This window comes from Zhongshania aliphaticivorans, from assembly GCF_902705875.1.
Classification (GTDB): domain Bacteria; phylum Pseudomonadota; class Gammaproteobacteria; order Pseudomonadales; family Spongiibacteraceae; genus Spongiibacter; species Spongiibacter aliphaticivorans_A.
This window is the reverse complement of record NZ_CACSIK010000001.1, coordinates 115,344-173,014: the sequence shown is the minus strand read 5'-3', so window position 1 is coordinate 173,014 and position 57,671 is coordinate 115,344. Positions and strand designations below refer to the sequence as shown.

Below are 57,671 nucleotides of genomic sequence, written 5' to 3'. Positions count from 1 at the left end.
AACACCCTCTGCAAAATCGACCCACCGCTCAGCCCAAAAATCCCTTGTCGTCTCTGCGTTTGTCAGTGTTCTGCTGATAAAGCCATCGCCATTATTTGCTCCATCGACTGATTCCTTTGCAAAAGCTGGTTCTGCGACCGCAAACAACACACACGCCAACTTTATTAAAAGTATTATCCTGCGACTCATACTTAATACTGCTCAGGCAAGTAACGTTTATTAAAACTATAGAAAGGGTATATATAGATGTCCATTATCCAGACACAAAAAAGGCACCCGAAGGTGCCTTAATCAAAGTCTAAATAGTTGAATATCAACCATCTTTAAGCGCTTCTTGACGCTCAAGCTCCTTGGTCATGAACTGCATCCACTGCTTGGCATAATCAGCCGACTTCTCTGATTTAGCTGCTTCTTTGAATGCTTTACGCGCACCTTCGTATTCTTGAAGATTAAAACGCGCCATTCCTAGAACTAGATAGGCTGTATCTGGACGCTTTAGATCACCTTTCTTAAACGCGTTTTCAATGGCTTTTTCAGCCTTATCAAACTGATCGTTATCAAGATAGATATTACCTAAGCGGGACCACAACTCACCTTTATCAGATTTTGCTGCGGCCTTCTCCATTTCTGGGATCGCCTTTTTTAACTCTTGAGCTTGGCGCCATGCATTACCTAATAACTCAAGGTTTTTAGACGTCGCAGGAACATCACCTTTCTTAATTGCTTGATCAAGCACTTTCGCTGCTTTATATGGCACTTCCTGAGACAGGAAGAGGTAGGCCATATTAATCAGCTCTTTGTCATTATCCAGAACACCTTCGGTGTAAGCGGTTTCCATCGCGGCAGTCGCTTTAGAATCCATTTTTAGCTCGTTGTACATTGATGACAACTGCAGCCAGTAGGCTTTCTTCTGGTAATGCTTCAGCGTTTCTTCAAGAATTGCTGCAACGCGCTTGATATCATTCTTTTCATAATACAAATAGCGCTGTAATCCCCACCACTGCTCTTTAGGAACCTTTCCACGGCTAGTGTAGTCATTGATAGCAACTTCAATATACTTTAACGCGCGATCTAAGTCCTTAAGCTGGTAGTATCCTTGCGCAAGCAAAGAGTAAGCGCCAGCACCTGGATCTTCACCCAAAGCTTGCTTCGCTTTAAACCACTCTAAAAGCGTGCTTACACCACCTTTGTAATCCTCTTTCACGAAGTAAAGCTGTGCAATGGTGTACTTGGTATTTAACTCCATCGCCTCCGGAATATCCGGCTGCTTTACCACGTTACGATAAGCATCTAACGCTTGCTCATACTTCTCTTGAGTGAAGTAGATAAACGCATACATATTGTAGAGGTTTGCAAGCTCATAGCTATTCAGCGAGTTCCGGCCTTCTTTATCGCGGAGCTCATTGAGCAACCTAATAGCTTCATTGTATTTTTTCTCGTCTGCCGCCATCTGTGCTTCATTTAATTTTTCATAAACTTTAGCGCGGATAGCTGGCGTTCTGCGTGTGCTTCGCTTGGGCTTTTCACTTTTCTCAGCTGCGTGGGCAATGCCCACGCTGTGCGTACCAAGCACTGGTTGCAAGGATGAACTTACAATAGGCATGGCAAACACTGTGGCTACACCGAGAGCGATAGAACAACCCAGCTTGACCAACACAGGACGCAACGTTTTAGTGCTCAAGTGATAATCAGACATCATTTTTCCAACTCGTAAGTGAACCGGTTTTGTATGCCCGGCACCTCAATAGGCTCGCCGTCGGACACACGCGGTTTGTACTTGAACTTCTCAGCAGCCTTGATAGAAGCTCTTTCGAAATACCCGGAAGGCTCACAATCTACGGCCACGATGTCCCGTGTAGTACCAGCTTTAGTCACTGTATATTCCACAGTACAGTAGCCAGTCACACCACGGCTTTGCGCGCGACGCGGATAAATTGGGGCAACTTTAACGATCGGCAAGTACTCACCATCTGAGGCTGAAAGCCCACCAGTCGTATTAGTCAAATCAACCGTTTGAGTTGGCGTCATATTGACCGCTTCCAAATTCGGGTTGATGTCTTCCATCTCAGGCTGCTCCATATCCGGTGGCGGCTCATCTGGCTGCTTCGGCTTATCGGGCTTGCTGTCTTTCATTGTTTCAATTTTGGTGTCAGGCATTTGTATATCGGCTAGCTTTGTACGCGGTTTTTCATCCAGCGTTTTATCAGCTATCTCGATAAGGTACGGCATTATGATGAACAGCGTCGCTGTCACCACAAATGCCAATGCAGCACCAATAAATAGTCGAATATTCATATTGATCAGCTGTCTTCAGTGGCCAATGAAACATCGTATACACCGGCCGAACGGCTGGCGTCGATAACCGCAGTAACCGTCTCGGTATTCGAGGCTTTATCAGCCTGAATAACCACGGCACCTTTAGGATTTTCCGCATGCATACGCTCAACAACTGAGCGAACCGCACGCTTATCTACCCGGCGCTTATCAATCCATATTTCATTAGTTGCCGTTACAGCAATCAGAATATTAACATTCTCTTTTTTACTTGATGTTGATGCGTCAGGGCGGTTCACCTCGACACCAGCTTCCTTAATAAAGGACGCCGTTACAATAAAGAAGATCAACATGATAAACACAACGTCGAGCATCGGCGTCAAGTCTATTTCAGAGGAATTTTCCTCTGTTCCGGCTCTATTATTCCTTCTCATGTTCGTTCTCTTAGTGATCTGTTGTCAGATGGTCTTCCAAAAGCTCGCTCTCACGCTCAGCAATACTCTTAATATACGTATTGATAAAAACGCCTGACAAAGCCGCAACCATTCCCGCCATAGTCGGAATCGTTGCTTTTGAAACACCGCCGGCCATCGATTTTGCATCGCCGCCACCCGTTACCGCCATGATGTTAAATACTTCGATCATACCGGTAACAGTACCCAATAATCCCAATAGTGGGCACAGTGCCACCATTGTTTGGATCATTGGCAAACTCGCATTAATCTTAAGTGATACTTGAGATATCAACTTTTCGCGAATCTGCTTGGCATTCCAGGATTTACGCTCTTCACGTTTTTCCCAAGTACCAATAGCACCGTTGACGTCTTTCGACAGCTCAAATTTGTAATACCAAAGTCTTTCGAGAGCGAGAGTCCACATCAGGAATGTTAGGCCGGCGATGGCCCATAGCACGTCGCCGCCTGCATCCATGAATCTTCGGATAATCTCGATCCATTCATTCAGTAGGTACATCGCTTAGTTCCCCGCGTGACCTTCCGTGTGTTCGGCAATGATGCCCGTAGTTTGCTGGTCAAGAACATGAATAATTTTCTTGGCACGACCGCTCACAAAGGTGTGCAGCAGAACTGTTGGGATCGCAACCACCAGACCAAGTACAGTCGTTACCAGTGCACCAGAGATACCACCAGCCATTGCTTTCGGATCACCTGCACCGAAGATAGTAATAGCTTGGAAAGTAATAATCATACCGGTTACGGTACCGAGCAGACCCAGTAGAGGAGCTACCGCAGCAATAATTTTCAGAAGGTTCAAAGAGTTTTCCAAACGTGGAGTCTCTTTCAAAATCGCTTCAGAAAGTTTCAGCTCAAGTGTTTCAGAGTCCATTGATGGATTATCTTCATGTACTTTCAACACACGACCAAGGCTGTTGTTAGTATTTGCTTTAGTGCTCTTAAGCTGACTGCGCACTTTCATATCTTCGATAGAAAGAACAACCAGACGCCAGAAGGCAATCAACATAGCCAAAGCACCAACAGCAGAAATTACGTAACCAACAACACCACCTTGGTGCCAGCGCTCTTTAAGCGTAGGACTGTCGATTAATGCTGCCAAATACGAACCACCTGTTGGACCTGTTGGATCCACACCGAAAGCACTCATACCAGAAGTTGTTTGAGCTAGCTCTTCAGCCCAACCCATGTAAGGACCGCTTGGCTGACGAGACAAAACTGCTAACGTACCTGTTTCAGAAATATACTGAAGGTATTCGCCATCAGCGCTGACCATATTGAATGTACCAATACGAACAACTTCTTTCTCGCCGCTTTCGCCGCCAGCACTAGTCACAGGCGTTCTAAACTTAACAACACGGCCAGATTCAGTCATTTCACGCTGTAATTCAAACCATACGCGCTCAATTTCTTCGATGCTTGGCAATTCTTCAGCACCTGACATTTTCGCAATCAAGTCATCAACAAACTGTTCACGCTGTGGGAACTGAACACTGATGATTGAAGACATGAAGTTAGAACGAAGGTCGCCGGCAGTAGATGTCAAATGACCAAACAATTCAGTCAACGTACCTAGACGCTCTTTTAACTGACGTTGCTTCTCAACAATAACCGTTTCGTTTTCTTCAAAGGTTTTTTCTAGATCAGAAGAACGCTTTTCTTCAGCAGCTAGTGTGCGCTTAGCTTCATCAAGTGTTTTCTTTTGATCTGCACGAGCTGCAGCAAAGCGTTGTTCACGCGCCTTGTTCTCGCGAATATCAGATACACGACCTTGCTCAACCATTTTCAACAATTCGTCGAGCGACTTAGCGTCTTCGGCCATCGCTGGCATTGCTGCAACGGCAATCGCACCGCTGAAAGCCAGCACAGCAGCCTTTAATAGATTACGTTTCATTATTTAGCAGCCTCCGGAGCCGGAATCGGGAGTTTCATGATGTCGATAGAAGCTTGTTTACGGGCAATACGTAGGCCTTTCTGAATAGCACCACGATAATCACCCGTGTCTAGCTCGACCCATTGACGCTTATCTTGGTCCCAAGCGCCCGACTGCTCGCCATCTGTTGTTTGATACATCAGACCAATGCGACCAATACGCAGAAAGTTCACTTCGCGCTCTGAGCCAGCAACACTGGCAACGCCTTTGTAGCTATCGATTTTACGGCCGTACTCATTTTCAATTTTGTAGGCTTCGAGAACTTGGCGGAATTTTTCAGCGATAGTGATATCTGAGCGATCCATATTGGTACGCAGAAATTCAACACGCTCAGTACGCTCATCAATATGGAAAGGTACGTCAAGAGCAACAAACTGCTCAAGGCCATCAATCATACGAATCAATAATGGAGTGATTTGACGCTGAATGATGGTTGCCTCGTCAACAGACTTACCAAGACCTGCGATACGACGCAATTGACCGGCAATCTGCTTTTCAAGACGAGCGTTATAGACTCGTAAACCGTCTACTTGCTTCATCACTGTTTTGTAATCTTGGAGTAAATCACCAGTTTCAGCAGCTAGGCGATCAATCTTTACTTGAGATTGCTTAGCAGCCTGAGTTCTCTTGACACCAACATCAAGTACTTTGCTAACTGGGATTAAAGGTTTTACTGGTGCTGCAGCAGGTTCTTGCCCAGCAGTCGTATCGGCTGAATAGGCCGGCGACCCCGCCAGCATACCAACAGCCACACTGACCGCTAGAGCGATTGTTTTCAATCGTTGCGTTTTCATGGGAATTGCTTTTCCTATTTGGGACGTTTAGTGAAAGCAGAGCTTATTATCTTCTATCAGCCGTACGGCCAGTCTAAAGACCATGCTTTCATACAGCGGGCTTATTTTAATCATGTGCATTCATAAGAATCAACGACAAAACTAAATGTTTCGTAATATAAAATTCTCCATTAATTATATGTGGCGAAGAGTTACACTTTCGTGAAGACGGGTAACGATCAAAATCACAGAAGTAACGGCCGATTTCACCTCTCCCGCCTTGGTTAAAAAACAACCACCCCCGATACGACCTCAAAAAACAACTATTCTTGTCGCCATCGCTGTAAAGTGACAAAACAATACCCCGGCGACCCATCCGATGTTACTGGGTAACACTCACGCGCGACCTCTTTCCAGTCATTTGGTTCCATTTTTGGAAACCAAGCGTCGCCCTCTGGCTCAAGGTCTACCTCGGTGACAAAAACCCTGTCGACCAGATCCATCACTTGCCGGTAAATAGTCTCACCACCAATCACAAAAATCTCTTCAAGACCTGCAGCGGCGGCTTCGCTTCGCGCCAATTCCAAGCCATCTGCCACATTACTAACAACCGCCGCACCCTCGGCGACAAACCCAGCACGGCGACTAACAACAATATTACTTCGCCCAGGCAATGGCCTCCCGATCGACTCCCAAGTCTTGCGCCCCATGACAATAGGCTTGCTCATCGTTGTCGCTTTAAAATGCTTTAAATCAGCCGGTAAATGCCAGGGCAATTGATTATCTATACCGATAACTCGATTTTTTGCCATGGCCACAATCAGTGAAACCCTAACCACACTCTCTCCTCGTGTTATATCGCTATTGGCGCTTTTATCGCAGGATATGGGTCGTAACCCTCAAACTCAAAATCCTCGGCCGTATACTCAAAAATAGAAGCGGGACGTCGCTTAATGACAACTTGCGGCAAGGCTCTTGGCTCGCGACGCAATTGCTCCTCAACAATATCGTCGGTCAAATGGTTTTGATACAGATGGCAATCCCCAAAAGTATGAACAAAATCACCAACCCCCAAGTCACACTGCTGAGCAATCATATGGGTAAGCAAGGCATAACTGGCAATATTAAAAGGCACCCCCAAGAACAGGTCCGCACTGCGCTGGTATAACTGACAAGACAAACGACCATTCGCAACATAAAACTGAAACAAGGTGTGACATGGCGGCAAAGCGGCTTTACCTCGTCGCGCATTTTCCTGCGGGCTTAGTGACTCATCAGGCAAATCCGCTGGATTCCACGCATTTACCAATAAGCGCCGCGAGTTAGGCTTACGACGAATCATCTCGACCACCTCACTAATCTGGTCGATGGTAGAGCCATCAGGACACGACCAGCTTCGCCACTGCTTACCGTAAATCGGGCCGAGATCGCCATTTTCTAAGGCCCACTCGTCCCAAATAGAAACCCCTCGCTCACGCAACCAGTTGTTATCGCAACTACCTGCCAAAAACCAAATCAGCTCATTAATAATGCTGCGCAAGTGCACTTTTTTTGTCGTCAGCAAAGGAAAACCCTGCTGCAAATCAAAACGCATCTGCCGACCAAACACCGAGCGCGTACCCACCCCCGTGCGATCTCCCTTATCCGTACCGTTATCGCGAACATCCCGCAACAAATCCAAATACTGCTGCATTTTACTTCCCACCCTTAACGCTTGACCGCGAGTACGTCCAAATCAACAAACCACCACCAATCAAAATCATTGGCAGCGATAACTCCTGCCCCCGCGTCATCCAGCCAAGCATATCAAAGCCAATATGACTATCGGGCTCACGTACAAACTCAACTAAAAAGCGGAAACAACCATAACACAACAAAAACAATGAGCCGGCCGCATAGGGAGGGCGCTGCTTACGGGTAAACCAAAATATAATAGCGAATAACAGAATACCCTCTAAAGCAAACTGGTAAAGCTGCGATGGATGCCGAGGCAGCTGCAGCGGATCGCGAGGGAATAGCATACCCCAAGACACATCGGTGGGACGCCCCCACAACTCCTGACCAATAAAATTACCGATCCGGCCCAAACCTAAGCCAATGGGCGCAAGTGGAGCGATAAAGTCCCACAAAGCAGATACCGGCACCTGAATTCGACGCGCATACAAGGCAACAGCAACCACCACGCCCAGCAATCCACCATGGAAGGCCATGCCACCTTCCCAGACCCGAAACAACCATAATGGGTCTTGCAAAAACTGCGGGAAATTATAAAAAATGACATAGCCAAATCGCCCGCCCAAGATAACGCCAACCGCACTATAAAAAATTAAATCTTCTACCTGGGCCTCATTCAAGGGGCTCCACGGCTGCTTGGTCCGGCTTTTGGCAATAAACCACGCCGCCGCAAAGCCAGCCAAATACATAAGCCCGTACCAATGCACTGACAACGGCCCAATCTGCACCGCCACTGGATCAAAATCAGGATGTATCAACATGCCTTAAAGTGCCTCCAAAATAAACTGACTACCTACCACCAGCAAAAACAAAGCAAAGCACTGCTTTAAACGTGGGCCAGAAAGCCGCTGCGCCAATAGCGCTCCCAACTTTGCAAAAGGCGCACTTAACAGTGCAATACCAATAAATGCGGGCAAATAGATAAAACCAAAGCTATAAGCTGGCAAAGCCGAATGACCAAACCCCGCCACTAAATTACTTGCCGAACCGACAATCGCTATCGGCAAACCGCAGGCCGCAGATGTGGCGACAGCCGTTTGCATACGAACGTTACACCAACTTAAATACGGTACGGTTAACGAACCTCCACCGACACCAAACATTGCCGAGAAATAACCAATACCTAGACCTGCCGATGTCAATCCACGCCCACCCGGAAGCTGACGAGATGGTTTTGGCGCAACCCCCAAGCCCATATATATCGCAACAATGAGACAAAACCCGCCAAATGCAAGCTGTAATATTCGCCCTGATAGCAATGTAGCGGTCATCACCCCGCACACTACACCCACCGCAATACCCGGGGCCAATAACCGCCAGCACGACCAATCGACATTACCTAATTTGTGATGCGCCCGCACCGAACCTACTGATGTCACCACAATTGTTGCGAGAGACGTTCCCACTGCTAATTGCATTGCCACATCCGGTGCAACAGACAAAAAACTAAAGCAAGCGACCAGTGCAGGAACGATGATCAAACCACCGCCCACACCAAACAAGCCAGCAGACAAGCCCGCCACTGCGCCAACCGCCAAATAAATCAATAAAATCACGCCACTGACGCCCTTAACAAAGCTGCTATTATGACGACCAACGCCGATAAACAACAGTGAATGCCCCAATGTGCCTAATATTATTACGCTGGCAAAAAGACCTCGAACACCCATTTGTTGTGGCAGCTAATCGCGACGAATTCTTTGCACGCCCCACACTTGCGGCAAATTACTGGCCAGAGCACCCACACATTCTCGCTGGCCGTGACTTGGAGTTTGGCGGCAGCTGGCTGGGTATCAGCCTTAACGGCCGGTTTGCCGCTGTCACCAACCTGCGTGAAGTTGAGGCAAGCGGGGACCAGAGCCGAGGAGATTTAGTCAAAGACTTTTTACTTAGCCAGCAAACTAGCACGCAATTTCTACGCGATTTGGAAACTAAGAAAGGTCAATATCGGCCATTTAATCTAATTGTTAACGACGGCAAAAGCCTCTGCTACATCAACAACTTTGAACCGAGCTGGACAACACTACCCGAAGGCATTCATGCGATAGGTAATATTCCACTTAGCGATGACAATAAAAAAACCAAAAAAGGCCGTGCCGATATGAGCGCAGCGATATCTAGCGCTTTCGACCACCAAACCCTTCTCACAATGCTCCAAGACCCAAACCCAACCCTAGACTCAGAAGAAGAAATTTACCGCGCCTTGTCGCAACGCTTCATCAACATCAACGGCTATGGCACACGCTCAAGCAGCATTATTTGCAAATCAAAAAATGGCCAGTGGGATTTTTGGGAAAAAAGCTATGCAAACAGTACCAGCCAGAAGGAAGCGCTAAATCACTTTACGTTTAGCGCCAAGCCAAGCAGCAGCGATTAAGCTCCGATTGGTTGAAGTAAACGCTCCATACCAATGTCAGTCATCGTTTTTCTTAGCAGCGCCTTCACCTCATCAGCCGTATCAACCAGCGCAGTGCTCTCCAACAAGGCGTGAAGCTCATCGTAGCGACAGCTGCGTATCACAGCTTTAACTCTTAGCAAACTGTTATCATTCATAGACAACATATCGTAGCCCATCGCCATAAGCAGCAATACCGCGGCAGGGTCACCGGCAAGTTCACCACAAATACCAACAGGCTTACCTTCGGCATGGGCCGCATCAACAACCTGTCGCAAGCTATTCAATACCGCTGGATGGTATGCGTGATACAAATCAGCAACCCGCGTATTATTGCGATCCACCGCCAATAAGTACTGCGTTAAATCATTTGAGCCCACCGATAAAAAATCAACTCGACGAGCCAGCTGCCTAGCCTGATATACCGCGGCAGGCACTTCAACCATCACCCCAATGGGCGGCAAAGTGACATCCCAGCCATCCTCGACCAGCTCGTCGTAAGCCCGCCGCACCAGCTCAAGCGCTTCGTCAACTTCTTGTACGTTACTGATCATCGGCAACATGATTCGCAGGTTATTCAGGCCCTCGCTGGCCTTGAGCATAGCTCTAACCTGCACCAGAAAAATCTCAGGGTGATCTAGGGTAACGCGGATGCCACGCCAACCCAAAAAGGGGTTTTCCTCTTCAATGGGAAAATAAGGCAAGGCCTTATCACCACCAATATCGAGGGTACGCATCGTCACTGGCAGCGGCGCAAAGGCAATTAGCTGCTCACGATAAATTGCTCGTTGCTCCTCCTCACTAGGGAAACGCTCCCGCAACAGAAATGGAATTTCTGTTCGGTACAAACCCACGCCTTCTGCACCGCGATCCAAAGACCGCGCAACGTCAGCCATCAAACCGGTATTTACCCACAGCGGCATACGGTGGCCATCTAGGGTTTCACTCGGCAAATCACGCAAGGCTTCCAAGCCCTGAGTGAGCACTTGATCTTCTTCGGAAACCGAGCGGAAGTGCTCATACACCTCAGGCGAGGGGTTGTAGTGCACATACCCAGAATAGCCATCAACAATTAAATTAGCATTTTCGATTTGCGTATAAGGTAAGTCACTCGCCCCCATCACTGTGGGGATACCCATTGCCCTCGCTAAAATAGCAACATGGGAGTTACTTGAGCCCCGCACAGAAACCATGCCCACCAACTTTTCACGAGGCACATCACCAAGCATTGAAGCCGTTAATTCTTCACCAACCAGAATGGTTTTATCTGGGTACTGTGCAGGCTCTACCTCGCTAGTCTGCAAATAGGATAAAACACGACGGCCAAGATCTTTTATATCTGTGGCTCGCTCCTTAAAGTAGGCATCATCCATCATCTCAAAGGTATGGATATGGCTAGACATTACCTGACTCAACGCCCCTTGCGCCCACTCACCTTCTTCGATTTTTTTTACGACTTCAGCCGCCCAAGAGCCATCGTCTATGATGCGCAAATACACATCAAACAGGGCATGCTCATCAGCAGGCAGCTGAGTAAGTAACTTTTCGCTTAAGGCATGAATATCTGCCCGCACCGCCTTTAATGCCGCTTGGAACGCTTGTAGCTCTAGCTCGGGATCCTCGCTTTGCCGCCGTGGCACGGCATGTAAATCAGCCACTGGGGCGACAACAATCGCGCTCCCTATTGCAACCCCTGTCGCCCCGGCAATCCCCTTGAAGGTTGCCGTTGCACCTACTGCATTTTGCTCGGTGGTGATAGAGCCTGTAGCCCTTGCATGAGCAATAACACCCGCCAACTGCGCCGACATTGTGACTAGAAACGCTTCTTCATTCTCGTCAAATCGACGACTGTCTTTTTGCTGAACAACCAGCACACCCATCACCGTTCGCTGATGGATAATGGGTGCACCGAGAAAAGAGTGGTATTGCTCTTCGCCTATGCCAGGCAAATATAAGAAATTGGGGTGTCTTTCGGCGTGATCCAAGTTAACGGGCTCTTCACGCCGCGCCACCTGCCCCACCAAGCCTTCGTCGGGACCAAGGCTGATTTTACCAATTAACTCAGGGTTCAAACCTTGGTTTGCCATAAAGATAAGGCGACCAGAGTCCGGGTCGCGCAGATAAACTGTGCACACCTCGGTACCCATCACTTCTGCAATACGAGTAACAATAATATCCAGCGCCGCTTGCAAATTACCCGCAGCATTTACCGCTTGAACAATGCTTCGCAGTGCTTCAAGCATCATAGTAAGTCACCCGCCATAGCATCCCTAACCAAACGGGCGTGTCGAGGAGCCAACTCTTTCATCGCCCGCCGGTAGACTTCGCGCTTAAACGCGACAACGTGTCCCAATGGGTACCAGTAACTGACCCACTGCCAATGATCAAATTCCGCTTTATCACTACGATCAAAGCTGACTTGGCTGTCATCCGCCTTCATTTGCAGCAAAAACCACTTTTGCTTCTGACCAATACATAGTGGTTTATTATCACGTCGAATCAAGCGCTGTGGCAGGCGATAACGCAGCCAGCCACGAGTACAGGCAAGCAAATTGACATCCTTTTCGCGCAAGCCCACCTCTTCATATAATTCACGGTATAGAGCCTCTTCCGGAGACTCGCCCTCATGAATCCCACCTTGGGGAAACTGCCAAGCACTTTGACCAACACGGCGCGCCCACAACACCTGCCCCTGCTCATTTGCAAGCACGATGCCAACGTTGGGACGAAATCCATCCGAGTCAATCACTACATCACCTATTGTTTTGATTTTATTTCCATTTTCTATTGTTCCATAAATTCTCGACACTGGGAATTCACTCTATCAACAAGAGCACAGAAAGATGAAAAAGTAGCTCTCAAACGCTATGCTAGCCCACCTTAACAGCCCGTCACGATGGAGATACACATGGCCCTAGCGATTTTCGACTTGGATAACACCTTGCTAGGCGGTGATAGTGATCACGCATGGGGCGAGTTTTTAGTCGCCAAAGGCATTGTTAATAGCGAAGAATTCAAGACAAAAAACGATGAATTCTACCGCCAATACCAACAGGGCGGCCTCGATATCAATGCGTATTTGCGTTTTGCTTTACAGCCATTAAGCAAGTACGACAGCGACACTCTCAACGCTATGCACGCCACATTCATGGACGAATACATTGCCCCTCTTCGACTTCCCAAAGCCGACGCACTACTCCAGAAGCACCGCGATGAAGGGGACTTTGTGATGATCATTACCGCCACAAACAGCTTTATTACTCGCCCCATCGCTGACGCTCTAGGTGTTGAGACCTTACTCGCCTGTGATGGCGAGATAATAAACGGCCGCTACACTGGCGAACCCGCTGGCATCCCCTGCTACCAAGAGGGCAAGGTAACGCGCCTGCACAATTGGCTACAAGAAACAGGCCACTCACTCGATGGAAGCTATTTTTACAGCGACTCCCACAACGACTTACCGCTATTAAAGGTCGTTGATCACGCCGTAGCCGTAGACCCTGATGACACGCTAAAAGCGGCAGCTCACGATGCCGGCTGGCCTATCATTAGCCTTCGCTAATTAAGCAAAACCAAGGCAAAAAAAAGCCCGGCATCGCCGGGCTCTAGAGTCTAGCGACGATATTACTCGTCGCACTGCTCATCGTATGCTTCTGCATCTAGCAAGTTATCCAACTCGCTGATGTCTGAGGGCTGCATCCGGAAAAACCAACCATCACTGTAAGGGTATTCATTGACTGTTTCAGGGCTTTCATCCAAAGCCTCATTAACCTCAATAATCTCTCCCGACACCGGCACATAAATATCAGAGGCCGCTTTCACAGACTCTACCACTGCTGCCTCGTCACCCTGGGTATACTCCGCACCAACCTCAGGTAACTCGATAAACACCACATCACCCAATGAGTTCTGGGCGTGGTAGCTGATTCCTACGGTAACCGTGCCATCTGACTCGAGGCGCGCCCACTCGTGACTGCTGGCATATTTTAATTCACTGGGGGTATTGCTCATTGAAAGCCGTCCTCTACTGACGAAACATAAGATGGATATATTTTAACGCCGCTGCCAGCAAATACAAAGCGCTCAATAATTACTACGCCGGATACTGATTATCACTGGAATTAATCCCGCCGCCACCAACGCCAATGCCGGTAACGCAGCAAGCTGCCAGTGACCCTCCGCTGTCATTTCATAAATACGCACCGCAAGGGTGTCCCAGCCATAGGGGCGAAGCAGCAATGTTGCTGGCATTTCCTTCATTACATCGACAAAAACCAATACCATCGCAGTGAGCAACCCCGGGCGCAGCATAGGTAGATAAATACGCCGCACCAACTCACCACCGCTGGCTCCCAAGGTACGCGCTGCTTCAGGAAGGCTGGGGCGAATCCGCTCTAAGGATGACTCCAGCGGCCCACCCGCCACAGCTAAAAATCGAATCCAGTAGGCCGCAAGCAGAGTCGAAATAGACCCAATTAACACCGGCACAGGCGACATCCCCAAAAAACGCTGAATTGGGATTAACACTTGATTATCAATAAACGTAAACGACAACATAATCCCAACAGCCAATACCGACCCCGGTAATGCATAGCCAAGCTGGGCCAAACTAAAAAAACCACCTCGTTTTACTTGCCGGCGATTAAACGCCAAGACCAAAGCAAGAAAAACCGTAATCCCTGCCGCTATTCCCGCCAAAAAAACAGTGTGCTGCAGTAGCTCAAAAAATCGCATATTCAGCTGCTGAGCACCCTCGCCTACAGCCCAAAATAGTAACTGAAAGACCGGCATGACAAACGAAACCAGTAATACCAAACTGCACATTGCCGTCATCGCCCACGCTTTTACGGGTTTTAGCTGAAATCGATACCGATGTTGTAACCGCCCGCCCTGCACAAATCGCCTAGCACCGCGAGAATGACGCTCAGCAAACAAGGTTAAAGCCACAAATAACAGGAGTATTGATGCCAGCTGAGCAGCAGCCTGAATATTAAAAAATCCAAACCACGCTTTGTAGATCGCCGTAGTAAACGTGTCGTAATTAAACACCGCCACTGTGCCAAAATCCGCCAAGGTTTCCATCAGCGCTAGGCTCACACCCGCCACAATTGCCGGCCTTGCCATGGGTAATGCTACACGATAAAAGGCCTGCCAAGGGCTGCACCCAAGCACACGCGCAGCCTCTGTGGTATCACTACTTTGCGAAAGAAAAGCGCTGCGCGCCAACATATAAACGTAGGGATATAAAACCAGGGAAAACACCACAATCACGGTAAATGCATTGCGCACATCCATGCTGCCGTATTGCTGACCAAACTGCAGCCGCAAGAAACTCTGCAACGGCCCACCAAAATCAAAGACGCCCAAAATGACAAAGGCCATCACATAAGCAGGCACAGCCATTGGCAACATTAAAAGCCATTCAAACCAACTGCGCCCAGGAAAGTCGCACATCACGGTAAACCACGCCAGACCAATGCCTAGCAGGCTAACCAAAACCCCCACCCCGATTAATAACACCAAAGTATTAAATAATAGACTGCTCAGCTGGGTCGCAATCAGGTGCTGCCACACATCTGTTTGCGCTGAGCCCCAACTCACCACCACCACTAAAATCGGCGCTAACACGCCTAACACGGCGGCAACGCCAAGCAATCGTAAGGCCCAAAAGCCAACGTTTGATTTTCGCGCTGCCACCAAGGCGGTAGAGGCCGACGTCATTGACACTCAGCGATATCCCACACGGTCCATTAACCTAATCGCCGCGCCCTGCAAGCGCCCTGCCTCGGTGAGTGGCATCGTATCCGCACGAAAACTACCCCACTGCTCAATAAGGGTCGATGGGGCGGTTTTATCATTAACCGGATATTCTTTATTTAGATGAGCAAAGTCGTATTGCGCTGACGGGCCAGACAACCACTCTAATAGCCGTAACGCATTCTCTTTATTTTTACTTGCCTTAGTTATCCCCGCACCAGACACATTCACGTGAACACCTCGGCTCGCTGCGCCTTCACCACGTTGATTCGCCCAGAATAGCCCCACAGGTAAATCAGCTTGATCAACCAACATACGCGCCAAATAGTAGGTGTTCACCAACCCCACATCACACTGGCCGGCATCAATCGCCTCAATTACCTTGTTGTCACTCGCAAAGGGTGACACCGCCAAGTTATCTACCCAGCCGGCCACAATTTGCTCAGCCTTTTCCTCACCCAACGCCACAATCATGCTCGCCACAAGAGACTGGTTATAGACTTTTTTAGAGGTGCGCAAACACAGGCGGCCACTCCACTCTGGCCCGGCTAAATCTTCATATCCGGCCAATTCTTCGGGCTTAACACGATCGGTGGCATAAACAATGGTGCGTGCGCGTATTGATACGCCATACCAACGCCCCTGCTCATCGCGCAAAGCCGGCGGTATATTCTCGTTGAGCACGGTAGAGTTCACCCGCTCCAAAATTCCCATTTCGGCCGCATGCCAAAGATTGCCAGCATCAACGGTAATCAACATATCAGCGGGGGAGTTATCTCCCTCTGCTTTCAACCTTGCCAGTAGCGGACCCGCCTCGTCGGTGACATAGCGAATACTAATCCCTGTTTCTTCGGTAAAATCGTCAAAAATGGGTTTAATCAACTGCTCAATTCTTGAGCTATAAACCACCAACTCGGGGCCCTTTACAGCCGGCGGCTCACTGTTGCCGCAAGCGCTCAACACAAGCGTTGCTATCACGCTCAACGCGATTATTCGTATCATCCAAGCCTCCTACAAGAAATTCGGGCGTAGATGATAATTATTATCATTAAACTACTCAATGAATTCCGTAATTTATTCAATGAAAACGCTTTCAATAACGGCGATTGACCGGCAATAAATAGCGTTGGGTTAAAATTTTCCTTCGCCATCGGTCAAACCCATGGCTCTGGCAATGATCTGACGTTTTAAGGGCAGCGCCGAATCCAGCCAACGCATGCCAGTGTTACGCAACAAACGCAGTGGCATGGCAGGTGTCTCAAATAAATGCTGGAACCCTTCCATCATTGCCATCATTGCCAAATTTCCGCCTTTACGCCTGCGCTGATAGCGGTTTAACACGGTCTCATCGGCTACATTTAATCCTCTTGCCAAGGCTCGACGACACTCCTCAGCCAACACCTTTGCATCTTGAAAACCCAGATTAATACCCTGTCCCGCCAAGGGGTGAATAGTATGCGCGGCATCCCCCAGTAACACCACGCCATCGCAGACATAATCTGCCGCGTGTCGCTGCCTGAGAGGAAAGCTAAAACGCCGACTACTGGCGACTACCGCGCCAAGACGATGTTCAAATTTAGCGGCAAGTGCACTGCAAAAAGCGTCATCCTCTAAGGACATTAATTGTTCAGCAAGCTCTGGTTTCACCGACCAAACAATAGAACAGTAATGTTGATCACCCGCTGTATCAGGCAGGGGTAGAAAAGCCAGCGGCCCTTCCGGCAAAAACCTTTGCCACGCGGTATTGCAATGTCGATGCTCGGTTTCTACTGTCGCAACAATGGCGTGATGGTGATAGTCCCACTCTCGGGTAACAAAGCCTGCCCAATCACGCACTTTTGAATTTGCGCCATCGGCGGCAACCACGAGGGGACTGCGAATCTCCGCCCCGCCTTCTAAACCCAAACGGATCAAGCCCGGCTCTCGGCTCATTGAGGCAACCGGCATACCGAAATAGCATTTAACCCGCGTATGTTCCCGCAAGCGATTTACCAATGCCGCGTTAATTAAACGGTTTTCAACAATATGCCCCAAGGCCTCACGCCGCACTTCACTAGCGGAGAAATGTATTCGGCCAGTCCCTTCGCCATCCCACACGTCCATATCGCTGTATGCGCAAGCACGTCGGCTGACAATATCAGACCACACCCCAAGCTCGTCTAAAAACTGGCGCGAACCCTCTGTCAGTGCGCTTACCCTTGCGTCGTAATCAAAGACGCTTTCTTCTATTTGCGGCCAACCTTCGCGCACGGTTTGCGCCTCTACTAGCGCCACTTTCAACGGCAAATCAGCCACCGCTAAAGCTAAAGAGGCACCGGCCAAGCCCGCGCCGACAATAACCACATCGTAATCAGCCACACTCTCTGCCGACATTAAAGCTACTCCGTTGCCGCGCCGGGTAAAATACCCGCCGCTCTAGCTACAAATTGTGATTTAAGCGGCGGAGTTAAATCCAGCGCTGCCAAGCCCAAGTTTCTAAGTAAACTCAATACCGGCTTGCGATTACTAAAAATATGAGTGAGTCGATCAGAAAACGTGGTAGTGACAAATTGATCTCCACGCTGTTGCTGTAAATAAGTTTGAAGCAAAGCTAAATCACCCACATTACGGCCTTTAGCATGAGCGTCGGCGATGAGACCGCTCAAGCACGCCACATCTCGCAGGGCCAAATTAAAACCCTGCCCCGCCACTGGATGCAAAGAGTGGGCGGCATTACCCAACACAACCACCTGACCACGCACTTGTTCATCGGCCTGCATAAGTCGCAGAGGAAAAGTATTTCGCTGCCCTACTTTTCGCAACCGGCCCAGACGATAACCAAAATTGCGCTGTAGCTCAGCCAAAAATTCATCATCGTTCCAGCCTGCAACCTCGTCTGCCATCCCCTCAGGAAATGTCCATACTAACGCAGAGCGAGAAGCGCCAGATTCATCAGCCAATAAAGGCAGCAGAGCCAGTGGCCCCCTTTCCGTAAAGCGTTCATAGGCACAACCGCCATGCGCTTTTTCAGTTGCCACATTAGCGATTACCGCCACTTGATGATAATCATCAACACTAGCCGCAATCCCCAGCTGCGCGCGCAAACCGGAATCCGCGCCATCGGCAACGGCTACCAATTGCGTTGTTATTTCCCGCTCACCATTGCCATCACGCACAAGCAACCTAGCGAAACCATTAGCCACCGAAACCGACGCCACTGAAGCTGGTGACAAAAAATCGACCTGAGGCCTCAAACGCAGCTGATTCAACAACACATTGCCCAGCCATGCATTTTCTACGACATAGCCCAATGCCGGCCAGCCTTGACTAGCGGCATTCATTAACACGCTACCAAAATGACCGCGATCAGAGACATGAACCTGCGAAATAGTACAAATATGTTCCTTAAGCAGAGGCCATATTGCCAGCTCATCATAAATTTGTGCGCTGCCATAAGATAGCGCAGTAGAGCGCGCATCAAAGCTTGGCCGATACGAAGGCCTGCCCTCGCTAACCGGTGGCAATGGAAAGCTTTCTACCACCAACACCCGCAACCCGGCACGGCTGAACTGGTCTAGGCACAGCGCCAAACTGGCGCCAACCATGCCGCCACCCGCAATAACCACATCGTAATCAGTGTGCGGCAAGACGCGCCTCCGCCATTAACGCTTCAATCTCAGCAGCTTCTTTAGGTACTGCGCCAGTCAATATTTCGCAGCCCGTTTTGCTTACCGCAACATCATCTTCAATGCGAATACCAATACCGCGCCACTTTTCATCCACATCAGTATTATTTGGCGATACATAAATGCCGGGCTCTACCGTCAGCACCATCCCCTCTTCGAGAACTCGCCACTCTCCACCCACTTTATAATCACCAACATCGTGCACATCCATACCCAGCCAATGACCAGCCCGATGCATATAAAACGGACGGTAAGCCTCGGCCTCAATCAACGAGGTCACATCCCCACTCAAGAGACCTAATTTAACCAAGCCCTCGGTGATCACCCGCACAGTTTCATCGTGTGGCTGATTCCAATGATTACCGGGCTTAACTGCCGCAATCGCTGCTTTTTGCGAATCGAGAACCACCTCGTATAAGGCGCGCTGCTCGTCGGTAAAACGGCCACTCACAGGGAAGGTACGAGTAATATCTGCCGCGTAATATTCAAGCTCACAACCGGCATCTATTAACACTAAATCACCATCACGGGCTTCACAGCTATTTTCAACATAATGAAGAATGCAGCCATTTTCACCTGCGCCCACAATAGTGCTATAAGCGGGAAAACGAGCGCCGTTACGAGCAAATTCATGCAATATTTCGGCTTCCAACTGATATTCATACACACCCGAAAAACAGGACTGCATTGCACGTATATGGGCATTTGCAGAAATCTCACCCGCTCTACGCATCACTTTTAGTTCGGCCGCCGATTTATATAAGCGCAAATCGTGAAGGTGGTGATCTAAGTCTAGAAATTCACCGGGAGGTTGGGCACCGGTACGCACTTTTGAGCGAATCACATTAACCCACTGCATGACCTGTCGATCAAACTCGGTGTGCCGCCCCATTGCGTAGTACACCCGCTGACTGCCTTCTAGCAGGCCGGGAAGAATGTCATCAATATCATTAATGGGGAAAGCGTCGTCAGCACCGTATTTGGAACACGCGCCTTCCGGACCAGCGCGATAGCCTGTCCACAATTCCATTGCAGGATCGCGATCCTGACAAAACAAGACATACTCACCCGCAGCACGACCGGGCAGTAACACCAATACCGCATCAGGCTCATCAAAACCAGTTAGGTAATAAAAATCACTGTCCTGACGAAAGGCATATTCCGAATCACGGTTGCGAGTCACCATTTTGGCAGAAGGCACAATCGCGATACTGTCTGGCTCCATCAGTGCCATTAGGTTTTTACGGCGCCGAGCAAATTCCTGCTTACTGATTATCATGCTTATTCCACTACCCTTAGCTTAAATATCCCACATTAATACCTAGCGAGCTTATGCTTAAAACCTTACTTTTAGCCAGACAAATACCGCCGTTCATACGAGGCTATATTAATGCAGACGCGGCGGGTTGCCTTGCTCTTCCCCGTTATCAGCAGCGCCATTACACTCTAAAAAGATAGTCATCGCCGCCATGCGCACATATTCGCACACTGAAAAGAAATCTTGCTCACCATCCTCGTCTGTCTGCTCGTCCGCCGACACTTGGGCTATAGCGGCAATATCGCTTATTGCCTCAGTCAAATCTGGGGAATACGCCTTCTGCTTAGCCGTATTCTGCTGCTTACCGGCCATCGCAAACCCTGTTAAATAACCTTGGCACCACTGACCTAAACTCACAATGCGCTGATCTAAATCAAACTCATCGTCAGGTAGCAGCAAATCTAGGCTCATTTCACCAGACTCCATACTCTCAAGAGCAGAGCTATAGACCACGTACAACGCCTCGCTTTGCTCTGGATTGGGGGTCTCACAGTCCAACAGGTCGATGCAATGCTTAAGCCACCCATCAGCAGTTATACGGCCACCAACTGAAACAAAACCCGCCGCATAGCCATGCAGTTCTGCGGGAGGCTGCAAAGCACCTAGGCTTAAAAACAAATTAGCGAGATCGTCATGCTCTAAACTGGCAGTCATGTAAAAAAAGCCCATAAATATATTGAAGGTGGGCAATGGTAGCGCCACCGCCCTACAAAATCGAATATCTGCGCAACAGAAGGGTTATTAGCCAGCAAAATATACACCGCTAAACATAAATCATGGGGACACTTTTAATAGCTGAGACGGCAAACAAGCACCATAGCATACGTCTGTCTCGCTGAATTACATTGACCCACCTGCAAAAGCCACTCTACTATTATCCAATATCTTTCTACAAACGGACCCAATCTAACGATGGATCAACGACAGTTGCAGCTTTTGGAACGAAAAGTAGACGAAATTGTCCAGTTGTGTGAACAACTAGACAAGGAAAATCGCGCCTTAAAAGCGGATGCGCTGCATTGGCGCTCAGAGCGCGAACAACTGATCGAAAAAACAGATATTGCCCGCGCTAAGATTGAGTCTATGATTCAACGGCTGCGCGCGCTGGAGAAAGAGTCGTGAGTACAAACACCGTCAGCATAAAAATATTAGACAAAGAATATCAGGTGGCCTGCCCACCAGAAGAACAAGCCGCTTTAACGCAGGCGGGGCAATTTCTCGACCAAAAAATGCGTGGCATCCGCACCTCTGGCAAAGTCATAGGCCTAGAGCGAATCGCCGTGATGGCGGCGCTGAACATTAGCTATGAAATGTTACAAGCTAAGCAAAACGCCACGCCAACGGAAGAAGAAACCCAGGTAGCAGAGCGTATTGGCGACAAAATAGAACAAACCCTACAGCGTTGCCGACAATTAGACATCAGTTAATTCCCTTATCGTCCCACCCTATTATTAGGCCGATACAGACGGTATACTTTATTACACCCTGGGATATTAGCTAGGCTGCTTAGACCCCTGAGCCGATGCTTTCCCCCCCGGAGTTTTTTTAGCTGAGATTGGTGTGCATGTCCGCTTGTCGGAAAGCCTAAAAATCTCGCGGAGAACTCCACCTTGAACCGCTGGGTTCAAGGGCCACGTAGCCGGCGGTATCTTGGGGCTTCATTAAATCGCTGCTTTATTCAACCCTGCGTACATCATCACTATTTTCTTTTCCCGCGTTATACTGCTTGGATGAACACTACCCTTAAGTCTCGATTGCGGCGGGAGCTTCGCGCGCGGCGCCAAGGCCTTAGCAAGGCACAACAAACTATTGCCGCCAACCAACTCATGCTCCGACTAATTCGGCTTCCCGTGTTCCATCGCGCGCAACACATTGCCGCCTATATCGCCAGCGATGATGAAATATCACCAGCTCCCCTGCTTCGTTATGCCGGTCTCATAGGCAAACACTGCTATCTTCCTAAAATTTCGCAGACAGCAAATCGCAATGACATGGACTTTTACCGCTATCACTTTAAGCAAACTCTGCAACCGAACCGCTATGGTATTGGCGAACCAAGTGGCTTACGGCGACAACCGCAAGCCGCAAACAAGCTCGACATTGTACTGCTACCGTTAACAGGCTTTGATAAAGAGGGAAGACGTTTAGGGATGGGCGGCGGCTTTTACGATCGCGCCTTTGCTTTTAAAAACGGTAAAAAAAATCAACAGCCCATCATGATAGGCATCGCCCACCACTGCCAAGAAGTTGACTCCCTGCCCGGTGATGACTGGGATATACCGTTAGATTTGATTGTGACTGACAGGCGGGTTATTAAACCGCGAAAACGATAACCTAAGCACCACTCCACGCCATATAAGCCGGAATTTAAGGTATTGCACTAAACCCTCTCACCTCTTCATGCTCAACCATCTGCACCGAGTTATATCCGACCATTTCTACCTTCCATACTCGACCATACTACCCCGTCATACTCGACCCAGATCGAGTATCCAGGTGAGCGTCAGCGAATGCCTGTACATGAAGCGACGTGCGGAGTTTCTTCAAGGTTCGGAGGTTTGTGGATCCCCAATCAAGTTGGGGATGACAGTTGGGTGGTTGAGGTGACGCTCTGGCAGCTGGGTGGCTGGTGCGACGCTCTGACAGTCATACCCGACCCCGATCGGGTATCCAGATGAGCGTAGCGAATGCCTGTACATGTAGCGACGGGCGGGGTGCCCTCAAGGTTCAGAGGTTTATGGATCCCCAATCAAGTTGGGGATGACCGTTGGGCGGTTGGGGTGACGACTGGAGAGTTGGATTATGACTGTTTGGTTTTTGAGGGATGACTTATATGTATATCCAATATCAACGTCATACCCGACCCCGATCGGGTATCCAGGTGAGCGTCAGCGAATGCCTATCCATGTAGCGCCGTGCGGAGTGTCTTCAAGGTTCGGGGTCTATGGATCCCCAATCAAGTTGGGGATGACAGTTGGGCGGTTAGGGTGAAGGCTGGAGAGATGGGTTATGACTTTCTTGATTTTGAGGGGTGACTTATAAATATATCCAATATCAATGTTATACCCGACCCCGATCGGGTATCCAGATGAGCGTAGCGAATGCCTGTACATGTAGCGCCGTGCGGAGTGTCTTCAAGGTTCGGAGGTTTGTGGATCCCCAATCAAAGTTGGGGATGACAGTTGGGTGGTTGGGGTGACGCTCTGGCAGTTGGGTGGCTGGGGCGACGTTCTGACAGTCATACCCGACCCCGATCGGGTATCCAGGTGAGCGTCAGCGAATGCCTATACATATAGCGACATGCGGAGTGTCTTCAAGGTTCGGAGGTTTGTGGATCCCCAATCAAGTTGGGGATGACAGTTGGGCGGTTGGGGTAACGCTCTGGCAGTCATACTCGACCCCGACGGGTATCCAGGTGAGCGTCAGCGAATGCCTATACATGTAGCGACGTGCGGAGCTTCTTCAAGGTTCGGGAGGTTTGTGGATCCCCAATCAAGTTGGGGATGACAGTTGGGTGATTGAGGTGACGCTCTGGCAGTTGGGTGGCTGGGGCGACGTTCTGACAGTCATACTCGACCCCGACGGGTATCCAGGTGAGCGTCAGCGAATGCCTGTATATGTAGCGACGTGCGGAGTGTCTTCAAGGTTCGGAGGTTTGTGGATCCCCAATCAAGTTGAGGATGACGTTGGGCGGTTGGGGGGACGGCTGGAGAGTTGGGTTATGACTGTTTGTTTTTTGATGGATGACTTATGAGTATATCCGATATCAACGTCATACCCGACCCCGATCGGGTATCCAAGTGAGCGTAGCGAATGCCTTTGCTGGGATTAAATTCTCACGCTTAAGGCCAAGACCAGCGGATCCTCAATCAAGTTAAGGATGACCATGAAGACATGAAGACATGAAGACATGAAGACATGAAGACATGAAGAGAGTTTGTGAGTGTATTGAATCAATTACAAACTACGGCCATCAGCAGTGGCCGTAGTAAAGGGAAGAATCCCGACATTAGCTCAAAAACAACTGATACGCCGGGTTATCTGTCTCCTCATGGTAGGAATACGACAATTTATCAAGAAACACTTCAATCTCATTTCGCGCTTCTTTATCTGCCTGTAAGCCCACCAAAACCCGACCATAAGCCGCGCCATGATTTCGGTAATGGAATAAAGAAATATTCCAGCGATTACCCAGTTTGGTCAAAAAATTCATCAGCGCACCCGGACGCTCGGGAAACTCAAAGCGGTAGAGCAACTCACTTTTTACCGCCGCTGGCCGGTGCCCACCAACCATATGGCGAATATGCAGCTTGGCCATTTCGTTGTCAGTAAAGTCCGCCACTGGGTAATCCATTTTCTGCAGCGCCTCGACCAACTCCTGACGATCACCGCCGCCAGCGGCTACTGAAATACCAACAAATATCTGAGCATCACTGTCATCACCAAAACGGTAATTAAACTCGGTGATGTTACGGCGCCCCAACGCTCCGCAAAACTTTTTAAAACTACCTGGGCGCTCAGGGATGGTCACACTTAAAATCGCTTCGCGCTTTTCTCCAATTTCAGTTCGCTCAGCAATGTAGCGCAGGCGATCAAAATTCGTGTTAGCGCCGCTATCTATGGCCAATAAAGTTTGACCAGAGCAATCATTTTGTTCGACGTATTTTTTCAAACCCGCCAGAGAAAGCGCGCCAGCGGGCTCAGCAATGGAGCGGGTATCATCAAAAATATCTTTGATTGCCGCACAAATCTCATCCGTGCTGGCGGTCAACACGCCGTCTATTGTCTTGCGCAACACACGAAACGTTTCTTTGCCAATTTGGGCAACCGCAACGCCATCTGCAAAAATACCCACTTCCGGCAAGGTTGCTCGACGCCCTTTATCCATTGCCAATTTAAGACTCGCGGCATCTTCTGGTTCGACCGCAATCACCTTCACTTCGGGCCGAACATATTTAATGTAGGCCGCTACACCAGCTGCCAAACCACCACCTCCTACTGGCACAAAGACCACATCTAATGGCCCTGTAACCTGACGAAGGATTTCCATTCCCACCGTACCTTGGCCGGCAATGACCTCGGGGTCATCATAAGGGTGGACGTAAACCATGCCTTTTTCTTCAACCAATTTTTTGGCAAAGGTTGAGGCCTCATCGTAGGTATCACCATGCAATACAACCTTGCCGCCGCGAGCGCGCACCGCATCAACTTTAATTTGCGGTGTGGTTCTAGGCATGACGATGGTAGCTTTCACACCAAGTTTTAAGGCCGAAAGCGCCAAACCCTGAGCATGATTACCGGCTGAAGCAGCCACAACGCCCTTGCTGCGTTCCTCTTCACTCAGGCTTATCATTTTGTTGTAAGCACCGCGCAGCTTGAAAGAAAATACCGGCTGTAAATCCTCGCGCTTTAATAAAATGTCATTGCCCAAGCGCTTGCTCAACAAAGGCATAGGATCAACCGGTGACTCTATGGCAACGTCATAGACACGAGCTTTGAGGATTTTTTTGATGTAACTCTGAGGCATGGCTCTGTGCGATCTCCACTGCTGCGCCCAAATCAGCGCAAAAATTCAAGCTGGCAAGTCTACCGCGTATACAGCCAAAGCGCAGCACCCACCGTCGTTCTTAGGCATCAGAATACATAACACCCAAATTGGACCTCGCAATTGACGGCAGCGAATTTTATACTTGCGGTTTACTCTCGCCCGATCCAATGCATGAATCGCAAAGGCCAACTATGACACAAGATGAACTAAAACTTGCGGTAGCACAGGCCGCTATCGACCACATTAAACCCGCCATTCTCGACGGCGAAATTATAGGGATAGGCACTGGCTCCACCGCTAATTATTTTATCGATTTATTGGCAGAGTTTAAAAACGAAATCAAAGGCACTGTGGCAAGCTCAGAGGCCTCAGCAGAGCGATTGCGCAAGCATGGCATCGATGTCTTCGAATTAAACACAACGGGAACCATTGCCGTCTATGTCGATGGCGCAGATGAAGCCAACGATAGACTTGAGCTAATTAAAGGGGGTGGCGCAGCCCTAACTCGGGAAAAAATTGTTGCGGCATGCAGTAAAGAATTTATTTGTATTGCCGACGGCAGTAAATTGGTCGATCATCTGGGTGCCTTTCCGCTGCCCATCGAGGTCATCCCTATGGCTCGCAGCTATGTGGCTCGCGAACTTGTCAAACTCGGCGGCAACCCAGTTTATCGTGAAGGTGTAGTTACCGATAACGGCAACATTATTATCGATGTCTATGACTTTATGATTAGTACACCGCGCAAAACTGAAGAAGTCATTAACAATATCACTGGCGTGGTCACCAATGGGCTCTTTGCTTGCCGGCCCGCAGATGTATTACTTTTAGGTACTAGCGAAGGCGTAAAAACCCTCAAAGCTTAAACGCCAAAACTACGGCGCTCGACTGCAACACAATGCATCGCGCGCCGTTAACAGCTAATTCACAATAGTCTCTACTCGCAAGAGGCTATCCAGCTCTGCAATTAACTTATCACCCGCAGACAAAGGGCCAACGCCCGCCGGCGTCCCGGTTAAGACAACATCACCTGGCTTCAAACTAAAGCTATCACTTATTTCGCTTAACAGGGCCTCAACGCTAAACAGCATATCGCCACAACTACCCTGCTGCTGCACAAGGCCATTACGGCTTAGACGCAGTGTCAGTGAAGAAAAGTCCATGGCGGCGTCAAAGGGCACAAACTCTGACAGCGGACACGCGCCATCAAATGACTTGGCTCGCTCCCAAGGATGGCCTTTTTCCTTAAGCTCATCCTGCAATTCGCGCAGGGTTAAATCCAAAGCCAAGCCAATGCCGGCAATAGCTGCGCGGCAGTCAGCCGCCTTTGCCTTGCTCAAGGGCTGCCCAATTAATAGCGCCATCTCCAGCTCGTGATGACAGGGGCCAAACCCCGCAGGCAAGGAAATGGGGGCGGACATAGGGGTCAACGCCGTCGCCGGTTTAATAAAGAGCAATGGCGATGACGGCACCGCATTGCCCAATTCCTTGGCGTGGTCGGCATAGTTACGCCCCACACACACCACTTTGCCCGGCATATGGGGAAACGCCGTTTTGTCGACAAAAAAATGACGATACTCTTGCATATTCAAACCTTATACAGCGAGCGCATTAATCAAAAATCTTACCCGGGTTCATAATCCCCTTGGGATCAAATACCTGTTTGACCTGACGCATCAAGGCTATTTCTGCTTCCGAGCGCGAATACGATAGGTAGGGCTTCTTCAACAAGCCGACACCGTGTTCAGCCGACACACTGCCGCCAAACTTGGCTACTATTTCAAAAACACCCGTACTCACCGTGGCACATTTTTTAAAGAACTCATCTTTATCCATGCCGTCAGGTTTAAGTATATTAAGGTGTAAATTGCCATCACCTATATGGCCAAACCAAATAATTTCAAAATCTGGATATTGGGCGGTAACCAAGGTTTCAACTGACTCCAAGAAGTCTGGCACTCGTGAAATTATCGTTGAAATATCATTCTTATAGGGGGTCCATTTAGAAATAGTTTCAGAGATATCTTCACGTAAACGCCATAAGTTTTTAAGCTGTTCCAAACTCTGGCTCATCACGCCATCACTTACCCAACCTTCTTCCACGCAGGTTTCAAACAATGCCATGGCTTGCGCCTCGACCTCGTCGTTTAGGCATTCAAATTCTAATAAGGCGTAATAGGGGCAGACCGATTCAAAAGGCCGTGGCACCGCACTGTGAGCAACGACTTTTTGTAATGCCTGCTCTGAGAAAAACTCAAACGCCGTCAAATCCATTTCGGCTTGAAAGCGATTAAACAAATTCATAATGCCGTTAAAATCTTCAACCCCAAGCACAAAGGCGGTTAAATTTTTCGGTGCGCGAGTCAACTGCATGGTTGCCTCAACGATTAACCCCAAGGTGCCTTCAGCGCCAATAAACAATTGCCGTAAATCGTAGCCCGCATTGTTTTTTAACAATCCGCGATTTAATTCCAGCATTTCGCCACTACCAGTGACCACCTTCAAACCGGCCACCCAGTCGCGGGTCATACCATAGCGAATGACTTTGATGCCGCCGGCATTGGTCGCAATATTGCCACCAATTTGCGAAGAGCCTGCCGAGGCAAAATCAACTGGGTAAAATAATCCATGCTCTTCAGCAAAATCTTGCAGCTGCTCAGTAATCACACCGGCCTGACACACCACCGTCCGATCAATAGGGTCAAAGTCACTGATATGACTCATATAGTCAAACGACACCACCACTTCGCCATTGGCCGCAACCGCGCCACCACTCAGGCCAGTACGGCCACCAGAGGGAACAATGGCAAAGGCCAGCTGATTGGCCAATTTCACCACCGCTTGCACTTCTGCCGCGGTGCGCGGAAATACCACCGCCAAGGGTGCGGGGGTATGTGCTTTTGTCCAATCACGACCGTGGCTGAGCAGAATCTCTGCGTCGCTGCGCACTTTGTCGTCACCGACTATCGCTTGAAGCTCAGTAATAATAGTTTCGGGTGACGAAGTAAGACTTGCCGACATGGTAAAAATGCCTCTCTGAATAGCACTTGGGAAAGGCGAATATGATACCATACTGCGCTTTCACTGTACCTCAGAGTGAGGCGAGCAATCTCATGGCAAAAACATCCCTCGACAAAGCCAAAATCAAATTCCTATTATTGGAAGGCGTCCACCAATCGGCAGTAGATGCCTTACATGCATCTGGCTACACCAATATTGACTACTACCAAAAGGCTTTACCTGACGATGAGCTTAAGCAAAAAATCGCTGACGCCCATTTTGTCGGCATTCGCTCGCGGACCCAGCTCACGCCAGAAGTATTAGACGAAGCCAAAAAACTCATCGCCATTGGCTGTTTTTGCATCGGTACCAATCAGGTCAACCTACAGGCTGCCACCGAACGCGGCATTGCCGTCTTTAACGCGCCGTTCTCTAATACACGCTCAGTAGCTGAACTCGTCATTGCCGAAGCCATCCTATTACTGCGTGGCTTAGCAGAGAAAAATGCCGCCGCCCACCGTGGCGAATGGATGAAAAGCGCCGTTGGCTCTTATGAAATCCGCGGTAAACGCCTAGGTATCATCGGCTACGGCTCAATTGGTATGCAGCTATCTGTGATTGCAGAAAGTCTAGGCATGGAAGTTTGCTTCACTGATGTGGTCAATAAACTACCCTTAGGTAATGCAAGCCAAATCAGCTTGGGCGAATTACTGGCCACCGCAGACATCGTTAGCCTTCACGTCCCTGAAACGGCGTCTACGCAAATGATGATTGGCGCCAATGAACTCGCACAAATGAAACCTGGCGCTATCTTGATCAACGCCGCACGCGGCACCGTTGTCGACATCGATGCGCTAGTCGATGTCCTCCGTGACAATAAGCTTGCCGGCGCGGCAATAGATGTATTTCCAGAAGAACCGCGCAGCAATAACGACGAGTTTATTTCACCACTACGCGAATTCGACAATGTGTTTTTAACGCCTCATGTTGGTGGCTCCACCGTTGAAGCGCAACAAAACATTGGCTCAGAAGTCGCTGACAAACTGGTAAAATACTCTGACAACGGCACCACCACCTCGTCAGTCAACTTCCCAGAAGTTGCTCTGCCTGCGCACCCCGGCAAACACCGTATCCTGCACATTCACCATAATGTGCCGGGAATACTTAGCGCCATTAACCAAATTTTCTCTGACAACAACATCAATATTAGCAGCCAATACCTGCAAACCAGCGAGAAAGTCGGTTATGTGGTCATGGATATTGAAGAGGGCTCTAGCGAGTTTGCTGTTGAGAAATTATTAGATGTAAAAGGCACTATTCGCTGTCGCGTTTTGTTTTAAACCATCACTTTTACTTAGGAGACATCGCCCAAGATGGCCGACATACTTTCACCCGAACTCGCTGCGCTTATCGACAAACGCGCGCTGGTCGGGCTCAGTTATTTCGACATTAACGGCGATGCCTTACAGCAAAGAATGCTGGCTGGCACCGTGGTTAGAGTCACAGCCAAAGACGGCATTACCCTTCGCCAAAGTAACGACGACGAATTCACCCTACCCTCATCAATGGCGCCGTGGTTCCTTGCCCCCGCAGGTAATTACAAAACCGGTGACGGTGAAGCTATTAGCGACCCCGACTACCTAGTTACCTGGAATGTGCATCGCTGCCAAGATAAAGACAAACCCGAAGGTGAGCATCAATGGTGGGAATGGGTGGCGAATACGACGCCGCCGTCGGTAGGGTAATCATCAGCGCTAACGGCAACCCGCCTTAATATGAGCAATGGAACGCCCCTTAGACGCCAGCAGCACTAACACGACTCAAAGATAGTCATCGCAAGCCTGCCACAACTGCTCCCTAAATCGCTCGCCCTCTTTTGCAAGATGATGCCTAGCCCCCGGTATATGAACGACCCCTGCATTAGGAAACTTAGCCTGTATCCGCGGTAAGTTATAACGCCACTCAACTGTTTCATCTTGATCACCCTGCAAAATCAGCAGCGAGCTCGCAACAGGTGGCTGACGTAGAAACCAGGGCTGCCATTTTTTAAGCGCCCCCACCCAACTCAGCGGTAACGATCGCGCTTGCAAAGGATCACGCTCACGCAAAAACGCTAAAAAATGCTGATCGTCAGAATTATCGGCAAATTTACGTGGCAAGCTATGAATAAAGTATTTCAGCACACTATGAGCGGGCTTGCCCCACCACCAGTCACAGGGTTTGAGCAAAGGCGCTAACAACACCACTCGATCAAAATCGTGTTCACCGCCGCTTAATAAGTGAGACATCAACACAGCGCAACCGGTGCTTTGCGCCAAGCCCACTTTGCGCTCTGGCAAGCCAAAATCTGCCACCACGGTAAAGGCATCGTTCAACACCTGCCGGTAGCGCATAAAGTCATCTATTGCCGCACGCTCACCGGTAGACAAGCCATGCCCCGGTAAATCGTAAGCCACCACTGAGTAACCATGCTTCAAAAAATAATTAATGACATTATTAAACAAACCAACATGGTCATAATAACCGTGATAGACAAACGCCGTGCTGTGGGCGTCAGGCAACATAAACACCTGCATTGCGATGCGCTCACCGACGCTTGTAAAAGCACCAAACAAATGGCGTAAGCCCGGATACACTTCTTCAAAATTGATATCGTAATAGTGACTATATTCCTGCGCCCACGGCACACCATCAATACCCGCTGTCATCCCAATATCGGATAAGCTTGGCAGCGAAGCTGGATCTAACTCTGGCGACCAATTAATCAAAGCAAGCACTCCAAGAAACTCTTTTTATTGACTGACACAAAAACAGCCATCCAAACCAGCACTTATAACACTACGCAAACGCACTGGCTTGTGCCGTTAAAGCCCCATGTACCATTTCACGGTTCATTTTGTCAGGCAAACAAATGACCGGACCATTTTCATCCTCTAGCTGCGCCAAACTCACTGCAACAATATCTTCAGCGGTCCACCATAATTCATCGGGTACTTTAGTAGCATCCAAGTCCGCTAGGGCTGGTCTATCACTAAAGTCAGTGCGCGTATAACTAGGGCACAAACATTGAACACGAATACCATCACCCTGCACCTCTTGCTGCAGGGCCTGTGAAAACATAGTCAAAAATGTCTTGCTTGCTGCATAAACCGCCGAATGCTTCACAGGGAAAAAGCCAGCCATTGAAGAGACGTTCACAATCTCACCTCGCCCTTCCTGCTTCATATAAGGCAACGCTGCACGGCACAGTGCCAAACTGGCATTACAATGCAAATTCACCATCGCCATTTCTGCATCCAAATCAGATTCGGCAAACTTACCGTAGCTTGCAAAGCCCGCATTATTAATGAGCATTGATACCGGCCCTTTCTGACGAATGGCCTCCATTACTCTTGTGACGCCCTCAGTGGTCGTCAAATCCAAAGCAAAACTAACAATATTCAAACCCGGCTGCTCAAGTTCACTCACCACCGAGGCCAGCTTAGCGGGATCACGACCAATCAATATCATCGTCTTGCAGCGGGGCGCTAACTGTATTGCAAAGGCCCGACCAATTCCTGCTGATGCACCGGTTATCAATGCAATTTCTGTTCGCGACTGCGCACTCATCCCATTTCCTTTTTTTATTTATCAATACCATCGATATAAGTTACATCATGTCGGCGACAATAAAGCCTAGTCAGCCGCCAGCAGTTTTTCCCATTCAGCCTGCCCAAGCAGTGCCACTAAGCGTTTTTTGTTGGCATCCAAAATTTCTTTTCTAGCCACCGTGACTAAATCCGCTTGCAGTTCAGGTTTCACCCCAGCCAGCACGTATAAATGCCGCTGTGGACTCGCCGCTTTTTCCAAAATTTGCACACCCTTAAATTTTGCGACACGCGACCAATCCTTAGCATCTGGCATGACCAACTGAACATCGCTTGGTAATTGCCCCGCTAACTGCAACTGCGCATGAAGTAGTAATTTACTTACTACAGCAATCATGGCGGCTTTACCTGCCAAACGATTTTGAAGCGAAATAGATGGCAAGCGACTTTTATCACCGTAAGCCAGAAAACCCGCATCTTGGTAATCATCAAGACTACACAACCACGCAGGCGCAACACCTCGCTCACTATCTGGGTAGGCACACTCAGCCCTAGCCGATACCGCAAATACACTGCAAAGCAAGCAACTCAAAACCAGTAGTTTTCGCATTCTTTTACTCCATACAACACGCATGCAGCAGCCTACAAGGAAATATCTAATTCAGCCACCGTAAGAAACGCGGCAAATCCTTAAAATGCTGACCCAGCTTCTTTCAAAAAGGCAACTTCCTCACTGCTAGAAGGACGCCCCAAAATTGCATTGCGATGAGGGTAACGCCCAAAACGCGAAATAATCTGTTGATGCGCAACCGCAAAACGGTAGTTATCCTCTAAACCCAAGGTCTCAAACAAGCGTAGAGAAGCATTCTGAATAGCCACAGACTCACTGTGCATATAAGGCATATAGAGAAATAATCTCTGTTTTTTATTTAACTCAACATCAGCCTGCGCACGAATAGCCTCTTGGGCTAGAATCAAAGCTTGGCCATCAGCGGCAAAAGCGCCACTTGTACCACGAAAAATATTGCGTGAGAACTGGTCCAATACAATGATTTCTGCGAGCCGACCCAGTGCTTGATGCCGCCACGAATAGAGCTCGCCAGCCACCGCTGCACGATGAATATCACCAAAACGTCTTATTATTTTACTGTCCAACTCGTCGCTGCAGGCAAACCAGTCAGAAGAAGAAAGCTCCGCGAACCAAAATTCAATAACTGAACGATAATGCATGCCCTGCGCTATACCTACTATTTCATATTGAGGCCTATTATCGCCTTAAATCGCAAAACTAAAAGCACAGAATTACCTCAACAGCTCAGACACTGTTAGAATACGCCACGGCGACAACCCACACATTGTCTAGGAGAGGCTGATGCCCAAGGCAAACACAGTCAATTTTGAAACCTCACTCACCGAACTCGAAAAACTCGTGCAGAACATGGAGTCCGGCGAACTGAGTTTAGAAGACTCATTGAAAGCCTTTGAAAACGGTATGCAACTTAGTCGCGACTGCCAGAAGGCGCTCGCTGATGCGGAACAAAAAGTTGAACTATTAATGGCAAAAGACGGTGACATTGTCAGCAAGCCTCTGGATACGGATAGTTAATCAATGAATGGAGAGTTCTCGGACTTTCTCGCCAGCTGCCAGCAACGTGTGCAAGAAGTACTTCCCGCTCGCCTAGCAAACATCGACAGCGAATTTGCTGATGCCGATGCCAGTCAGCAGCTAGATACCTTACACTCGGCCAGCCTATACAGCTTGCTTAACGGGGGTAAGCGGGTTCGTGCCACTTTGGTTTATGCCACCGCGCAAGCTCTGGGTGCCGATATTGATGGCCTAGACGACATTGCCTGCGCCATTGAAATGATTCACGCCTATTCGCTGGTTCACGACGACCTCCCCGCCATGGACAATGACGACCTTCGGCGCGGCAAGCCCACCTGTCATATTGCCTATGACGAAGCGACCGCCATTCTGGTTGGCGACGCCCTGCAAGCAAGAGCATTTGAACTGCTGGCAAATCTCCCCAGTAGCAACGCAGACACCAAACTTTCATTGATTCGCCAACTTAGTGCGGCGGCAGGCCCTCGCGGTATGGTCGGCGGTCAAGCCATAGACCTCGCCTCAATAAATCAAGAGCTTGATCTAAGCACACTGCAAACCATGCACCAGTTAAAGACCGGCGCACTCATTAGAGTTGCCATCAGCATGAGTGCCAGCTGGTGCCAAGCCAGTGCGCAACAAGTTGAACAGCTAGATCAATACGGCAAGGCCATCGGCTTATCCTTTCAAGTCCAAGACGACATTATTGATATTGAAAGTAATACTGAAACCCTTGGTAAAACCCAAGGTGCCGACCAAGCCTTAAACAAACCCACATTTCCTGCCCTGCTGGGCTTAGATGGTGCCAAAACACTGGCCTCTGAGCTGCATCAACGCGCACTTAGCGCCCTCGGAGACTTTGGCAACAACGCAGAGCCCCTGCGGGCCTTATCTCACTACATTATTGCCCGACAGCATTAATATCAGTACCGAATGCCACACGCTCACACTCCTGCGAGATGCCGCAAAATAACGAGAATAGTGCATACAAATAGGTAAAACGGGTTAAATTCGTTTACAATCTCGCCCTTTCATCGGTTCTGGGTTTAACGCTAGATGTTTCAGGAAATCCCTCTTACAAGGCCAGCCACGCCATTGCTGGATACGATCGACTCTCCTGCCGATCTTCGCCGTTTAGATCAAGATGACCTAGATGAGCTGGCCCTGCAACTAAGAGAATACCTGCTGTATACCGTGGGTCAGACCGGCGGTCACTTTGGTGCCGGCCTCGGTGTGGTAGAGCTAACCATTGCCCTGCACTATATATATAACACCCCAGAAGACCGCTTAGTATGGGACGTGGGCCACCAATGCTACCCTCATAAAATTTTAACTGAACGCCGAGAACGCATGGATGGCATGCGCAAAGCGGGCGGTTTAGCCGGTTTTCCTAAGCGTGAAGAAAGCCCCTACGACACCTTTGGTGTTGGCCATTCCAGCACCAGCATTAGCGCGGCACTGGGTATGGCCATTGCGGCTCGGCAACAAGAGATAGATCGACATACTGTCGCCGTTATTGGTGACGGGGCCATGACCGCAGGTATGGCCTTTGAAGCCATCACCCATGCCAGCCATACCGGCGCCAACATGCTGGTGGTACTCAATGACAATCAAATGTCTATCAGCAAGAATACCGGCGGTCTAAACACCTATTTCTCCAAAATGTGGGCATCCAAGACCTACAATCAAATACGCAGTGGCGGTAAAAGTGTACTTAAAAAATTCCCGCGCTCAGCAACCGATATTGCCGCACGACTAGAAGAATATATGAAGGGCATGGTCTCACCCGCTACGCTCTTTGAAGAACTAGGGTTCAATTATATTGGACCTATCGATGGTCATGATCTCAATATATTAGTGCCAACCTTGCGAAATTTGCGCGAGCTTCCCGGCCCGCAAATGCTCCACATCATGACCCAAAAGGGCAAGGGCTTTACACCGGCAGAAGAAGACCCGGTTGGATTTCACGCCATATCAAAAATTGAACCCAAGCCTAAAAACGGCAAAGCGCCGGTGGTTAAAGCCAAACAGCCCAAGTACCAAGACATCTTTGGTAGCTGGCTCTGCGACCAAGCTGAGCAAAGCCCGGAGTTAGTCGCCATCACCCCCGCCATGTGTGAAGGCTCGGGGATGCTTGAGTATTCGGAGCGCTTTGCTGATCGCTTTTATGATGTTGCCATTGCCGAGCAGCACGCCCTGACACTCGCTGCGGGTATGGCCTGCGACGGACTCAAACCGGTCGTTGCCATTTACTCAACATTTTTACAGCGCGGTTACGACCAACTGATACATGACATCGCTTTACAGAATTTGGATGTCACCTTTGGTGTGGATCGAGCAGGATTGGTTGGCGAAGACGGCCCGACTCATGCCGGCGCCTTTGACCTAAGTTTTTTACGCTGCATTCCCAATCTGCTGGTGATGGCGCCCGCCGACGAAAACGAAACACGGCAAATGTTGCACACCGGCTATAACTACCCCGGCCCAGCAGCTATTCGCTATCCCAGAGGCACAGGTCCAGGAATCCAGATTGACCAAGCCATGACGCCGCTAGAAATTGGCAAAGGCCGAGTGGTTCGCGAAGGCCAAAAAATTGCTATCTTAAGCTTTGGCACCTTGTTAAGTGCAGCGCTTACCGCGGCGGATGCCTTAAACGCAACCGTAGCTGATATGCGTTTTGTAAAACCCTTGGATACCGAACTGATAGACGCACTCGCCGATGATCACACCTTGCTAGTCACGCTAGAGGAAAATGTAATTGCTGGCGGCGCCGGCAGTGCTGTTTGCGAATACCTAAACCAACAGGCACGTTGGCAGGCGGTATTGCAATTAGGGTTGCCCGACAAATTTATCGACCACGGTAAACACCCTCAATTACTCAGCGACCTCGGCCTAGACAGCGACGGTATTATCAACAGCATTCGCCGCCGCGTCGCCGCCATTCCTGACTTTAATATCGAGCCGTCAAAAGCTTAAACTACCTGCACACGCTGCTCGGGCATATAGTTCCGCTTAGCGGGGGTGCGTACCATTTCGGTAACTGCGCCCAAGGCAATAATACGCGCAAAAATGTCATCCAAATGCGCGCTATAGGTTTTCTCTGGCAACCAAGGTTGTGGTTGGTACTGAGCCATTGCCGAAATATCCACTCGCTCTACCAAGCCGATATCAGCCATGTAAGTTAGCGCTTTTCCGTGAGTTCGGGTCGGCAGCGACTCGGTGGGCCGCAAGCTAATCACCGGCTTATCCATGGCCACCGCCTCAGACACCATACTTAAACTGTCTTCGGTACAAAATATTTGTGACGACGCGCCAAGAAAAGCATCCAGGGGTTCGCTGACGCCATCTTCATACCAGATTGCAGCTCGGCAAATATCATCGTCTACATAACGCTTCAATATATTGACACCCGCCACACCGGTGCGCCGCGACGTGCTAATCAACCATTGCACTCCATATTGCTCGCTCAGCGCACGAAGAGCATCGCCCAAGCGGTGCCAATCTGAATCATGGTAACCATAACCGCTGCCATTCCCGCCCACGAGCAACGTCCACAAAGGACGCTGCGAAGTTTGCAGTGCAAGTCCAGCCCGCCGACAACGCTCCTGATCCACGCGGCACAAGACAACCGTTGTAGCTATGGCATTTGCATCACCCAAGTCGCCAATTAAACTAAGGTGGGCACAAATAGCCTCATTGGGGATGGTATAGCTATTGCCAATCAGCGCATTGGGAATGCCATGGGCTTGGCTATACGCCACATTGAGCGCCACAACATTGCCCCCAAAAGACACCACCAAATCTACCGGCTCACTGGGCAATGGATCAATCCGGTACAGAGAGAATACTAAGCGCCGCAAGGCCGGATGCAATGACACCGCCATGCGGCGCAACATTCTATTCAACAGCTTTAGACGCGGAACAGCTCGCACCGAAATAACGTCACACTCACAGCGTGTGCACCGGTTCGCAATCATACTCGCCAGCCCATAAGACTGACTAAGGTGGCCAGGTTTACCATCGTGCAATACCAAAATACGAAACTGCTTCATTCTTGCTCGCCTAATACTGAATATTCTTATCAGATTAGATAGAGAGAATGACGCCACGATAACAAACAGATGAAAACTCTAAGACAAAACACCAAACTGCAAAAACAAAAAAGCCCCGCATTGCGAGGCCTTATAATCAACTTGCGACAAACAACTAAAACAAATGACCTAACTTACCTGACTTAGTGGCTAGGTATTTCGCATTATGAGGATTTTGCCCCGTCTGTAAGGGCAGCCGCTCAACCACCTCTACACCTTGGTCAGTAAAGGCCTTCACTTTGCGCGGGTTGTTGGTCATCAAACGTACCTTGGTGATATGTAAGTGTTCACACATCATCTCTAATAAGCTGTAATCACGCATGTCGGCACCAAAGCCAAGTTGCTCATTCGCTTCGACGGTATCGGCTCCGGCATCTTGCAATTTGTAGGCGCGAATTTTATTCATCAACCCAATGCCGCGCCCTTCCTGGCGTAAATAAAACAAAGCGCCTCGACCTTCTTCAGCTATTTTCTCTAAAGCGGCTCGTAATTGTGACCCACAGTCACAGCGCATGCTGAACAAACCATCACCCGTCAGACACTCAGAATGGACCCTAGCAAGTACTGGCTCGCCATCACCTACATCACCAAGGGTGAGAACAACGTGCTCTTTGCCGTTGTCACTATCCTCAAAACCATGGATATCAAACACTCCCCAAGGAGTGGGAAGCTTAGAGGATTCTACAAAACTAACTGCCACGGGTATCTCCACGAGCAAATCCGGTGGCGCATTTTATCAGCACGACGCGCCCGAGGCGACCACTAGACCAACAATCATTGCTAACAGCATTAATAACGCGGCGACAACACCAAAACATTATCGCGCTCTTGAAGGTCAATATGCTCCAAAAAGCTCATTCCCAGTAGAATGACATGGGGATAATCCCCCTCTATCACCACCGCACTGATTTGCCGAGTTTGGATATCTCCTAGCGCCACCCGCTCCAAAACAATGGAATAAGCCTGTTTCACCCCTCCAGCGGTTGCTACCGAGGTAACTTTGCCATTGCGATAGGAAATGCCTAACTGCTCTGCATCTTTAGAGCTCATAGCTACGGTGGTGGCACCGGTATCCACCACCGCCTCTGCATTACGGCCATTAATGGCTACGCGGGCGCGATACTCCTTCTGATTATTTTTATGAAGCGACACTGTCGTTAGCAAAGGCGCTTTATAAGCTCCGCCAATAAATTTATTTAAAGTGAGTGTTTTGCGCTCGCCATCAATCTCAATTACGGCAGCCCTGGGCGTTGCGGATACCAGCAATATACCGGAAGCACCCCGCTGCCCCGCTCTGAGTAATTGCCGGCGGCCATCAATTTCTAATAGCGCGGCCTTTTCAAACAAGCCTCTCACCACCAGCTGCGCTGGCTCAGCAAAAAGAAAAAGGCTCCATGTAGCCAATATAAAGCCGATAATACACCGCAAAATCACTTTGTTTGCTCGTGTAAAGAAAGGAGTTCTGCCACCACCGCCTCTGGATTTTCAGCTTGAGTAATCGCACTGATCATGGCCACACTCCCCACCCCCGTCGTCAACACATCCTTAGCGCGTTTCACATCAATACCCCCAATTGCCGTTAGGGTATATTCTGAGGACAGCATACCCACCCAGCGCCTTAGTTGAGGGAGCCCTTGTGGCGTCCATGGCATTTGCTTGCTCGACGTAAAATACACCGGACCAATCGCAATATAACTAGGTCGAATGCTATGCGCTCGTGCCACTTCATAGTAGGTGTGCGTGCTAACGCCTAACCGCAAACCGGCATCTGCGATTGCCGCAATATCAGCGGTGTCCAAATCCTCCTGCCCCAAATGCACACCATAAGCCCCTTCACTCACCGCTAACTGCCAATAATCATTAATAAATACCCGCGCTTGATGTTGCCGCCCCAAGGCGATCGCCTCACGCACTTCGTGTAGCAATGCATCACCGCTTAATTCTTTGACTCGCAGCTGAATGGTTTTAACGCCACAGGCTAATAATCGCGCAATCCATTTTGCACTATCGACAACGGGATAAAGCCCCAGCTCACCATCGCAAGATGCAAAGCGAGGGCGTTGACCAAGACTAGGCAAGCGGCGACTCAAACTAGGAAGATCGGCAACACGCTGGGGCCAACCAATGTGACCAACCGGCCCCGGCCCACTACCCAAACGCACCGACATACGCAGACCCTGACTGACATAGGCCTTGGCAATCACCATGGCATCAGGCAAGCCATAACCGCGAGCTACCGCAGCGGCAATAGCCGATGACAATGTGCAGCCGGTACCGTGAGTATTAAGCGTATAGATATTGGCTCCGCTTAACCAAAACCCCTCTTCACCGTCTGTCCAATAATCATGGCGTTCATCATTACGCGCGCTCAAATGACCACCGGTGAGCATGACTGAACGCGCGCCCAAAGCCACTATATCGGCCGCGGCACGCTCTACATCTTCAAGTGATTCAATGGTTCTATTCAGCAGGGTCTCCGCCTCACTCAAATTGGGCGTTATCAAATCGGCGCGAGGCAGTATTTTATCTATTAATACATCACAAACACCTCGGGGCATTAACTCCCCTCCCGAGGTTGACACCATGACCGGGTCGCACACCACAAAACCAGAAAAGGTTTCTAGGTATTTACCAACCATCACCACCACGTCTTCAGAGGCCAGCATGCCAAGTTTAATAACATCAGCCTGCAAGTCGCTATCCAAGGCATTAATCTGCGCGGCCAATGTTCGTCTAGGCGTGACCGACACATGGCCAACTGCAAAACTATTCTGCGCCGTAATTGCCGAAATAACGGTGCACCCGTGTACACCAAAATCATGGAATGTTGCCAAATCTGCCTGAATACCTGCCCCACCGCCAGAATCTGAACCGGCAATACTCCATGCGATAGGTCTTTTTCTACTAGCCATAAATCCTCTGTTTTTAGGGTGCTACTATTGTCAGTATAGCTGAGCCTAGTCATAGCAACACTGGATCTATTAAATAGGACAATAAAAACTACACTGTGGCTATCCATCTTGAATGTGGTTCAAAATATAGCCCTTCATACAAATAATTACTCGGAGATAAACATGACCGCACTGAATGACATTCGTGAATTTCTTGCTGCTGAATTCCCACATAGCCCATGCTCAGTCGAGTCCATTGACACAAAATCTGCGATCGTTCGCTACCGCGTTGACCAGCACTCGCTGCGCCCCGGCGGTACGGTATCTGGCCCAGTGCTAATGACGACCGCTGACGTGGGTCTTTACGCGGCAATTCTCGGAGAGATTGGCATTGTCGCTCTGGCCGTCACAACCAATTTGAATATCAATTTTTTACGCAAACCCATCGCCAACAAAGACATCATCGGCAAATGCACCCTGATTAAAGTAGGTCGCCAACTCATCATTGGCGAGGTAGCTCTTTACTCTGAAGGCGACGACCGCATGGTGGCTCACGCGGTGGGAACCTATGCGGTGCCCACGGTTTAACTCACTCAGCTGAGAACACCCACAAAACCATCAAACAATAACTTGAGCCCAACCACAAAAAGGAAAAAATAGCAGACGCGATAAATCGTCTGCTCGCTAACTTTATGCAATAGATAAAATCCCAAACGAACACCAATTGGCGCTACTGGCATTAGCACCGCGGCGGTCAGTAAATTAGTACCATCAAAACTGCCCTGCAAACTGTAGGGTACTAACTTAATGACATTGACCACCGCAAAGAAAATCGCCATGGTACCCATAAGCAAAGATTTTTCCATGCGCTGAGGCAATAAATACATATTCACCGGCGGCCCGCCGGCATGAATACCAAAACTGGTAAACCCTGCCAGCGCACCCCAAAAACTACCGCGCATTACACTGGGGCCCTTGGCATCCACAAGCGCTTTTTTAAGCCAATAATTCAAACAAAATACAACCGCGATAACGCCAATCAAAATACGAATCATGTCTTCAGACAAATAGCGAAATCCAAGGCTGCCCAACACAATACCAACGATCGCCCCCGGCACTAAAATTTTAATATTAGCCTTATCCCACTTACCCCGAAAACTCCACAGCGCTACCGCATCCATCACCAACAAAATAGGCAGTAATATTGCGGCAGCTTGCATAGGCGACACCGCCAAACTCATCAGCGGCACAGAGACCACCGCAATACCGCCGCCAAAGCCACCCTTGGCCATGCCAAAAATCAAGATGGCCGGCACCGCACACAAATAAAAAAAGGGATCTACAAGCACAAAACTCAAACCTTATAAAAAATGAAAATACGCCCTGTTATTCACATTATTTAAAATAAATTACTAGCAACAATATAATTAAAGTCACCATAAATTCTACGTCAGAAGGCGCTAATTCAAAGCCCCTTCTCTTCAATAACATCCGCATCAAATAAAGCCTGCAGTTCTTCATGCGCATCCCGCACACTTTGAATTAAAGCTTCACGATCATTAAAAACCAAATGCTGCTGCGCTAATAACTCTTCATCATGCAGCTGAAATCGCCTTATTCGTGCTTCTGCACGCTCGGGACTTAAACCCAAACCCATTAACGTCTCTCTGCTTATCTCTAAGCTAGAGTGAAACGTTTCCCTAATCGGCTGCGCACCAAGCTCCAATAAACGATGCACATGAAAGCGACTGCGTGCTCTGGCAATCAATTTAATATGCGGATACAAGCGACTGACCAATTCCGTGATTTTTATATTGGTCTCTGGGTCATCTGCAGTTAATACAAAATACGCCGCGTGCTCTGCACCCACCGCACGTAATATTTCTGGCCGCAGTGGATCGCCATAAAACACCGGCATACTATCAATACTCCGCGACAACTCAATGGTATCCACCGACAAATCTAAAGCCACAAAGGGCACACGCTGCGCGCGTAAAATCCGCGCCACAATTTGTCCCATTCGCCCCATACCAATAATCACAACACGCGGCTCATCGCTTTCTATTTGTTCATATTCTGGCGGAACCTCTTTCACCACGGGTTTTGGCTTTAGTACTTTGACAAGAAAAATAATTAATAAGGGCGTACACGCCATCGATAAGGTAATAGCCAAAATTAAAATGCTGTGCAGCTCAGTACTTAATAAGTTTTGATCTTTGGCAATTTGAAAAACAACAAAAGCAAATTCTCCACCGGCCGCCAAGACCACGCCCAAACGTAAGGCACTGCGACGATCTAAGTCGCCCAATACCCGACCAACCAACGCCAGAATGGGTAATTTAATCACCATTAACAACACGGTTAAGCCAAGTACGGCAAGCGGCATTGTCACCAATAATTTAACGTCAGCGGTCATCCCAACGCTAATAAAGAACAAGCCCAGCAATAAGCCCTTAAAGGGCTCAATTTGCGATTCCAGTTCGTGCCGATACTCCGAGTCAGCTAACAGCAAACCGGCTAAAAATGCGCCCAATGCCATAGACACGCCCACCGCATCCATTAGCCACGCCGTACCCACCACCACAAGCAAAGCGGTGGCGGTAGACACTTCCTGCAAGCCTGTTCTTGCCACCATACGAAATATAGGCCGCAGTAAATACCGCCCACCCACCACGACAGCAGTTATTGTTAATAAAATACGCAAGACCGATGCGGCACCCGCTTCTTCAACCCCTGCACCGCCACTTAATAAGGGCACCAAGGCAATCAGGGGGATTGCGGCGATATCTTGAAACAACAATATGGCAAACGCCAATCGACCATGAGAACTCGTGAGCTGTTTGCGCTCTGCCAGAATTTGCAAACCAAATGCTGTAGACGACAGGGCCAGCCCCAAGCCAAGCACCACACTGGTTTGCCATGGCTGGGAAAATCCAAAGTAGGCAACACCGCCAATAATAAGCCCGCTTAAGCTAACCTGCGCCAAGCCAACACCAAACACGGCTTTTCGCATTAACCAAAGCCGACGTGGAGATAATTCAAGCCCAATGATAAATAATAGCAACACCACCCCAAACTCAGAAAAATGAGCGATATTTTCTGGATTGTGGATCAGCTGTAAGGCGGCAGGGCCAATCACCACACCGGCAATTAAATACCCCAACACTGCACCAAGTTGTAAGCGCTTTGCCAAAGGTACAACGAAGACGGCCGCTAACAGTAAAACAACAACAGCCTGTAGCAAGTTATTTTCATGCGGCATGATTGGCCCCAATTAACGAAACAAGAAGAGAAAAAATCAGCCACTATCATAACTGCCTTGGCAATAAATAGGGTGGCTTCAATTAAGCTATTTCACATGAACTGAAAAATAACTTAATAATGCAGAGGGGAAATACCGACGAATAAGGCTGATACAAAACAGAACATAAAATGGCAAAACCAAACACCCTGAGCGGGCGCTCAGGGCTTGTGATCACAAACTACAACTCGGCAATAATGTTGGCGCACTGCTCGATCATTGGCATAACCAGCTCAGGCTTATTCCAATTCTGCATGCCCACACCAACATTACAGCGGCTAACGCCACAATCTCGATAGAACTTAAGCAAGTCCGGCGTAACCTCAGCCATCACCACCAAGGTAATTTCTACTTGGTCGGGGTCGCGGCCAAACTCACTCAACTGCCGACGAAAGTCTTTAATCGCCACAGCCACATCTGGCAAGGCTACATCCACCGGCATCCAACCATCGGCCCACTGCGCCGCATGCCTCACACCCAGCGGCCCCATCGCCCCAAAAACCATGTTAGGGATGTGAACTGGTTTTGGCTCAAACCACACCGGATCAAAATCAATAAACTCACCGTGATATTCCGGCGCCTCATCGTTAAACAATACCCGAGTTGCCGCCACCGTTTCCTTCATGGCTAAATAACGACGCCCCCACGGCAAGCTCGTCACGTTTTCAAACTCTTCTTGGTTCCAACCAACCCCAGTGCCAATAATTACCCGCCCACCGGAAAGGCGATCAAGCGTGGCGATGGTCTTTGCCTGTGAAAACAACTCGCGCTCCATTAATAGCGCAATGCCCGTTCCCAACTTCAAAGTAGACGTGGCCGATGCCGCCGCCATCAGCGACACATAAGGGTCCATCATTTCTTTATAGGGCTCGGGCAGTTCACCACCTGGCGGATAGGCAGTGGTCCGGCACCGAGGAATATGACTGTGCTCGCCATACCATAGTGACTCAAAACCCGCCTCCTCCAAAGTCTGCGCCAATTGTGCGGGATTTTGATCGTTAACCGTATTCATCGAGCTAAAACCAAGGTACATGCTGCCACCTATTATTGTTATTCATCGCCCGAAGTGTAAAACGGTTGGCCAGCACCCGACATCCTCCACTCTGATGAGACGTCAACAAACGTTGCAGAAATCAATAATCATAATAGGTCGCCCAGCGACCCCGTTAAATCACCGTTTATTACAGCGTGTTTTATTATTTGACGAGTGGTCCTCGCAAACTAAATCAACTTATAAGGACGCCTTAGTAGTTCACATTAGTTTGTGACTTTTATGACATCAATAAAACAGTGTATTGAGACGCCTAGACTCGCTTTAAGCAGCCTGACGACCACCTATACACAATTAATGATAATCATTATAATTCTGCGCAACCTGATCTACCAAAAGAGTAAATAAATGCCCATCATGCGTCACCGTATTATCATCCTTGCTACATCACTGTTACCAATGAGCGTATTCGGTCAGTCAGAGAATGAAGCATCCATGCCTGTCATCGAAGTTGTCGGTAAAAGTCTTGAAGATATTTCAAAAATGACAGGCTCCGTCGTGGTTATTGACCGCGAACAAATAGAGCTAGTTCGGCCAATGTCTACTGAAGATGTGTTACGCCGGATACCTGGTATTAATGTCAAAAGTGAGGAGGAGAGCGGTGTTGTTTCCAATATTGGCATTCGCGGCTTATCTGCCAGCGAGTCTAAATCGCTAATCCTCGAAGACGGGGTGCCCGTCGCACCTGGCTTATTTATTGGAAACGAGCGCTATTTCAACCCTCGTATTCAGCGAATGGAGGGGATTGAAGTATTAAAAGGCTCTGCATCTCTGCGCTATGGCCCGTCCACAATCGGCGGTGTAATCAACTATCAAACGAAAACTCCCGATGACGGTATCTTAGTGTCAGCCAGAACAGGCTCCTTCAACACCCAAGAAGCAACAATTGAAGCAGGTGGGCGCAGTGAATCTGGCGATGCCTTTGCGGGTATTGTGGCTACCCACGCCGAGAGCGATGGTTACATGGACAAAGGCTATGATATGGACGATATCATGGTCAAAACAGGCATTCGCTTTAGCGATGCTCATAGCGTTGGTATGAAATTTTCTTGGCACGAAAATGACGCAAACATCTCCTACCGTGGACTGCTGCTGGACGATTACAAAGCTGGTGAAAGCTATAACCCAGCGCCCGATGACTGGTTCTTAAGCAGCCGAGTCAGTTTTGATTTGAATCACGAATGGACGATAAGTGACGAGTCAACTCTGACTACCCTCGTGTATTGGAGTGAAGTGGCTCGAGACTACTGGCGTTATAATGTCGACACAGCCGCATCCAATGCCGCTGGCCGCTGGGTCTACACCGACGACTTGACCGGTAATAACCGCTCTTTTGAACGCTACGGTGTGGAAACCCGCCTAAATATGAATCATAACTTGTTTGGCCTTGAAAATGAGGCCGAAATTGGTTTGCGTTTCATGCAGGAAGAGTCTGACGACAAACGTATTCGGGCTACTCGAGACGCTGACCGCACAGGTATTAACGACCGTCATAGAATTGATTCTGCCGACAGTGTTGCGGCATATGTACAGAACCGTTTTATTGTTACTGAGCGGTTAGCGGTTACCCCAGGCCTGCGGATTGAATACTACGAGCAAGAGCGCGTGGTGCTTACCGACAATAATGCTTCGGCTGATACCAGCAATACTGAATTACTGCCTGGCGTGGGTGCCACCTACGAATTAAATGAATCAGCTCAGCTTTACGGCGGCGTATACAAGGCATTTTCTCCAGCTTCAAATGGCGTTGCCCTTGATGGCCTAACCGACCAAAACTTAGATGGTGAACGTTCCGTAAATTATGAAATGGGGATTCGTGGTACACAAGGCGCCATTAGCTATGAAGTCGCCGCCTTCTATATGGAATTTGATAACCAGGTAGTGACGGGGAATAGTGACCCAAACCTCTCTCAGTCTAATGCTGGCGAAACTAAGCATCAGGGTATGGAATTTCTCCTTGGCTATGAGTTAGGTGGCGGCTTCAGCATAGATGGTAACGCGACCTGGGTGCCGCAATCCGAGTTTAAAACTGGCGCCAACCAAGGCAACCGCTTACCTTACGCACCAAAGTACTTAGGTAATCTTGCGCTTAACTACAATGCTGAAAAATTGAGCGCAACCTTAACTGCCCACTACCGTGGCGAACAGTATGGCGACGCCTCTAATATTGAAGATATTCCCAGCGATGCAGCTGGGGGAATCTGGGGTGGCAAGATATCCTCATATACTGTCATGGATCTCATGGCACAGTACAAACTCAACGAGAGTTTGACTTTTTTTGGCGCACTGAAAAACTTAACAAACAAACGTTACATCACTGGCTTGCGTCAAGGCATCTATGTCGGTCCTGAACACTCTGTCGAAATAGGTGCCCGGTACCACCTGTAATCCAATACCCTCTCATGCCTCGCTCAGCGGGGCATTTTTCTTCGATTCACACCGCACTATTTAAAACCTAAAAGATAAGGGCCAACACCACGCCCTAATGACCGCCGCCACAGTCCAGCTCTAACCATTCTTTATTAACTTCAGACTATTCGATCACTAGCTACCTTACGATCATGGGATACAACCATGACAAGATCAGCCTACATCTACGTGCACACGCGAGAAATACGTTTGCTATTGCTGATGCCAAAAAGGCATGCCTAGCGTTGGTGTTGATGGCGATGCCGTTTGCCGCTCAGGCATGGCACCGGCCTGCTGTGCCAACCGCCCCGCTGCCACAGCGTGTTTAAATGCAGATGCCATGTTAATGGGATCTCCCGCCTGCGCTACGGCGGTATTAAGTAAAATACCGTCAAAGCCCAACTCCAAGGCCTGTACTGCATGAGAGGGTTTGCCTATGCCGGCGTCAATAATCAATGGTAAGTCAGGAATACGGTCACGAATAGTTTGTAAATTGTAGGGATTCATCAAACCACGGCCGGTGCCAATCGGTGAGCCCCAGGGCATTAATACTTGGCAGCCCACATCGCGCAAGCGCTGGCACACCACCAAGTCATCAGTGCAGTAAGGAAACACCTTGAAACCCAACTTTATTAATTGTTCAGCGGCCTCTATCGTGGCCATAGGGTCAGGCTGCAGATTGTAATCGTCACCTACTACTTCTAACTTTAACCAGTCGGTTGCAAATAACTCCCGTGACATTTGCGCCAAGGTCACCGCCTCTTTCACGCTGTGACAACCTGCGGTATTGGGCAACAATGTTTTGTTCATTGCTTTTAACTGCCGCCAGAATCCCTCTCCGCCACCTTGCTCGGGCGACTGTCGGCGCAGCGATACCGTGACGATATTGGCACCAGATTCATTGATGGCATCACGCATAATCGCGGGCGATGGATACAAGGCACTGCCTATTAACAAACGGCTGGTAAATGTTTGTCCATAGAGCGTCCACGTATCTTGTATTTGCTTATCCATAAGGAATTACTCAATTAATATCTAATACGTTCAGCCGCCCTGCACCGGCGCCAATACATCGACTTTGTCACCCTCTTGCAAACAATAATGTTGATATTGGGAGCGCGGTACAAAGCCTTCATTAACAGCGACAGCAACCTTGCCGGCCTCAAAGCCCCACTGAATCAATTGTTCAGATAACGCTTTTTTTGCTGAACAAATCTTGTTTTCATTATTAACGCTGACGGTGATTTTATGATCATCATCCATGGGAATTAACTCGCTAATTAGTGATTAATTTCTGTAGCAAGATCATTGCAGTCGATAAGTTTTTTCAAGGCTGATTCAACCACATAGGGACTGAGTAAATAGCCGTGCCTGTATAAACCATTTACCCGTAGCAAACCGGGTTCACTATGGATGATTGGCAAATTATCTGGCATGGCTGGTCGACAATGCGCATAGGCGTGCAGCACGGTGGCCTCAGCAAATCCGCTGTGGACACTGTAAAGTGCGGACAGCAACTCAAGGCTTGAGCGCACAGTCACCGGCTGCATAGATTCACTTTCTATCTCAGTGGCGCCAATCACGTAGCGCTGCCCCGAGCGCGGAGAAATATATAATTTATAGCGTGGATGCATCAACCTTACCGGTCGCTGTAACGAAACCTCTGGCGCATGCACCCACAGCACCTCTCCCCTTACTCCACGCAAGGCCGGCAACTGCGCTTGCGCGCCCATGCCCCGACTATCAATAGCCACATCAAAACAATGCTGCTGCGTTGCCAGATGTATTCTTCCAGCAGTAACGCGCTCTACTTCAGTATATTCACACCACACCCCACCGAGCGCCGTAATGCCCAGCACCAATGAGTGCAATAACGCCTCATTATCAAGATAGCCCTCTTCGGCCAAAAACAAACCGCCGCAATACCGTTCCGCCAATTCAGGCTCTAAGACTGCCAGCCGATCACGCTCAATACACTCAATATATTCTGCGCAATCAGGCACTTTCTCCCGTAACTGATGCTCAAAATTCGTCAAGCTGGATTTATCTAAGTCGTGCGCAATGACGATACTACCGTCTGTCGCAAAGTCGACATGCTGCCCTGTCATCTGCGCTAAGGCCGCTAGTTCTTTTGGCCACCAGCTTAATGCCATGCGGCCCCAGTCAAACACCTTGCGCTCGGCACTAACCACTTCGCTATACGGCGCCAGCATAGACGCAGCAACCTTCGCGGCGCTTAGCTCTGCCGCGCGGCTGCCGCGATCAAACAAGGTAACCTTGTAACCCTGCTGCAATAGCTTCCACGCTAGCAAGCGTCCCAACAAGCCAGCGCCGGCAATACCTATGGTCTTGGCCTGCGTTGACTTGCAGGTATTTACGCATTGCGAATTAGGCAGTGATGAACTCATCGGCATTTACACTTTTTGGTAAATTTGGCTACCTTGCTCCTTAAACTCCAGCGATTTTTTCTGCATCTCAGCCTCGACATTTTCTGTCTCTAACTTTGCCGCATAATCCCTGACATCTTGGGTAATTTTCATTGAACAGAACTTTGGCCCACACATAGAGCAAAAATGCGCGACCTTGGCGGACTCTTTTGGCAGGGTTTCGTCATGGTAGGCACGGGCGGTATCGGGGTCTAATCCAAGATTAAATTGATCTTCCCAACGAAATTCAAAACGCGCCTTGCTTAATGCGTTATCTCGCAACTGTGAACCGGGGTGACCCTTGGCCAAGTCTGCAGCATGGGCTGCAATCTTATAAGTGATAATGCCGGTTTTCACATCGTCTTTATTGGGCAAGCCCAAATGTTCTTTGGGGGTGACATAACAGAGCATGGCACAGCCATACCAACCTATTTGGGCAGCACCAATTCCCGACGTAATGTGATCGTAGCCCGGTGCAATATCGGTTGTTAGCGGCCCAAGTGTATAGAAAGGTGCCTCGTCGCAATGCTTTAATTGCTCGGTCATATTTTCTTGAATCATTTGCATGGGTACATGACCGGGGCCTTCAATCATCACTTGCACATCGTGTTTCCAAGCGCGCTTTGTTAGCTCTCCCAAGGTGCGAAGCTCACCAAATTGGGCTTCGTCGTTGGCATCGGCCACGGAGCCCGGACGCAAACCATCGCCTAAAGAAAACGACACATCGTAGGCCTTCATAATTTCGCAAATATCATCAAAATGCGTATAAAGGAAATTTTCCTTGTGGTGCGATAAACACCACTTAGCCATGATAGATCCACCCCGCGAAACGATGCCGGTAACGCGCTTGGCCGTCAGCGGAACATAACGCAACAAGACCCCTGCATGTATCGTGAAGTAATCAACACCCTGCTCGGCCTGCTCAATTAAGGTGTCACGAAACACTTCCCACGTTAAGTCTTCTGCTACGCCATCGACTTTTTCTAATGCTTGATAAATCGGCACTGTACCGACCGGCACGGGAGAATTACGCACAATCCACTCACGGGTTTCGTGAATGTTTTTTCCCGTCGACAAATCCATCATGGTATCCGCTCCCCAGCGAATACCCCATGTCAGTTTGGCCACTTCTTCTTCGATAGATGAACCTAGGGCAGAGTTACCAATATTGCCGTTTACCTTAACCAGGAAGTTACGGCCAATAATCATGGGCTCTAATTCTGGGTGATTAATATTTGCTGGGATTATTGCGCGGCCACGGGCGACCTCATCCCGCACAAACTCTGGGGTAATTTCTTTGGGAATGCTGGCACCAAAATCATTACCGGGGTGCTGATAACCTAGCTCGCCAAAGGCTTCTCCAGCCTCTCGCGCCGCAGCCAAAGACATATTTTCACGAATGGCAATGTATTCCATTTCTGGCGTGATAATACCCTGCCGAGCATAGTGCATTTGACTCACATTTTTGCCCGACAATGCCCGCCGAGGCTTGCGCTCTAAATCAAAACGCAGTTGTTGCAAACTTAAATCGGCAGCCCGCTTGCGGCTATACTCTGAGCTGTCACCGGCAAGAAGTTCGGTGTCTTCACGGTCGACAATCCACTGCTCACGAATTGCTTGCAGGCCTTTGCGAATATCAATATCGGCCTTGGGATCAGTATAGGCACCGGAAGTATCATAAACCCGCACTGGCGGATTGGGCTCTAACCGTGTTGTACCGTCATTGGATTGTATGGGGGTTGGCGTAAGTGCAATTTCACGCATCGGCACGTTGATATCGGCACGACTTCCCTGCACATATATTTTGGATGAACCCGGCAAGGGCTCAACAGATGCGGCATCTACTTGGGCAGTATCACGTAGTAACGGATAATCAGAACTCATTATTTCCCCTTTTCGCGCAATATCATGCACGCCTTTGAATCGACTGTTTAAATAAAACCAAAGAAAGGAAACCAGACTGGCGTTACGCCAAGTTCACGACAGAGGGACCTCTGCTGAGAATATCTTGTTTCCTACGCTGGCATTATCCAGATCAGGTAATACGGGATTCGAAAACGATCTCAGCCTTGTGCGCTTACGCGCAGGCACCCCGACAAGAGTTAAGAAGTGTAGGCGCATGACTTACGAATAACAAGCCAAATTGTTTACGCCATAAAATAAGTTTAGCTTTTTATAAAGTCACAATAACAGCTGCTGCCACTGATCGCGCTTTGCTCCGCGCCTCTTCAATGTCGGCACCACGCGCAAGGCCAACGCCCATGCGTCGCTTGCCACTCACTTCGGGTTTGCCAAACAAACGGAGTTGGGTATCAGGCGCCTCTAGAGCAAATTCTAAATTGCCAAATGATACTCGCTTAGATTCACCCTCTACCAAAATGACTGCAGATGCCGAGGGGCCATGTTGCTGAATATTGGGGATAGGCAAACCCAGTATGGCACGCGCATGAAGGGCAAATTCGGAAAGATCTTGTGACATTAACGTGACTAGCCCAGTGTCATGCGGGCGCGGCGACACTTCACTAAAAATCACCTCGTCGCCCTTCACAAACAATTCAACGCCGAATAAACCCCAGCCGCCCAGCGCCGCCGTTACCTGCTCGGCAATCTCTTGTGAGCGCTGTAAAGCAGTATCTGACATTGACTGCGGCTGCCAAGACTCTTGATAATCACCGTCTTTCTGCAAGTGGCCAATGGGTGCACAGTAACTGGTATCCGTATCATCACTCGCGCCGCGATGACGAATAGTGAGCAATGTAATTTCATAATCGAAATCGACAAAGCCTTCAACAATGACGCGACCGGCACCAGCGCGACCACCTTCTTGGGCGTAACTCCAAGCGGCATCAATGTCGGTCAAACGCTTCACCAAGCTCTGCCCCTTGCCCGACGAGCTCATAATGGGCTTAACCACACAGGGCAAACCTATTTCAGCAACGGCAGCATCGAACTCTTCTTTGCTGTCAGCAAAGCGATAACTGGAGGTAGGCAATTCGAGTTTTTCAGCCACTAGGCGACGAATGCCTTCACGGTTCATGGTGAGCTGTGCGGCACGCGCAGTGGGAACCACATTAAAGCCTTCTCGCTCTAGCTCAAGCAGCGTGTCCGTTGCGATGGCTTCAATTTCCGGCACAATATAATCTGGTTTTTCCAATTCGATGACGCGTCGTAATTCAGCGCCATCCAACATAGAGAATGTGTGGCTGCGATCAGCCACTTGCATGGCCGGTGCATTCTCGTATCGATCACAGGCAATCACTTCCGCACCCAAGCGCTGTAATTCAATAGCAACTTCTTTGCCGAGCTCTCCGGCGCCACAAAGTAAAACTTTACACGCGGTATGGCTAAATGGCGTTCCTAGTGTGACCATGATCTTCCTCGCTTAAATAAACAATGCGGCTCAGTGCTTTGTGAGCAAATTCGCGATTAACTTAAAACAAAACACAGCTGCAAAATAACAAAGGCATATATCCCTGCAAGTACATCGTCGATCATAATACCCAGACCGCCGTGCACTTTGGCATCCAACACGCGGATGGGCCACGGTTTCCAAATATCAAATAGCCGAAATAAAGCAAAGCCCAGCGCCACCCAAAAAAGACTAAGTGGCACTAAAAATAGCGCAATCCACACACCGACAAATTCATCCCAAACAATGCCACCGTGATCGTGTACCCCTAAGGCTTTTGCAGTTTCACCACAAAAATAAACCCCTGCAGCAAACGCAATGATCAAGGCAATAATATAATTAGCGGGCGATAAAAATTGCAAAACATACCAGATGGGCAGAGCGGCTAAAGTACCAAATGTGCCGGGCGCTTTTTTTGCCAGACCACTACCAAACCCCACCGACAAAAGGTGCACCGGATTTTTTAAAAGTGAAACTGGAATTTTTGTTGCCATATTAAATAGTACCCAGCGTTAAAAATGTTGGTAGCCACCGACTGGTGTATACACATTATTTTGCGCGTCAAAGCAGCGTAATCCGCTGCCAGCTTGAATAGAGCCTATCTCAGTTAAGGCCACGTTTAATGTTTGTGCAAGCGCGACAACCTCCGCCCGGCGCGATGCTGGCGCGGTAAAACAAAGCTCATAATCATCACCCCCGCTGAGGGCTGAATCAATGCTTCCACCGTGCTCAGCAAGCGCTGCCGAGATCGGCAAGTCTGACAGGCGAATAACACCAGCAACGCCGCTCGCCTTTAATATATGCCCCAAATCTGCCACTAGACCATCGGAGATATCAATTGCGGCTGTGGCGAGATTTCTCAATTTTTGCCCAAGCGCTAAACGAGGTACTGGCGCATGATAACGCGCAAGCAACTCACGCTGACTAGGGAGTAATTCGGAAGATTCTGTATTTAAAAATGCCAGCGCTGCATTGGCATCACCTAAGTGACCAGAAACAAAAATGGCATCTCCGACTTGGGCACCACTGCGCAATAACGCCTGCCCTGCAGGTGCCGAGCCCATTACCTGTAAACTCAAACACAGTGGCCCACGGGTGGTATCTCCCCCCACCAATATCATTCCGAATTCGGCGGCGGCGTCTGCAAGAGAAGATGAAAAAGCCGCTAGCCAATCTTCATCAACAGCAGGCAGAGTCAGCGCCAAGGTAAAAGCCATGGGCGACGCGCCACTGGCAGCCAAATCACTCACGCATACAGCTAGCGCTCTACGAGCGAGTAACTGCGGCGAATAGTTGGCAGGAAAATGAACTGACTCGACAAGGGTATCAACTGACAGCAACATTTCGTCACCCGCCGGAAGCGATAACACCGCACAGTCATCGCCTATTCCACAGCGAACACGCTCCGCCTGTGCTGCGGAAATCCGGCCAGCGCCTTCGCGAAAATAACGCTGAATAATGTCGAACTCAGATGCCGGCATAATGCATTGATCGGCAGATTATTCTGCCGCGTCCGGTTTATTGGGTTTGATGTTTTTACCCTTTTTTTCTGCAGCGACTTCTACCGCACGACACTCTGCAGCCACACGATCTAACACGCCATTTAAGTAGCGATATCCATCAGTTGCGCCAAAGCGTTTGCCGAGGTTAATAGTTTCATTAATCGCGACTTTATAAGGTACATCAATCCGGCGTAAAAGCTCGTAGCTGCCCATGCGCAACAGACACAATTCAATGGGATCTAAATCCGTTATTTTGCGATCTAAATGCTTTTCAAATAGCTCATGCAAGGCCGTTATCTGAGCGGGTATATTGTGTACTAGGTCGTGAAAAAACTCTTTATCGACATGGGTCATGTCGTAGTCAGTTTGAAATTGGGCTTCAATTTCATTCAATGCTTGGCCGGCCATATGCCATTGATACAATGCCTGCATTGCATAATGACGCGCTTTGCGCCGGTCTGCCGCAAGTTGGTTGCGGGATGGATTAGGGAGACGATTAGCCACAAAATATTCTCATGCTTGGTGGAAAAACCACACTTAAAAAACCGTGCTACCGCCTAAGGGCAGCACGAAACAATACTGGGCAAAGCCCAGCCTTTACAACTTACAGCTGCTTCAACAAACTGACCATTTCAATTGCTGACATCGCCGCTTCTTCACCTTTATTGCCCGCTTTGGTGCCAGCGCGCTCAACAGCTTGTTCAATGGTGTCTACGGTTAAGACCCCAAAGGCAACGGGCACACTGTACTGCATCGTTACCTGCGCCAGGCCTTTTACACACTCACCCGCAACGTATTCAAAGTGCGGGGTGCCACCGCGAATTACCGCACCTAGCGCAATAATGGCATCGTAATTTTTACTGTCGGCCACTTTTTGGCAAACTAGCGGGATTTCAAAGGCTCCAGGCGCTCGAATAATGGTGATATTGTCATCGGCTACGCCATGACGACGCAAAGTATCTAATGCGCCCTCCAAAAGACTCTCTACAACAAAGCTGTTCCAGCGACCAACCACAATCGCAAATTTACCCGCTACCGCGACAAAATTACCTTCGATAGTTTTCATCATCTATTCCTTTCCAATTTGCAGTCGTAGTTTAAAGCTACAATCAGCAGTATTTTTTAACTATTTGCTACCACGTTATCTGGACTAACAAACTCGACAACCTCTAAATCAAACCCGGAGATTGCATTGTATTTAACCGGCGCACCCATTAAACGAATTTTACCTACACCAACCTCACGCAAAATCTGCGAGCCAAGACCAATATTAAAATAGGTGGTTTGATACTGCACACTGTCACCTTGCAGAGGTGACTTAGTGCCTTGCGCAATACCTAAATCTGCCAAGATAGATTCTGGCGTCTCGCGATTAGCCAGCAGTACAACCACCCCACCATGCTCAGCAATGGTTTCTAAGCTGCGGTGCATATTCCAACCGGTTGTTGAACCTGGCGGCTGAGTTTGCAACAAGTCACGAATTGACGACCCCAAGTGCACCCGTGTCAGGGTCGGGGTATCAGCGTTAATGTCCCCTTTCTGAACCGCAAAATGCACTTCACCAGCAACAGAATCTTTATAAGCATGCAACAGAAACTCACCAAAATCGGTGGCGATGGTTGCGCTACTGATTTTTTCAATTGTCTGCTCATGCAAGACTTGGTAGTGAATCAAATCGGCGATGGTGCCCATTTTTAAATCATGCTCAGCGGCAAATACTTCAAGATCTGCACGGCGAGCCATGGTGCCATCTTCGTTCATAATCTCGCAAATTACGCCGGTTGCTTCAAATCCGGCCAAACGCGACAAATCACAGGCCGCCTCTGTATGCCCCGCTCGGCTCATTACCCCACCGGGCTCTGACATTAACGGAAAAATATGACCCGGCTGCACAATATCTGCCGCCACCGCATTGCGCGCTGCCGCCGTTCTTACCGTATGCGCGCGATCCGCGGCAGAGATGCCGGTTGTTACGCCTTTTGTCGCCTCAATAGACAAGGTGAACTTTGTGCCAAAGCCCGACGCATTACGGTCTACCATCAGGGGTAAATCAAGCTGTTTACAACGCTCGCGCGTCATTGGCATACATATTAAGCCACGGCCATATTTGGCCATGAAATTGATATCTTGTGGCCGGACACATTCGGCGGCCATGACAAGATCACCTTCATTTTCGCGATCTTCATCATCCATTAAAATAACCATTTTACCCAGACGAATATCCTGGATGAGGTCTTCAATTTTACTCATTGCCATAGTGTTGCCTTGCCTTTTTGCAGCGCCAATACCTGAAACATTAAGAGCGCCCTTTCAAAAAACCATTCTCGGCCAATGTGGCCATAGAAATCCCACTGTCAGCAGGCTTTTTTGCCTGTAGTAATCGCTCAAGATAACGCGCGACAACGTCAACTTCCAAATTTACTTCTGTACCTACTCGATAATGCTGAATAATTGTTTCTGCCGCGGTATGAGGCACAATATTTAATTCCAGCACATTACCGTTTACTTTGTTTACAGTCAGGCTAACGCCATCAATA

The 57,671-nt window shown here is 49.1% G+C and carries 60 protein-coding genes, 1 other RNA gene, 1 pseudogene and 1 riboswitch (2 of these 63 cut by a window edge); of the genes and pseudogenes, 16 read left to right on the top strand and 46 right to left on the bottom strand.

Annotated features, from left to right (window positions below; genetic code table 11):
- The 11 genes from AELLOGFF_RS00860 to AELLOGFF_RS00810 form a co-directional block, all read right to left on the bottom strand.
- A protein-coding gene (locus AELLOGFF_RS00860) for a hypothetical protein (RefSeq protein ID WP_159266888.1) crosses the window boundary here: on the bottom strand, positions 1-189 show its beginning. 795 nt of this gene lie to the left of the window's left edge; the window shows 189 of its 984 coding nt (coding positions 1-189); the start codon lies at positions 187-189; the stop codon falls past the left edge of the window.
- 124 nt (positions 190-313) lie between these two features.
- A complete protein-coding gene (locus tag AELLOGFF_RS00855) occupies positions 314-1,699 on the bottom strand; it encodes a tetratricopeptide repeat protein (RefSeq protein WP_235035552.1) in 1,386 nt (461 codons plus the stop codon).
- Positions 1,696-2,295 (bottom strand): energy transducer TonB, encoded by a 600-nt coding sequence (locus AELLOGFF_RS00850; protein ID WP_159266887.1) that lies wholly within the window; start codon positions 2,293-2,295, stop codon positions 1,696-1,698. The genes AELLOGFF_RS00855 and AELLOGFF_RS00850 overlap by 4 nt, the downstream gene beginning before the upstream one ends.
- Positions 2,296-2,300: 5 nt before the next feature.
- Complete coding sequence (locus AELLOGFF_RS00845; protein ID WP_159266886.1) at positions 2,301-2,708, bottom strand: ExbD/TolR family protein; 408 nt, start codon at positions 2,706-2,708, stop codon at positions 2,301-2,303.
- 10 nt (positions 2,709-2,718) lie between these two features.
- Complete coding sequence (locus AELLOGFF_RS00840; protein ID WP_200842576.1) at positions 2,719-3,246, bottom strand: MotA/TolQ/ExbB proton channel family protein; 528 nt, start codon at positions 3,244-3,246, stop codon at positions 2,719-2,721.
- A 3-nt stretch (positions 3,247-3,249) separates the two neighbouring features.
- Positions 3,250-4,638 carry a MotA/TolQ/ExbB proton channel family protein gene (locus tag AELLOGFF_RS00835; RefSeq protein ID WP_159266885.1) on the bottom strand — a complete coding sequence of 463 codons (1,389 nt, stop codon included), beginning with the start codon at positions 4,636-4,638 and terminating at the stop codon, positions 3,250-3,252.
- Positions 4,638-5,471 (bottom strand): DUF3450 domain-containing protein, encoded by an 834-nt coding sequence (locus AELLOGFF_RS00830; RefSeq protein ID WP_159266884.1) that lies wholly within the window; start codon positions 5,469-5,471, stop codon positions 4,638-4,640. Before AELLOGFF_RS00830 ends, AELLOGFF_RS00835 begins: the two co-directional genes overlap by 1 nt.
- A 302-nt stretch (positions 5,472-5,773) precedes the next feature.
- Positions 5,774-6,289, bottom strand: coding sequence for a dihydrofolate reductase (locus AELLOGFF_RS00825; RefSeq protein WP_235035553.1), 516 nt, complete (start codon positions 6,287-6,289; stop codon positions 5,774-5,776).
- Positions 6,290-6,303: 14 nt separating this feature from the next.
- The gene (locus tag AELLOGFF_RS00820) at positions 6,304-7,143 is read right to left on the bottom strand and encodes a thymidylate synthase (RefSeq protein WP_159266883.1); all 840 of its coding nucleotides are present in this window, start codon (positions 7,141-7,143) and stop codon (positions 6,304-6,306) included.
- 1 nt (position 7,144) lies between these two features.
- The gene (gene lgt, locus AELLOGFF_RS00815; protein WP_159266882.1) at positions 7,145-7,945 is read right to left on the bottom strand and encodes a prolipoprotein diacylglyceryl transferase; all 801 of its coding nucleotides are present in this window, start codon (positions 7,943-7,945) and stop codon (positions 7,145-7,147) included.
- 3 nt (positions 7,946-7,948) lie between these two features.
- Positions 7,949-8,740: a sulfite exporter TauE/SafE family protein gene (locus tag AELLOGFF_RS00810; RefSeq protein ID WP_159266881.1), complete on the bottom strand. Its 792-nt coding sequence runs from the start codon at positions 8,738-8,740 to the stop codon at positions 7,949-7,951.
- A gap of 68 nt (positions 8,741-8,808) precedes the next feature.
- Between AELLOGFF_RS00810 and AELLOGFF_RS00805 the strand changes: the two genes are divergently transcribed.
- Positions 8,809-9,561, top strand: coding sequence for an NRDE family protein (locus AELLOGFF_RS00805; RefSeq protein WP_159266880.1), 753 nt, complete (start codon positions 8,809-8,811; stop codon positions 9,559-9,561).
- Here AELLOGFF_RS00805 and ptsP read toward each other — a convergent pair.
- Together ptsP and rppH are read right to left on the bottom strand one after the other, a co-directional pair.
- Entirely contained in the window at positions 9,558-11,822 is a 2,265-nt protein-coding gene (ptsP, locus tag AELLOGFF_RS00800; RefSeq protein WP_159269225.1) for a phosphoenolpyruvate--protein phosphotransferase, read from the bottom strand. The two genes, AELLOGFF_RS00805 and ptsP, sit on opposite strands and share 4 nt — an antisense overlap.
- Positions 11,822-12,328: an RNA pyrophosphohydrolase gene (rppH, locus tag AELLOGFF_RS00795; RefSeq protein WP_159266879.1), complete on the bottom strand. Its 507-nt coding sequence runs from the start codon at positions 12,326-12,328 to the stop codon at positions 11,822-11,824. Before rppH ends, ptsP begins: the two co-directional genes overlap by 1 nt.
- Before the next feature lie 159 nt (positions 12,329-12,487).
- On the opposite strand from rppH, the gene AELLOGFF_RS00790 reads away from it, so the two are divergent.
- On the top strand, positions 12,488-13,141 hold the full coding sequence (locus AELLOGFF_RS00790) for an HAD family hydrolase (RefSeq protein ID WP_159266878.1): 654 nt from the start codon (positions 12,488-12,490) through the stop codon (positions 13,139-13,141).
- A gap of 62 nt (positions 13,142-13,203) precedes the next feature.
- On the opposite strand, the gene gcvH is transcribed toward AELLOGFF_RS00790, so the two are convergent.
- The 7 genes from gcvH to AELLOGFF_RS00755 all read right to left on the bottom strand — a co-directional run bounded on the left by gcvH (position 13,204) and on the right by AELLOGFF_RS00755 (position 20,973).
- Positions 13,204-13,590 carry a glycine cleavage system protein GcvH gene (gene gcvH / locus AELLOGFF_RS00785; RefSeq protein WP_159266877.1) on the bottom strand — a complete coding sequence of 129 codons (387 nt, stop codon included), beginning with the start codon at positions 13,588-13,590 and terminating at the stop codon, positions 13,204-13,206.
- A gap of 72 nt (positions 13,591-13,662) precedes the next feature.
- On the bottom strand, positions 13,663-15,300 hold the full coding sequence (locus AELLOGFF_RS00780) for an ABC transporter permease (RefSeq protein WP_159269224.1): 1,638 nt from the start codon (positions 15,298-15,300) through the stop codon (positions 13,663-13,665).
- Between the two features lie 6 nt (positions 15,301-15,306).
- The gene (locus tag AELLOGFF_RS00775; protein WP_159266876.1) at positions 15,307-16,338 is read right to left on the bottom strand and encodes an extracellular solute-binding protein; all 1,032 of its coding nucleotides are present in this window, start codon (positions 16,336-16,338) and stop codon (positions 15,307-15,309) included.
- Between the two features lie 129 nt (positions 16,339-16,467).
- A complete protein-coding gene (locus AELLOGFF_RS00770) occupies positions 16,468-17,709 on the bottom strand; it encodes a UbiH/UbiF/VisC/COQ6 family ubiquinone biosynthesis hydroxylase (protein ID WP_159266875.1) in 1,242 nt (413 codons plus the stop codon).
- Between the two features lie 5 nt (positions 17,710-17,714).
- Positions 17,715-18,962, bottom strand: coding sequence for a 2-octaprenyl-6-methoxyphenyl hydroxylase (ubiH, locus tag AELLOGFF_RS00765; protein ID WP_159266874.1), 1,248 nt, complete (start codon positions 18,960-18,962; stop codon positions 17,715-17,717).
- Entirely contained in the window at positions 18,949-20,280 is a 1,332-nt protein-coding gene (gene pepP / locus AELLOGFF_RS00760; RefSeq protein WP_159266873.1) for a Xaa-Pro aminopeptidase, read from the bottom strand. Before pepP ends, ubiH begins: the two co-directional genes overlap by 14 nt.
- Positions 20,281-20,388: 108 nt before the next feature.
- On the bottom strand, positions 20,389-20,973 hold the full coding sequence (locus AELLOGFF_RS00755) for a UPF0149 family protein (RefSeq protein ID WP_159266872.1): 585 nt from the start codon (positions 20,971-20,973) through the stop codon (positions 20,389-20,391).
- A 258-nt stretch (positions 20,974-21,231) separates the two neighbouring features.
- Between AELLOGFF_RS00755 and AELLOGFF_RS00750 the strand changes: the two genes are divergently transcribed.
- From AELLOGFF_RS00750 to AELLOGFF_RS00725, 6 genes are all read left to right on the top strand, one after another.
- On the top strand, positions 21,232-21,441 hold the full coding sequence (locus tag AELLOGFF_RS00750) for a TIGR02449 family protein (RefSeq protein ID WP_159266871.1): 210 nt from the start codon (positions 21,232-21,234) through the stop codon (positions 21,439-21,441).
- The gene (locus AELLOGFF_RS00745; RefSeq protein WP_159266870.1) at positions 21,438-21,746 is read left to right on the top strand and encodes a cell division protein ZapA; all 309 of its coding nucleotides are present in this window, start codon (positions 21,438-21,440) and stop codon (positions 21,744-21,746) included. Before AELLOGFF_RS00750 ends, AELLOGFF_RS00745 begins: the two co-directional genes overlap by 4 nt.
- A gap of 52 nt (positions 21,747-21,798) precedes the next feature.
- Positions 21,799-21,980: non-coding RNA, 6S RNA (gene ssrS / locus AELLOGFF_RS00740), on the top strand.
- Between the two features lie 69 nt (positions 21,981-22,049).
- Positions 22,050-22,652, top strand: a complete 603-nt coding sequence (locus AELLOGFF_RS00735) for a 5-formyltetrahydrofolate cyclo-ligase (RefSeq protein ID WP_159266869.1) — start codon at positions 22,050-22,052, stop codon at positions 22,650-22,652.
- A 354-nt stretch (positions 22,653-23,006) separates the two neighbouring features.
- Positions 23,007-23,147: a hypothetical protein gene (locus AELLOGFF_RS00730; RefSeq protein ID WP_159266868.1), complete on the top strand. Its 141-nt coding sequence runs from the start codon at positions 23,007-23,009 to the stop codon at positions 23,145-23,147.
- A 650-nt stretch (positions 23,148-23,797) separates the two neighbouring features.
- Positions 23,798-24,073, top strand: coding sequence for a hypothetical protein (locus AELLOGFF_RS00725; RefSeq protein ID WP_159266867.1), 276 nt, complete (start codon positions 23,798-23,800; stop codon positions 24,071-24,073).
- A 255-nt stretch (positions 24,074-24,328) separates the two neighbouring features.
- On the opposite strand, the gene ilvA is transcribed toward AELLOGFF_RS00725, so the two are convergent.
- Positions 24,329-25,846: a threonine ammonia-lyase, biosynthetic gene (gene ilvA, locus AELLOGFF_RS00720; RefSeq protein ID WP_159266866.1), complete on the bottom strand. Its 1,518-nt coding sequence runs from the start codon at positions 25,844-25,846 to the stop codon at positions 24,329-24,331.
- Between the two features lie 212 nt (positions 25,847-26,058).
- Here ilvA and rpiA point away from each other — a divergent pair, with 212 nt between their 5' ends.
- Positions 26,059-26,730 carry a ribose-5-phosphate isomerase RpiA gene (gene rpiA / locus AELLOGFF_RS00715; RefSeq protein WP_159266865.1) on the top strand — a complete coding sequence of 224 codons (672 nt, stop codon included), beginning with the start codon at positions 26,059-26,061 and terminating at the stop codon, positions 26,728-26,730.
- A gap of 54 nt (positions 26,731-26,784) precedes the next feature.
- Here the strand turns inward: rpiA and AELLOGFF_RS00710 are convergent, their stop codons facing one another.
- Complete coding sequence (locus tag AELLOGFF_RS00710) at positions 26,785-27,450, bottom strand: fumarylacetoacetate hydrolase family protein (protein WP_159266864.1); 666 nt, start codon at positions 27,448-27,450, stop codon at positions 26,785-26,787.
- A 25-nt stretch (positions 27,451-27,475) separates the two neighbouring features.
- Positions 27,476-28,885 carry an FAD-binding oxidoreductase gene (locus tag AELLOGFF_RS00705; RefSeq protein WP_159266863.1) on the bottom strand — a complete coding sequence of 470 codons (1,410 nt, stop codon included), beginning with the start codon at positions 28,883-28,885 and terminating at the stop codon, positions 27,476-27,478.
- Between the two features lie 92 nt (positions 28,886-28,977).
- Here AELLOGFF_RS00705 and serA point away from each other — a divergent pair, with 92 nt between their 5' ends.
- Entirely contained in the window at positions 28,978-30,204 is a 1,227-nt protein-coding gene (serA, locus tag AELLOGFF_RS00700) for a phosphoglycerate dehydrogenase (protein WP_159266862.1), read from the top strand.
- A gap of 33 nt (positions 30,205-30,237) precedes the next feature.
- The gene (locus tag AELLOGFF_RS00695; RefSeq protein ID WP_159266861.1) at positions 30,238-30,609 is read left to right on the top strand and encodes a hypothetical protein; all 372 of its coding nucleotides are present in this window, start codon (positions 30,238-30,240) and stop codon (positions 30,607-30,609) included.
- 75 nt (positions 30,610-30,684) lie between these two features.
- Here AELLOGFF_RS00695 and AELLOGFF_RS00690 read toward each other — a convergent pair whose 3' ends face one another.
- The 4 genes from AELLOGFF_RS00690 to AELLOGFF_RS00675 all read right to left on the bottom strand — a co-directional run bounded on the left by AELLOGFF_RS00690 (position 30,685) and on the right by AELLOGFF_RS00675 (position 33,681).
- On the bottom strand, positions 30,685-31,632 hold the full coding sequence (locus AELLOGFF_RS00690) for an alpha/beta hydrolase (RefSeq protein WP_159266860.1): 948 nt from the start codon (positions 31,630-31,632) through the stop codon (positions 30,685-30,687).
- A gap of 70 nt (positions 31,633-31,702) precedes the next feature.
- Complete coding sequence (locus tag AELLOGFF_RS00685) at positions 31,703-32,473, bottom strand: SDR family NAD(P)-dependent oxidoreductase (RefSeq protein WP_159266859.1); 771 nt, start codon at positions 32,471-32,473, stop codon at positions 31,703-31,705.
- Between the two features lie 66 nt (positions 32,474-32,539).
- On the bottom strand, positions 32,540-33,061 hold the full coding sequence (locus AELLOGFF_RS00680; protein WP_159266858.1) for a hypothetical protein: 522 nt from the start codon (positions 33,059-33,061) through the stop codon (positions 32,540-32,542).
- An 80-nt stretch (positions 33,062-33,141) separates the two neighbouring features.
- Positions 33,142-33,681, bottom strand: a complete 540-nt coding sequence (locus AELLOGFF_RS00675; protein ID WP_159266857.1) for a DUF924 family protein — start codon at positions 33,679-33,681, stop codon at positions 33,142-33,144.
- A gap of 142 nt (positions 33,682-33,823) precedes the next feature.
- Here AELLOGFF_RS00675 and AELLOGFF_RS00670 point away from each other — a divergent pair, with 142 nt between their 5' ends.
- The 3 genes from AELLOGFF_RS00670 to dxs all read left to right on the top strand — a co-directional run bounded on the left by AELLOGFF_RS00670 (position 33,824) and on the right by dxs (position 37,030).
- Complete coding sequence (locus tag AELLOGFF_RS00670) at positions 33,824-34,057, top strand: exodeoxyribonuclease VII small subunit (protein ID WP_159266856.1); 234 nt, start codon at positions 33,824-33,826, stop codon at positions 34,055-34,057.
- A 3-nt stretch (positions 34,058-34,060) separates the two neighbouring features.
- On the top strand, positions 34,061-34,975 hold the full coding sequence (locus tag AELLOGFF_RS00665) for a polyprenyl synthetase family protein (protein WP_159266855.1): 915 nt from the start codon (positions 34,061-34,063) through the stop codon (positions 34,973-34,975).
- A gap of 135 nt (positions 34,976-35,110) precedes the next feature.
- A complete protein-coding gene (gene dxs / locus AELLOGFF_RS00660; protein WP_159266854.1) occupies positions 35,111-37,030 on the top strand; it encodes a 1-deoxy-D-xylulose-5-phosphate synthase in 1,920 nt (639 codons plus the stop codon).
- On the opposite strand, the gene AELLOGFF_RS00655 is transcribed toward dxs, so the two are convergent.
- The 4 genes from AELLOGFF_RS00655 to thiE all read right to left on the bottom strand — a co-directional run bounded on the left by AELLOGFF_RS00655 (position 37,027) and on the right by thiE (position 41,057).
- Positions 37,027-38,106, bottom strand: a complete 1,080-nt coding sequence (locus AELLOGFF_RS00655; protein ID WP_159266853.1) for an ELM1/GtrOC1 family putative glycosyltransferase — start codon at positions 38,104-38,106, stop codon at positions 37,027-37,029. The two genes, dxs and AELLOGFF_RS00655, sit on opposite strands and share 4 nt — an antisense overlap.
- 154 nt (positions 38,107-38,260) lie before the next feature.
- Positions 38,261-38,845: a GTP cyclohydrolase II gene (gene ribA, locus AELLOGFF_RS00650; RefSeq protein WP_159266852.1), complete on the bottom strand. Its 585-nt coding sequence runs from the start codon at positions 38,843-38,845 to the stop codon at positions 38,261-38,263.
- Positions 38,846-38,934: 89 nt separating this feature from the next.
- Positions 38,935-39,579, bottom strand: coding sequence for a retropepsin-like aspartic protease family protein (locus AELLOGFF_RS00645; RefSeq protein WP_159266851.1), 645 nt, complete (start codon positions 39,577-39,579; stop codon positions 38,935-38,937).
- Positions 39,576-41,057 carry a thiamine phosphate synthase gene (thiE, locus tag AELLOGFF_RS00640; protein ID WP_159266850.1) on the bottom strand — a complete coding sequence of 494 codons (1,482 nt, stop codon included), beginning with the start codon at positions 41,055-41,057 and terminating at the stop codon, positions 39,576-39,578. The genes AELLOGFF_RS00645 and thiE overlap by 4 nt, the downstream gene beginning before the upstream one ends.
- Before the next feature lie 162 nt (positions 41,058-41,219).
- Between thiE and AELLOGFF_RS00635 the strand changes: the two genes are divergently transcribed.
- Positions 41,220-41,624, top strand: a complete 405-nt coding sequence (locus tag AELLOGFF_RS00635) for a PaaI family thioesterase (RefSeq protein WP_159266849.1) — start codon at positions 41,220-41,222, stop codon at positions 41,622-41,624.
- 5 nt (positions 41,625-41,629) lie between these two features.
- Here the strand turns inward: AELLOGFF_RS00635 and AELLOGFF_RS00630 are convergent, their stop codons facing one another.
- From AELLOGFF_RS00630 to AELLOGFF_RS00620, 4 genes and pseudogenes are all read right to left on the bottom strand, one after another.
- Complete coding sequence (locus AELLOGFF_RS00630; RefSeq protein WP_159266848.1) at positions 41,630-42,385, bottom strand: sulfite exporter TauE/SafE family protein; 756 nt, start codon at positions 42,383-42,385, stop codon at positions 41,630-41,632.
- 116 nt (positions 42,386-42,501) lie between these two features.
- A complete protein-coding gene (locus AELLOGFF_RS18190) occupies positions 42,502-43,191 on the bottom strand; it encodes an NAD-binding protein (protein WP_419183920.1) in 690 nt (229 codons plus the stop codon).
- Positions 43,168-44,298, bottom strand: a pseudogene (locus AELLOGFF_RS18185) (monovalent cation:proton antiporter-2 (CPA2) family protein); the annotation flags it as partial. The gene AELLOGFF_RS18190 and the pseudogene AELLOGFF_RS18185, both read right to left, overlap by 24 nt.
- Positions 44,299-44,518: 220 nt before the next feature.
- Positions 44,519-45,349 carry a TIGR03619 family F420-dependent LLM class oxidoreductase gene (locus AELLOGFF_RS00620; RefSeq protein WP_235035555.1) on the bottom strand — a complete coding sequence of 277 codons (831 nt, stop codon included), beginning with the start codon at positions 45,347-45,349 and terminating at the stop codon, positions 44,519-44,521.
- A gap of 387 nt (positions 45,350-45,736) precedes the next feature.
- On the opposite strand from AELLOGFF_RS00620, the gene AELLOGFF_RS00615 reads away from it, so the two are divergent.
- A complete protein-coding gene (locus AELLOGFF_RS00615; RefSeq protein WP_159266845.1) occupies positions 45,737-47,776 on the top strand; it encodes a TonB-dependent receptor family protein in 2,040 nt (679 codons plus the stop codon).
- Between the two features lie 234 nt (positions 47,777-48,010).
- On the opposite strand, the gene AELLOGFF_RS00610 is transcribed toward AELLOGFF_RS00615, so the two are convergent.
- The 11 genes from AELLOGFF_RS00610 to AELLOGFF_RS00560 form a co-directional block, all read right to left on the bottom strand.
- Complete coding sequence (locus tag AELLOGFF_RS00610) at positions 48,011-48,811, bottom strand: thiazole synthase (RefSeq protein WP_159266844.1); 801 nt, start codon at positions 48,809-48,811, stop codon at positions 48,011-48,013.
- 30 nt (positions 48,812-48,841) lie between these two features.
- On the bottom strand, positions 48,842-49,060 hold the full coding sequence (gene thiS / locus AELLOGFF_RS00605; protein ID WP_159266843.1) for a sulfur carrier protein ThiS: 219 nt from the start codon (positions 49,058-49,060) through the stop codon (positions 48,842-48,844).
- Positions 49,061-49,077: 17 nt separating this feature from the next.
- Positions 49,078-50,205 carry a glycine oxidase ThiO gene (gene thiO, locus AELLOGFF_RS00600; protein WP_159266842.1) on the bottom strand — a complete coding sequence of 376 codons (1,128 nt, stop codon included), beginning with the start codon at positions 50,203-50,205 and terminating at the stop codon, positions 49,078-49,080.
- Between the two features lie 6 nt (positions 50,206-50,211).
- Entirely contained in the window at positions 50,212-52,107 is a 1,896-nt protein-coding gene (thiC, locus tag AELLOGFF_RS00595; protein WP_159266841.1) for a phosphomethylpyrimidine synthase ThiC, read from the bottom strand.
- A 111-nt stretch (positions 52,108-52,218) separates the two neighbouring features.
- A riboswitch (TPP riboswitch) is annotated at positions 52,219-52,328 on the bottom strand.
- 68 nt (positions 52,329-52,396) lie between these two features.
- Positions 52,397-53,596: a formate-dependent phosphoribosylglycinamide formyltransferase gene (purT, locus tag AELLOGFF_RS00590; protein ID WP_200842674.1), complete on the bottom strand. Its 1,200-nt coding sequence runs from the start codon at positions 53,594-53,596 to the stop codon at positions 52,397-52,399.
- Between the two features lie 53 nt (positions 53,597-53,649).
- Complete coding sequence (locus AELLOGFF_RS00585) at positions 53,650-54,126, bottom strand: phosphatidylglycerophosphatase A (protein WP_159266839.1); 477 nt, start codon at positions 54,124-54,126, stop codon at positions 53,650-53,652.
- An 18-nt stretch (positions 54,127-54,144) separates the two neighbouring features.
- Positions 54,145-55,113: a thiamine-phosphate kinase gene (gene thiL / locus AELLOGFF_RS00580; protein ID WP_159266838.1), complete on the bottom strand. Its 969-nt coding sequence runs from the start codon at positions 55,111-55,113 to the stop codon at positions 54,145-54,147.
- Positions 55,114-55,131: 18 nt separating this feature from the next.
- Entirely contained in the window at positions 55,132-55,638 is a 507-nt protein-coding gene (gene nusB / locus AELLOGFF_RS00575; RefSeq protein WP_159266837.1) for a transcription antitermination factor NusB, read from the bottom strand.
- Between the two features lie 100 nt (positions 55,639-55,738).
- A complete protein-coding gene (gene ribE, locus AELLOGFF_RS00570) occupies positions 55,739-56,203 on the bottom strand; it encodes a 6,7-dimethyl-8-ribityllumazine synthase (RefSeq protein WP_327785470.1) in 465 nt (154 codons plus the stop codon).
- A 53-nt stretch (positions 56,204-56,256) separates the two neighbouring features.
- On the bottom strand, positions 56,257-57,390 hold the full coding sequence (gene ribBA, locus AELLOGFF_RS00565; RefSeq protein WP_159266836.1) for a bifunctional 3,4-dihydroxy-2-butanone-4-phosphate synthase/GTP cyclohydrolase II: 1,134 nt from the start codon (positions 57,388-57,390) through the stop codon (positions 56,257-56,259).
- A gap of 40 nt (positions 57,391-57,430) precedes the next feature.
- Positions 57,431-57,671 carry the 3' end of a riboflavin synthase gene (locus tag AELLOGFF_RS00560; RefSeq protein WP_159266835.1) on the bottom strand. 419 nt of this gene lie beyond the right edge of the window, so the window shows 241 of its 660 coding nt (coding positions 420-660); its start codon lies beyond the right edge, outside the window; it ends in the stop codon at positions 57,431-57,433.

Bases quoted from the DNA above. Each gene is read 5' to 3' on its own strand.
- AELLOGFF_RS00855 (WP_235035552.1), bottom strand. From the start codon at position 1,699: ATGATGTCTGATTATCACTTGAGCACTAAAACGTTGCGTCCTGTGTTG.
- AELLOGFF_RS00850 (WP_159266887.1), bottom strand. From the start codon at position 2,295: ATGAATATTCGACTATTTATTGGTGCTGCATTGGCATTTGTGGTGACA.
- AELLOGFF_RS00845 (WP_159266886.1), bottom strand. From the start codon at position 2,708: ATGAGAAGGAATAATAGAGCCGGAACAGAGGAAAATTCCTCTGAAATA.
- AELLOGFF_RS00840 (WP_200842576.1), bottom strand. From the start codon at position 3,246: ATGTACCTACTGAATGAATGGATCGAGATTATCCGAAGATTCATGGAT.
- AELLOGFF_RS00835 (WP_159266885.1), bottom strand. From the start codon at position 4,638: ATGAAACGTAATCTATTAAAGGCTGCTGTGCTGGCTTTCAGCGGTGCG.
- AELLOGFF_RS00830 (WP_159266884.1), bottom strand. From the start codon at position 5,471: ATGAAAACGCAACGATTGAAAACAATCGCTCTAGCGGTCAGTGTGGCT.
- AELLOGFF_RS00820 (WP_159266883.1), bottom strand. From the start codon at position 7,143: ATGCAGCAGTATTTGGATTTGTTGCGGGATGTTCGCGATAACGGTACG.
- lgt (WP_159266882.1), bottom strand. From the start codon at position 7,945: ATGTTGATACATCCTGATTTTGATCCAGTGGCGGTGCAGATTGGGCCG.
- AELLOGFF_RS00805 (WP_159266880.1), top strand. From the start codon at position 8,809: ATGTGCCTAATATTATTACGCTGGCAAAAAGACCTCGAACACCCATTT.
- ptsP (WP_159269225.1), bottom strand. From the start codon at position 11,822: ATGCTTGAAGCACTGCGAAGCATTGTTCAAGCGGTAAATGCTGCGGGT.
- AELLOGFF_RS00790 (WP_159266878.1), top strand. From the start codon at position 12,488: ATGGCCCTAGCGATTTTCGACTTGGATAACACCTTGCTAGGCGGTGAT.
- gcvH (WP_159266877.1), bottom strand. From the start codon at position 13,590: ATGAGCAATACCCCCAGTGAATTAAAATATGCCAGCAGTCACGAGTGG.
- AELLOGFF_RS00780 (WP_159269224.1), bottom strand. From the start codon at position 15,300: ATGACGTCGGCCTCTACCGCCTTGGTGGCAGCGCGAAAATCAAACGTT.
- AELLOGFF_RS00775 (WP_159266876.1), bottom strand. From the start codon at position 16,338: ATGATACGAATAATCGCGTTGAGCGTGATAGCAACGCTTGTGTTGAGC.
- AELLOGFF_RS00770 (WP_159266875.1), bottom strand. From the start codon at position 17,709: ATGTCGGCAGAGAGTGTGGCTGATTACGATGTGGTTATTGTCGGCGCG.
- pepP (WP_159266873.1), bottom strand. From the start codon at position 20,280: ATGATAATCAGTAAGCAGGAATTTGCTCGGCGCCGTAAAAACCTAATG.
- AELLOGFF_RS00755 (WP_159266872.1), bottom strand. From the start codon at position 20,973: ATGACTGCCAGTTTAGAGCATGACGATCTCGCTAATTTGTTTTTAAGC.
- AELLOGFF_RS00750 (WP_159266871.1), top strand. From the start codon at position 21,232: ATGGATCAACGACAGTTGCAGCTTTTGGAACGAAAAGTAGACGAAATT.
- AELLOGFF_RS00735 (WP_159266869.1), top strand. From the start codon at position 22,050: ATGAACACTACCCTTAAGTCTCGATTGCGGCGGGAGCTTCGCGCGCGG.
- AELLOGFF_RS00730 (WP_159266868.1), top strand. From the start codon at position 23,007: ATGCCTGTACATGTAGCGACGGGCGGGGTGCCCTCAAGGTTCAGAGGT.
- ilvA (WP_159266866.1), bottom strand. From the start codon at position 25,846: ATGCCTCAGAGTTACATCAAAAAAATCCTCAAAGCTCGTGTCTATGAC.
- rpiA (WP_159266865.1), top strand. From the start codon at position 26,059: ATGACACAAGATGAACTAAAACTTGCGGTAGCACAGGCCGCTATCGAC.
- AELLOGFF_RS00710 (WP_159266864.1), bottom strand. From the start codon at position 27,450: ATGCAAGAGTATCGTCATTTTTTTGTCGACAAAACGGCGTTTCCCCAT.
- AELLOGFF_RS00705 (WP_159266863.1), bottom strand. From the start codon at position 28,885: ATGTCGGCAAGTCTTACTTCGTCACCCGAAACTATTATTACTGAGCTT.
- serA (WP_159266862.1), top strand. From the start codon at position 28,978: ATGGCAAAAACATCCCTCGACAAAGCCAAAATCAAATTCCTATTATTG.
- AELLOGFF_RS00695 (WP_159266861.1), top strand. From the start codon at position 30,238: ATGGCCGACATACTTTCACCCGAACTCGCTGCGCTTATCGACAAACGC.
- AELLOGFF_RS00685 (WP_159266859.1), bottom strand. From the start codon at position 32,473: ATGAGTGCGCAGTCGCGAACAGAAATTGCATTGATAACCGGTGCATCA.
- AELLOGFF_RS00680 (WP_159266858.1), bottom strand. From the start codon at position 33,061: ATGCGAAAACTACTGGTTTTGAGTTGCTTGCTTTGCAGTGTATTTGCG.
- AELLOGFF_RS00675 (WP_159266857.1), bottom strand. From the start codon at position 33,681: ATGCATTATCGTTCAGTTATTGAATTTTGGTTCGCGGAGCTTTCTTCT.
- AELLOGFF_RS00670 (WP_159266856.1), top strand. From the start codon at position 33,824: ATGCCCAAGGCAAACACAGTCAATTTTGAAACCTCACTCACCGAACTC.
- AELLOGFF_RS00665 (WP_159266855.1), top strand. From the start codon at position 34,061: ATGAATGGAGAGTTCTCGGACTTTCTCGCCAGCTGCCAGCAACGTGTG.
- dxs (WP_159266854.1), top strand. From the start codon at position 35,111: ATGTTTCAGGAAATCCCTCTTACAAGGCCAGCCACGCCATTGCTGGAT.
- AELLOGFF_RS00655 (WP_159266853.1), bottom strand. From the start codon at position 38,106: ATGAAGCAGTTTCGTATTTTGGTATTGCACGATGGTAAACCTGGCCAC.
- thiE (WP_159266850.1), bottom strand. From the start codon at position 41,057: ATGGCTAGTAGAAAAAGACCTATCGCATGGAGTATTGCCGGTTCAGAT.
- AELLOGFF_RS00635 (WP_159266849.1), top strand. From the start codon at position 41,220: ATGACCGCACTGAATGACATTCGTGAATTTCTTGCTGCTGAATTCCCA.
- AELLOGFF_RS18190 (WP_419183920.1), bottom strand. From the start codon at position 43,191: ATGGCGTGTACGCCCTTATTAATTATTTTTCTTGTCAAAGTACTAAAG.
- AELLOGFF_RS00620 (WP_235035555.1), bottom strand. From the start codon at position 45,349: ATGAATACGGTTAACGATCAAAATCCCGCACAATTGGCGCAGACTTTG.
- AELLOGFF_RS00615 (WP_159266845.1), top strand. From the start codon at position 45,737: ATGCCCATCATGCGTCACCGTATTATCATCCTTGCTACATCACTGTTA.
- AELLOGFF_RS00610 (WP_159266844.1), bottom strand. From the start codon at position 48,811: ATGGATAAGCAAATACAAGATACGTGGACGCTCTATGGACAAACATTT.
- thiS (WP_159266843.1), bottom strand. From the start codon at position 49,060: ATGGATGATGATCATAAAATCACCGTCAGCGTTAATAATGAAAACAAG.
- thiO (WP_159266842.1), bottom strand. From the start codon at position 50,205: ATGAGTTCATCACTGCCTAATTCGCAATGCGTAAATACCTGCAAGTCA.
- thiC (WP_159266841.1), bottom strand. From the start codon at position 52,107: ATGAGTTCTGATTATCCGTTACTACGTGATACTGCCCAAGTAGATGCC.
- AELLOGFF_RS00585 (WP_159266839.1), bottom strand. From the start codon at position 54,126: ATGGCAACAAAAATTCCAGTTTCACTTTTAAAAAATCCGGTGCACCTT.
- thiL (WP_159266838.1), bottom strand. From the start codon at position 55,113: ATGCCGGCATCTGAGTTCGACATTATTCAGCGTTATTTTCGCGAAGGC.
- ribE (WP_327785470.1), bottom strand. From the start codon at position 56,203: ATGATGAAAACTATCGAAGGTAATTTTGTCGCGGTAGCGGGTAAATTT.
- ribBA (WP_159266836.1), bottom strand. From the start codon at position 57,390: ATGGCAATGAGTAAAATTGAAGACCTCATCCAGGATATTCGTCTGGGT.